General features: G+C 46.4%; 51 protein-coding genes (1 of these 51 running past the window's edge). 30 read left to right on the forward strand and 21 right to left on the reverse strand.

Features of this window, described 5'->3' with window-relative positions:
• Positions 1 to 144 precede the first annotated feature (144 nt).
• The 5 genes from L1D44_RS06315 to L1D44_RS06335 all read left to right on the forward strand — a co-directional run bounded on the left by L1D44_RS06315 (position 145) and on the right by L1D44_RS06335 (position 3060).
• A complete protein-coding gene (locus tag L1D44_RS06315; protein ID WP_239889361.1) occupies positions 145 to 552 on the forward strand; it encodes a DUF2726 domain-containing protein in 408 nt (135 codons plus the stop codon).
• An 83-nt stretch (positions 553 to 635) separates the two neighbouring features.
• Positions 636 to 1106 carry a multiheme c-type cytochrome gene (locus L1D44_RS06320; protein WP_239889362.1) on the forward strand — a complete coding sequence of 157 codons (471 nt, stop codon included), beginning with the start codon at positions 636 to 638 and terminating at the stop codon, positions 1104 to 1106.
• Between the two features lie 14 nt (positions 1107 to 1120).
• Entirely contained in the window at positions 1121 to 1804 is a 684-nt protein-coding gene (locus tag L1D44_RS06325) for a 4Fe-4S dicluster domain-containing protein (protein WP_239889363.1), read from the forward strand.
• A complete protein-coding gene (nrfD, locus tag L1D44_RS06330) occupies positions 1801 to 2742 on the forward strand; it encodes a cytochrome c nitrite reductase subunit NrfD (RefSeq protein WP_239889364.1) in 942 nt (313 codons plus the stop codon). Before L1D44_RS06325 ends, nrfD begins: the two co-directional genes overlap by 4 nt.
• Before the next feature lie 21 nt (positions 2743 to 2763).
• Positions 2764 to 3060: a cytochrome c3 family protein gene (locus L1D44_RS06335; RefSeq protein WP_239889365.1), complete on the forward strand. Its 297-nt coding sequence runs from the start codon at positions 2764 to 2766 to the stop codon at positions 3058 to 3060.
• 225 nt (positions 3061 to 3285) lie between these two features.
• Here the strand turns inward: L1D44_RS06335 and L1D44_RS06340 are convergent, their stop codons facing one another.
• Together L1D44_RS06340 and L1D44_RS06345 are read right to left on the reverse strand one after the other, a co-directional pair.
• On the reverse strand, positions 3286 to 3747 hold the full coding sequence (locus L1D44_RS06340; RefSeq protein WP_239889366.1) for a TerB family tellurite resistance protein: 462 nt from the start codon (positions 3745 to 3747) through the stop codon (positions 3286 to 3288).
• Between the two features lie 114 nt (positions 3748 to 3861).
• The gene (locus L1D44_RS06345; RefSeq protein ID WP_239889367.1) at positions 3862 to 4380 is read right to left on the reverse strand and encodes a DUF2780 domain-containing protein; all 519 of its coding nucleotides are present in this window, start codon (positions 4378 to 4380) and stop codon (positions 3862 to 3864) included.
• Between the two features lie 184 nt (positions 4381 to 4564).
• Here L1D44_RS06345 and L1D44_RS06350 point away from each other — a divergent pair, with 184 nt between their 5' ends.
• From L1D44_RS06350 to L1D44_RS06360, 3 genes are all read left to right on the forward strand, one after another.
• Positions 4565 to 5299 (forward strand): hypothetical protein, encoded by a 735-nt coding sequence (locus tag L1D44_RS06350; RefSeq protein WP_239889368.1) that lies wholly within the window; start codon positions 4565 to 4567, stop codon positions 5297 to 5299.
• Between the two features lie 111 nt (positions 5300 to 5410).
• Positions 5411 to 6838: a DUF4145 domain-containing protein gene (locus L1D44_RS06355; RefSeq protein WP_239889369.1), complete on the forward strand. Its 1428-nt coding sequence runs from the start codon at positions 5411 to 5413 to the stop codon at positions 6836 to 6838.
• A 263-nt stretch (positions 6839 to 7101) separates the two neighbouring features.
• On the forward strand, positions 7102 to 8379 hold the full coding sequence (locus L1D44_RS06360) for a hypothetical protein (RefSeq protein WP_239889370.1): 1278 nt from the start codon (positions 7102 to 7104) through the stop codon (positions 8377 to 8379).
• Between the two features lie 15 nt (positions 8380 to 8394).
• Here the strand turns inward: L1D44_RS06360 and L1D44_RS06365 are convergent, their stop codons facing one another.
• Positions 8395 to 8724, reverse strand: coding sequence for a hypothetical protein (locus L1D44_RS06365; protein ID WP_239889371.1), 330 nt, complete (start codon positions 8722 to 8724; stop codon positions 8395 to 8397).
• A 161-nt stretch (positions 8725 to 8885) separates the two neighbouring features.
• Positions 8886 to 9854 (reverse strand): LysR substrate-binding domain-containing protein, encoded by a 969-nt coding sequence (locus tag L1D44_RS06370; RefSeq protein WP_239889372.1) that lies wholly within the window; start codon positions 9852 to 9854, stop codon positions 8886 to 8888.
• A gap of 100 nt (positions 9855 to 9954) precedes the next feature.
• Between L1D44_RS06370 and L1D44_RS06375 the strand changes: the two genes are divergently transcribed.
• Both L1D44_RS06375 and L1D44_RS06380 read left to right on the forward strand, forming a co-directional pair.
• A complete protein-coding gene (locus L1D44_RS06375; protein ID WP_239889373.1) occupies positions 9955 to 11157 on the forward strand; it encodes a multidrug effflux MFS transporter in 1203 nt (400 codons plus the stop codon).
• Positions 11158 to 11360: 203 nt separating this feature from the next.
• Entirely contained in the window at positions 11361 to 11954 is a 594-nt protein-coding gene (locus L1D44_RS06380) for a tRNA-uridine aminocarboxypropyltransferase (RefSeq protein ID WP_239889374.1), read from the forward strand.
• Positions 11955 to 12197: 243 nt separating this feature from the next.
• Here L1D44_RS06380 and L1D44_RS06385 read toward each other — a convergent pair whose 3' ends face one another.
• Positions 12198 to 14345 carry an EAL domain-containing protein gene (locus L1D44_RS06385; protein WP_239889375.1) on the reverse strand — a complete coding sequence of 716 codons (2148 nt, stop codon included), beginning with the start codon at positions 14343 to 14345 and terminating at the stop codon, positions 12198 to 12200.
• 371 nt (positions 14346 to 14716) lie between these two features.
• Here L1D44_RS06385 and L1D44_RS06390 point away from each other — a divergent pair, with 371 nt between their 5' ends.
• The 3 genes from L1D44_RS06390 to L1D44_RS06400 all read left to right on the forward strand — a co-directional run bounded on the left by L1D44_RS06390 (position 14717) and on the right by L1D44_RS06400 (position 16793).
• A complete protein-coding gene (locus L1D44_RS06390) occupies positions 14717 to 15082 on the forward strand; it encodes a hypothetical protein (protein ID WP_345773627.1) in 366 nt (121 codons plus the stop codon).
• 37 nt (positions 15083 to 15119) lie between these two features.
• Positions 15120 to 15755, forward strand: coding sequence for a class I SAM-dependent methyltransferase (locus L1D44_RS06395; RefSeq protein ID WP_239889376.1), 636 nt, complete (start codon positions 15120 to 15122; stop codon positions 15753 to 15755).
• Between the two features lie 66 nt (positions 15756 to 15821).
• Positions 15822 to 16793, forward strand: a complete 972-nt coding sequence (locus tag L1D44_RS06400) for a hypothetical protein (protein WP_239889377.1) — start codon at positions 15822 to 15824, stop codon at positions 16791 to 16793.
• Positions 16794 to 16806: 13 nt separating this feature from the next.
• On the opposite strand, the gene L1D44_RS06405 is transcribed toward L1D44_RS06400, so the two are convergent.
• On the reverse strand, positions 16807 to 17475 hold the full coding sequence (locus tag L1D44_RS06405; RefSeq protein ID WP_239889378.1) for a PilZ domain-containing protein: 669 nt from the start codon (positions 17473 to 17475) through the stop codon (positions 16807 to 16809).
• Between the two features lie 274 nt (positions 17476 to 17749).
• Between L1D44_RS06405 and L1D44_RS06410 the strand changes: the two genes are divergently transcribed.
• From L1D44_RS06410 to L1D44_RS06420, 3 genes are all read left to right on the forward strand, one after another.
• Positions 17750 to 19081 (forward strand): pitrilysin family protein, encoded by a 1332-nt coding sequence (locus tag L1D44_RS06410; protein WP_239889379.1) that lies wholly within the window; start codon positions 17750 to 17752, stop codon positions 19079 to 19081.
• On the forward strand, positions 19078 to 20544 hold the full coding sequence (locus L1D44_RS06415) for a pitrilysin family protein (protein ID WP_239889380.1): 1467 nt from the start codon (positions 19078 to 19080) through the stop codon (positions 20542 to 20544). Before L1D44_RS06410 ends, L1D44_RS06415 begins: the two co-directional genes overlap by 4 nt.
• Before the next feature lie 1511 nt (positions 20545 to 22055).
• Complete coding sequence (locus tag L1D44_RS06420; protein ID WP_239889381.1) at positions 22056 to 24302, forward strand: YadA C-terminal domain-containing protein; 2247 nt, start codon at positions 22056 to 22058, stop codon at positions 24300 to 24302.
• Positions 24303 to 24542: 240 nt separating this feature from the next.
• Here the strand turns inward: L1D44_RS06420 and trmL are convergent, their stop codons facing one another.
• Positions 24543 to 25004, reverse strand: a complete 462-nt coding sequence (gene trmL, locus L1D44_RS06425; protein ID WP_012157137.1) for a tRNA (uridine(34)/cytosine(34)/5-carboxymethylaminomethyluridine(34)-2'-O)-methyltransferase TrmL — start codon at positions 25002 to 25004, stop codon at positions 24543 to 24545.
• A gap of 269 nt (positions 25005 to 25273) precedes the next feature.
• Between trmL and L1D44_RS06430 the strand changes: the two genes are divergently transcribed.
• Positions 25274 to 26206 carry a LysR family transcriptional regulator gene (locus L1D44_RS06430; protein ID WP_239889382.1) on the forward strand — a complete coding sequence of 311 codons (933 nt, stop codon included), beginning with the start codon at positions 25274 to 25276 and terminating at the stop codon, positions 26204 to 26206.
• 2218 nt (positions 26207 to 28424) lie between these two features.
• Here L1D44_RS06430 and L1D44_RS06435 read toward each other — a convergent pair.
• From L1D44_RS06435 to L1D44_RS06445, 3 genes are all read right to left on the reverse strand, one after another.
• The gene (locus L1D44_RS06435) at positions 28425 to 29300 is read right to left on the reverse strand and encodes a YjjW family glycine radical enzyme activase (protein WP_239889383.1); all 876 of its coding nucleotides are present in this window, start codon (positions 29298 to 29300) and stop codon (positions 28425 to 28427) included.
• A gap of 33 nt (positions 29301 to 29333) precedes the next feature.
• On the reverse strand, positions 29334 to 30890 hold the full coding sequence (locus L1D44_RS06440) for a YjjI family glycine radical enzyme (RefSeq protein WP_239889384.1): 1557 nt from the start codon (positions 30888 to 30890) through the stop codon (positions 29334 to 29336).
• 220 nt (positions 30891 to 31110) lie between these two features.
• On the reverse strand, positions 31111 to 32631 hold the full coding sequence (locus tag L1D44_RS06445; RefSeq protein ID WP_239889385.1) for an aldehyde dehydrogenase family protein: 1521 nt from the start codon (positions 32629 to 32631) through the stop codon (positions 31111 to 31113).
• A 247-nt stretch (positions 32632 to 32878) separates the two neighbouring features.
• On the opposite strand from L1D44_RS06445, the gene L1D44_RS06450 reads away from it, so the two are divergent.
• Positions 32879 to 33859 (forward strand): MDR family oxidoreductase, encoded by a 981-nt coding sequence (locus tag L1D44_RS06450; RefSeq protein WP_239889386.1) that lies wholly within the window; start codon positions 32879 to 32881, stop codon positions 33857 to 33859.
• A 694-nt stretch (positions 33860 to 34553) separates the two neighbouring features.
• Here L1D44_RS06450 and L1D44_RS06455 read toward each other — a convergent pair.
• Positions 34554 to 35489 carry a LysR family transcriptional regulator gene (locus tag L1D44_RS06455; RefSeq protein ID WP_239889387.1) on the reverse strand — a complete coding sequence of 312 codons (936 nt, stop codon included), beginning with the start codon at positions 35487 to 35489 and terminating at the stop codon, positions 34554 to 34556.
• Positions 35490 to 35978: 489 nt separating this feature from the next.
• Here L1D44_RS06455 and L1D44_RS06460 point away from each other — a divergent pair, with 489 nt between their 5' ends.
• The 5 genes from L1D44_RS06460 to L1D44_RS06480 all read left to right on the forward strand — a co-directional run bounded on the left by L1D44_RS06460 (position 35979) and on the right by L1D44_RS06480 (position 42019).
• Positions 35979 to 37499, forward strand: coding sequence for a flavocytochrome c (locus L1D44_RS06460; protein ID WP_239889388.1), 1521 nt, complete (start codon positions 35979 to 35981; stop codon positions 37497 to 37499).
• Between the two features lie 28 nt (positions 37500 to 37527).
• Entirely contained in the window at positions 37528 to 37881 is a 354-nt protein-coding gene (locus tag L1D44_RS06465; protein ID WP_239889389.1) for a cytochrome c3 family protein, read from the forward strand.
• A 276-nt stretch (positions 37882 to 38157) separates the two neighbouring features.
• A complete protein-coding gene (locus tag L1D44_RS06470) occupies positions 38158 to 39297 on the forward strand; it encodes a DcaP family trimeric outer membrane transporter (protein WP_239889503.1) in 1140 nt (379 codons plus the stop codon).
• A 290-nt stretch (positions 39298 to 39587) separates the two neighbouring features.
• On the forward strand, positions 39588 to 40832 hold the full coding sequence (locus L1D44_RS06475) for a hypothetical protein (RefSeq protein WP_239889390.1): 1245 nt from the start codon (positions 39588 to 39590) through the stop codon (positions 40830 to 40832).
• Positions 40833 to 40912: 80 nt separating this feature from the next.
• A complete protein-coding gene (locus tag L1D44_RS06480; protein ID WP_239889391.1) occupies positions 40913 to 42019 on the forward strand; it encodes a hypothetical protein in 1107 nt (368 codons plus the stop codon).
• Between the two features lie 121 nt (positions 42020 to 42140).
• Here the strand turns inward: L1D44_RS06480 and L1D44_RS06485 are convergent, their stop codons facing one another.
• Entirely contained in the window at positions 42141 to 43028 is an 888-nt protein-coding gene (locus L1D44_RS06485) for a LysR family transcriptional regulator (protein WP_239889392.1), read from the reverse strand.
• A 121-nt stretch (positions 43029 to 43149) separates the two neighbouring features.
• On the opposite strand from L1D44_RS06485, the gene L1D44_RS06490 reads away from it, so the two are divergent.
• On the forward strand, positions 43150 to 43797 hold the full coding sequence (locus L1D44_RS06490; protein WP_239889393.1) for a TetR/AcrR family transcriptional regulator: 648 nt from the start codon (positions 43150 to 43152) through the stop codon (positions 43795 to 43797).
• Between the two features lie 11 nt (positions 43798 to 43808).
• On the opposite strand, the gene L1D44_RS06495 is transcribed toward L1D44_RS06490, so the two are convergent.
• Complete coding sequence (locus L1D44_RS06495; RefSeq protein ID WP_239889394.1) at positions 43809 to 45179, reverse strand: ATP-binding protein; 1371 nt, start codon at positions 45177 to 45179, stop codon at positions 43809 to 43811.
• Positions 45180 to 45863: a response regulator gene (locus L1D44_RS06500; RefSeq protein WP_239889395.1), complete on the reverse strand. Its 684-nt coding sequence runs from the start codon at positions 45861 to 45863 to the stop codon at positions 45180 to 45182.
• Between the two features lie 218 nt (positions 45864 to 46081).
• Here L1D44_RS06500 and L1D44_RS06505 point away from each other — a divergent pair, with 218 nt between their 5' ends.
• Together L1D44_RS06505 and L1D44_RS06510 are read left to right on the forward strand one after the other, a co-directional pair.
• Entirely contained in the window at positions 46082 to 46570 is a 489-nt protein-coding gene (locus L1D44_RS06505) for a Spy/CpxP family protein refolding chaperone (protein ID WP_239889396.1), read from the forward strand.
• A 160-nt stretch (positions 46571 to 46730) separates the two neighbouring features.
• On the forward strand, positions 46731 to 47600 hold the full coding sequence (locus L1D44_RS06510) for a cation diffusion facilitator family transporter (protein WP_239889397.1): 870 nt from the start codon (positions 46731 to 46733) through the stop codon (positions 47598 to 47600).
• Positions 47601 to 47934: 334 nt separating this feature from the next.
• Here the strand turns inward: L1D44_RS06510 and glnG are convergent, their stop codons facing one another.
• The 3 genes from glnG to L1D44_RS06525 all read right to left on the reverse strand — a co-directional run bounded on the left by glnG (position 47935) and on the right by L1D44_RS06525 (position 51106).
• The gene (gene glnG / locus L1D44_RS06515) at positions 47935 to 49344 is read right to left on the reverse strand and encodes a nitrogen regulation protein NR(I) (RefSeq protein WP_239889398.1); all 1410 of its coding nucleotides are present in this window, start codon (positions 49342 to 49344) and stop codon (positions 47935 to 47937) included.
• A gap of 17 nt (positions 49345 to 49361) precedes the next feature.
• On the reverse strand, positions 49362 to 50402 hold the full coding sequence (gene glnL / locus L1D44_RS06520; protein WP_239889399.1) for a nitrogen regulation protein NR(II): 1041 nt from the start codon (positions 50400 to 50402) through the stop codon (positions 49362 to 49364).
• A gap of 149 nt (positions 50403 to 50551) precedes the next feature.
• On the reverse strand, positions 50552 to 51106 hold the full coding sequence (locus tag L1D44_RS06525) for a DUF4124 domain-containing protein (protein ID WP_220768544.1): 555 nt from the start codon (positions 51104 to 51106) through the stop codon (positions 50552 to 50554).
• 195 nt (positions 51107 to 51301) lie between these two features.
• Here L1D44_RS06525 and L1D44_RS21750 point away from each other — a divergent pair, with 195 nt between their 5' ends.
• Positions 51302 to 51883, forward strand: coding sequence for a prepilin-type N-terminal cleavage/methylation domain-containing protein (locus L1D44_RS21750; protein WP_275660416.1), 582 nt, complete (start codon positions 51302 to 51304; stop codon positions 51881 to 51883).
• Positions 51884 to 51915: 32 nt separating this feature from the next.
• Positions 51916 to 52593, forward strand: coding sequence for an MliC family protein (locus tag L1D44_RS06535; protein WP_239889400.1), 678 nt, complete (start codon positions 51916 to 51918; stop codon positions 52591 to 52593).
• A 114-nt stretch (positions 52594 to 52707) separates the two neighbouring features.
• On the opposite strand, the gene L1D44_RS06540 is transcribed toward L1D44_RS06535, so the two are convergent.
• The 4 genes from L1D44_RS06540 to L1D44_RS06555 all read right to left on the reverse strand — a co-directional run bounded on the left by L1D44_RS06540 (position 52708) and on the right by L1D44_RS06555 (position 55917).
• Positions 52708 to 53385, reverse strand: coding sequence for a type 1 glutamine amidotransferase domain-containing protein (locus L1D44_RS06540; protein WP_239889401.1), 678 nt, complete (start codon positions 53383 to 53385; stop codon positions 52708 to 52710).
• Between the two features lie 92 nt (positions 53386 to 53477).
• Complete coding sequence (locus L1D44_RS06545) at positions 53478 to 54635, reverse strand: iron-containing alcohol dehydrogenase (RefSeq protein WP_239889402.1); 1158 nt, start codon at positions 54633 to 54635, stop codon at positions 53478 to 53480.
• Positions 54636 to 54785: 150 nt separating this feature from the next.
• A complete protein-coding gene (locus L1D44_RS06550) occupies positions 54786 to 55388 on the reverse strand; it encodes a TetR/AcrR family transcriptional regulator (protein ID WP_239889403.1) in 603 nt (200 codons plus the stop codon).
• A 76-nt stretch (positions 55389 to 55464) separates the two neighbouring features.
• Positions 55465 to 55917, reverse strand: a complete 453-nt coding sequence (locus L1D44_RS06555; RefSeq protein WP_220768549.1) for an Lrp/AsnC family transcriptional regulator — start codon at positions 55915 to 55917, stop codon at positions 55465 to 55467.
• 173 nt (positions 55918 to 56090) lie between these two features.
• Here L1D44_RS06555 and L1D44_RS06560 point away from each other — a divergent pair, with 173 nt between their 5' ends.
• Both L1D44_RS06560 and L1D44_RS06565 read left to right on the forward strand, forming a co-directional pair.
• Positions 56091 to 57266, forward strand: coding sequence for a monodechloroaminopyrrolnitrin synthase PrnB family protein (locus L1D44_RS06560; RefSeq protein ID WP_239889404.1), 1176 nt, complete (start codon positions 56091 to 56093; stop codon positions 57264 to 57266).
• A 1-nt stretch (position 57267) separates the two neighbouring features.
• On the forward strand, positions 57268 to 57671 hold the 5' portion of the coding sequence (locus tag L1D44_RS06565; RefSeq protein WP_239889405.1) for an aminotransferase class V-fold PLP-dependent enzyme. Its footprint extends 715 nt past the window's final position; only the first 404 of its 1119 coding nucleotides appear in the window; it begins with the start codon at positions 57268 to 57270; its stop codon lies off the right edge, out of view.

A 57671-nucleotide genomic window follows, 5' to 3' on the forward strand; every position in this document is an offset into this window, starting at 1 on the left:
CAATACTGATTGTGCGTTAAAAATAAATTAAATTATTAAAATGTAAGTTTGGAGGTCGTTATGAGTGCGTCTGTGATTTTAAGTTATGCTTTCATATACTTCGTATTGTTTCTTGTTGTGCCGTTTGTGCTGGTTGTATTTGCTATGACATGTATAAAATTCTTCAAATCAACTGAATTTGTAGCATCAAATATCAAATTGAAGCCAAACTCGTTAGAGAGTCAAGCAGGCAGTTTCATCAATAAGTTAAATACATTAGTAAATGGCAAGTATAACGTTCTATATGGCACAACATTAGATAGTCTTTGTGATATAGACAAGAACGAAAAAGAGCAAGATGCTCATAGCTACTTGCAGGATTGTCATCTCGATTATGTATTAGTGGATAGTGAGTCTGCAACGGTAAAGCTAGTTATCACAGATCCACAGCATAACTCAGAAGAGAATAATCGCTTCATCGATACCACATTGGCACAAATGGGAGTGAAGGTGCTTCATTTGGCTAAGAATGATTGCGATGAAACCCTGCTCAAGAGTTCTTTAGTCGCTTAATCCCACTCGGTGTTGTAACAACCGTTACAACACCTTTATTCCAACTTTCTTTATTTTATCACTTAGCAATGTGAGGACACCCCATGTCCAGATTCTTTAGATACACAGCTCCAGTGCTGATGAGCATTTTAGTTGTGGTGGCTGCTTCGACAGTCTCAATTAGGGTAGTTGCAGCAGAGTTAAAAATTAATGAAAACAAGCAATGCATTATGTGCCATAAGCGCAATGGAATAATGCATGGTGTCCATGCAAATGATGCTTTGGATATCCGCTGTCAAGATTGCCATGGAGAGAAAGGGGGGCACCCCAGAAAAGCGTCAAACCTGATTGGGTTTAGCCAGAAATCGACAGCAGATGCGGCCACTCAAACTCAAAGCTGCTTGAAGTGTCATGCTCACGATGTGCTAGCTCTGCATGATTGGACCCATGACGCTCACTCTAACAAGGTTAATTGTGCGGGTTGCCACACGCTGCATTCCAATATAGACCCTATGGTGGATGTGTCATTTCAAGATCGCAGTAAATTGTGTGTCAGCTGCCATGCGACTAAATGATTAGGGGAATTAAGATGTCTAATTCTAGAAGGTTATTTTTAAAGGGTGCGTGTGTTGCAGTGGTCGGTGCTTCAGGCTTCACCCTCGCCAGGGCAAAAAGCACTTCAGTTGCCAATGTCGAACCAGCTTGTAAATACGCCTTAGTACATGATGAAACTAAGTGTATTGGCTGCGATGCGTGTTCCATCGCTTGTCGTGAAGTAAACCAAGTGCCTGAAGGCGTTAGCCGGTTGGAGATAGAGCGCAAAGGGCCATTTGGCGAGTACCCTAATCAGCAATTTCATTTTACACGTATCTCTTGCCAGCATTGCGATGATGCGCCATGCGTGAAAGTGTGTCCAACAGGCGCGGCCTATAAAGATCCTAAAACAGGTATTGTTGTGGTTGATGAGTGGAAGTGTGTTGGTTGCCAATACTGTATTGCGGCTTGTCCATACCAAGTACGATTTATTAACCCAGTAACCAAAGCTGCTGATAAGTGCGACTTCTGCAAAGAAACTCGCCTTAAAGAGGGTAAGTTACCCGCTTGTGTGACCGCCTGCCCAACGAAAGCGCTCACCTTTGGAGACATTACCGAACCGCAGTCTCAAGTTGTACAAGTGCTTAAATCAGCCCCTAGCTACCGAACTAAAACCGATCTCGGTACTAGACCGAAAGTGTTCCGCATAGCATCACAAAGCGGGGAGATAAAACTATGAGTCCATTCCATTTTGAGAGCCTAACTTGGCCTTGGCCAATTGCTATTTATCTGTTTCTTGCTGGGATATCAGCCGGTGCTATTTGCTTTGCTGTTTTGCTAAAGCATTTTAAGTTAGGGCGGGATGCGTACAAGTCGGGCTTTGTTCAGGCGGCCTGTTTGATAGCGCCATTAGCGGTATTTGCTGGGCTGGGAATTTTAGTTATCGACTTAACTAAACCGTTTGATTTTTGGAAAATCCTGCTCTTCTATAACCCAACCTCGGTGATGTCTGTTGGGGTTGCGGTGTTGATGGTTTATCAGGTTGCGCTATTTGCTTGGCTAGCCTGTGTCTTCAAGGTGCCTGCACTGAACTGGTGTCAGGGGCGTTGGCCGATTGTTGACAAGTTATTTAATGCCATCGCTAAACACGAAGCAAGTATTACTGGCTTCTTGGTGATACTGGCCTTGTCATTAGGTGCGTATACCGGTTTCTTGTTATCGGCATTAACGACCTATCCAATGTTAAATAATCCGGTTCTGCCTCTACTGTTCCTCGTATCTGGACTCTCATCGGGGGCGGCTGGGACGTTACTTGGTGGTGTATTACTTAATGGTAACCCTGATGGCAAGGAGGTGCACTTTATCCACAATATTGAGATCCCAATGATTTTAGTAGAAATCGTGCTGATATTTACCTTCTTTGCAGGCTTGATCTTAACGGGTGGCCAAAGCCAAGTCGCCGCATTAACGGCAATAGGTGAAGGCTTCTGGGGTTGGATCTTCTGGGCGGGGGTTGTCGTTGTGGGCTTGAGTATGCCACTGGCCTTTAACTTGTTTATGAAGGCGTCCTCTAAGCGCAAGTTCTCTTATGTAGCGATTACAGCTAGCTGCAGCTTAGTTGGTGTGCTGTTACTGCGTAATTTCATCCTTTATACCGGCCAAATGACCGTTGCTTAATTATTTATTGAGGGTTTGAACATGCTTAAAGTTTTAGGGATAACAATTTTATTGAGCCTTTCAGCGGCCGTTTCAGCAACCTCTGTTGCCGATTCGCATACTGAGATGGCTGGTTGTGAATCATGCCATAAAGATGGTACGCCATCGGCTGATATGAGCTATGAGAACGAAACCTGTATCGAATGCCATGGGGCAATGAACGAGCTTGAGGGGGATGAACATAAACAGCATGACGGCATCATTACTTGTAGTGATTGCCATGTGGTGCATGAAACCCCTTCTGCGAGTGAAAGTTGCGCCAATTGTCACCAGCCTTAGGATAAAAAGGTCGTAAATTAAGAGTAGTGCAAACTATTCCACACACCGCAAGGACGCTTCTGGGCAGGACGCCATCTTCTGTGACTTAGCGGTTACCGCCAAGTACCCAACCTCCAAATGGGTTTGCCATCTTTTAAGATGGCTTTTTTGTTTTCAGCCTTAAACCACCAGCTTCAGAAGGTGGATTGTTTGTTTTTGCATAACTGCAGCTCAACATTGAACGGATTATGAAGACTTAGCCTGCTGCTCCATGGCTATATTACGCATCTGGATAAGTTCGCTGTGGCGCAGGTAGAGCAGCTCTGCCGTGCGTCGAATGATCTGATCTTCATACTGGCATAAGTGACCATCTGCATAGGCTAAACGCCACATGGCGAGGATGAGCTGCTGCTTTTGATTGATGTCAAAATTGTCATTAATCGCTTGGGTAAACTCATATAGTGAGATGGAGTTTTGCTGGGATAGCTTAGCGTCATGTACCAAGCCATGCACATCATCGCTGGCTAAGTTTAGGGTCGTCGTCAATAAGCTTGGTAATAGTTTGGCTTCTTGCTCAGACATGGTTTCATCTGCCATCACCACCTCCAACAATAAACTTGCCGCAGCAAGCTTTAAATGCTCTGCGCGCTCTTCATCTGATAGTTGGGTTTGTGGATTAGCGAAAAACTGTTTGAGCTTAGCGATCATATCGGCTCCGAAACCTTATGGGGATTACAGATCATTAGAGCCTAATTATGGCAAAGAGTTCCTTCTCAGCCAGTACTCATACTAAGCCGATGACTGAGAAGGGGAAAACAGAGGTTATAAAATGGAGTTTAGACCTTGCATCAGTAGATCGGCTGTTCCCGCACTACCATTGGTATCTAAATAGCCCTTAACGATATCGATCATCGGCGCCGCGAGTTCTTTGGAGATCCCTAATTGTTCGAAGGCATCATAAACCATGGCGCTACCCTGTAGAGACTCTCCGAGTCCACCAGCCTTTGACAGTAGCCCCGACATGCCAGAATCGTTGTCGAGTTCCGGGACCGCGCCCAATAAACCATCGATGCCAGGTATTGAATCGGCTATCGAGCTAAACTCGTTACTCCCCAAAGAGCTTTGAGCCAGTGACAATAGGCTACCCAAGCCTCCTTCTGCTTGCGTCTGACTCAGGCCGAGTTGAGACATAACCGTGCCGACTAAGTCACTCGATTGAGTCTGCTCAGTTTGCTCTTTGGCTGGTTCAGTCGCTTGGCCTAATTGGTCCAAAATTCCCGCATCTGTCGGCATACTCAAAAAGGCGGTCATGGTAAGCAGGGTTGCAGTCATTAATTTCATCGCGGCTATCCTTGTGTCGTCTAATCTCTCAATAATTGCCCATTCTAGCGTTTTTAACAATTTGTTTTCATTTTTTTGTTTCTATGGAGCACGTAATTGGTGATTTCAATTGTGCATTAATTTATAAACTTGGGTATCCTTAGCTTTAACTCGTGTTATTGAATTTTATCTTTTGGAAAACCCTATGCCATTGTCAGCAATATTGACTCAAGCTTTTAACTTTTTTCGAAATAATATTAGTCAGTTAGCGTTTTTGTTTGTGCCAATTTTATTTGTTCAGGTTGGTATACAGCTATGGCTAAGTTTAGAGATTAGCAGCGCCGATCTTGAAAATCCTCAATTTGGCACCAGCCACATGGTTGCCATGATGGTGCTACTGCTAGTGTTTTCGTTCCTGATTGCGGCGTTAACGCTATTTTTAGAGATCCGTTCTCAGGGTCATAGCCCATCGAATGGCATGATCTTGAAGACCAGTTTGAACTTTGTGCCAGCATTGCTGCTAGCAGGTGTCTTCTCTGGTCTTGCGGTACTTGCCCCAGTTATGATTTTGGCAGCAATTAACGTGAACTTAATGATCATAGGTATTTTTGTATCCCTATATCTATTCGCGCGTCTGGCATTTGTTAACTTTATGGTTGTGGTCGAACGCCTGACACCGATGGAAGCGATTAAGCGTAGCTTCAGTTTTAGTGGTCCTATCGCCCTTAAGACTATTGTAGTGTTACTGCTTTATATCCCATTGTCGCTGTTTGGCGGTATGTTGGCGCAACTGACTCAAATAGGCGGTATTCCTGTCCAGTTGGTTGGTGAAGTTATCGTGGCGTTTTTCGGTCTATTTGTGAACGTTGCACTCTTCCGTCTATATATGGTGTCGCGTCCAACGCCTGAAACACCTGGCAACATCCAACACGAAGAGTAATACTCCTCCATAGAGGCTACTCTCTAGCTTTGCAGCTGCGCACTTGCGTGAGCTGCAAGCCTAGCTTGTTATCTACAAAGTAAAGGTTATTCTTGATTAGGGGTAAACGTCTTGTTGAACGATATTGAGTTCGTCAATCTGTTCTCTGCCGAATTGGGCAAGGATTATCGCAAGGCCAAAAGTTATGTAAAAGATGTACCAACTCAGGCGCTGCTGCATGTACGTAGTTTTAGCCATAAGCTTACTAGTTTGCTTGCTGAGCCCAAGAAGGTGCGCTTCGATAGCCCTAACCTGTATGACCGTATCGAGCAGCTGAATCAGCGTAGGCTCATCGATGTTAAGACGACACGCGCACTACATAAGCTTAGAGCCGATGGCAACCGCGGCGCCCACCCTGAAAAGTATCACCTTACTCCCGAGCAGTTACAGCAGCTAAGTGAGCGCTCGATTAAGCAGCTTTTATCCTTAGTGGAGTCGCTGTTTGTTACCGTGACTAAGCAAGAAAAACCCGAATATTACTTCGAGGATTTTGACTCCTTAGCGGGACGAGATCTCTGTTATCGCGCGGTCATGGAGCGAGATCCTGAGTCTCAGTACCTAGTCGGTATGTCGTTAAAGACCCGGGCTCTGATGCAGCGTGAGCAGGAGCTTGCGCTACAGGATAGCCGCGAAGAGGCGGTAGAGGAGCGCTCTACGGCATCGTTAAAGCAGGCGAGTTATTGGTTTTCTCAGGCGGCGGATAAAGATTTAAATGCCCTGTACGAGCATGGCGTATCACTGATCCATGGTTATAGCGGTGAGACCGATGTGGTAGCCGGAGAGCTGGCGATTGCCAAGGCCGCCGATGCCGGAATCGCGAATGCGATGGCGCTGCTAGGCTATTTTTATTTAGTGGGGAGTAAACAGTTTAGCGTCGACTCGAGTCTGGCTCAGAAATACCTTAGTGAAGCGGCTAAGCTTGAGCAGTCAGAGGCGATGGCGAACTTAGGTGTACTCTATTATCAACAAGATGATCTAGAGAGTGCCTATAAGTATATACATCGCGCGGCTCAGGCTGGCTTCCCCCATGCCCAATATCATCTAGCCTTGATGTTGGCACGTGGTGAGGGTTGCCAACAGGATGCAATTAAGAGTGCCTATTGGATGGCTGAGGCTGCGGAGCTGGGTCAGGTCGATGCCATGCTATCTTGCGCACAGGAGATGCTGCATGATGACGGTGCGATGGGACAAGATCTGTCACAGGCAGAAACTTACCTACGAGAAGTCATTAAGTACGGCCATAGTGTGCCAGCAATGATCGAACTCAGTATCGCTCTTGCGGATGGTATTTTGGGGCGAATCGATGTCGTTTCGGCTGCTGCATTGCTTAAGATGGCGCGAGAGCGGGCTAACCCAACCGAGCTGGAGGTTATTTTGCCTCTATGGGAGTCTCTGGCTCTGCAAGTCGATACCGTGCTGGAAATGACGACATCGCCTCAAGAGCGAGCGTCATTAGACAAGGCGGCTGAGCTACTCAGTGAGTCGCCAGTATCAGAATAACTATGCGGTTATGGTGATAAGTTAGTGGGCAAGTCTGGTACTTAAGTTTGACTCGTTCAGCTACGCTTGGACTACTTTCTTAATGGGAATGAGCTTGCATCGCTGGTTCAGTTAACTGAGATTATCACTTCTAGGCCGCAGCTTCTTTCTCTGTTTCATTTCAGGTCTATGACTAGTTAATCAATTTTTCTCACGCGCTGCACATTGTATAATATATGCAAATGTTGTAAGTTTGGCTCTCATTTACCCGCTAGGAGTCTTTTTTGTCACACTCAGATACTGAACAAGTCGAACAAGGCTGTGCTAAATCCTCATCCTATGAAGCACAACAGCAAGCCCTTAATCGGTTTGCAGAGCGCTATATTAAGCTCGTTTTAGCCGTAGGACAGCACGACTGCTACTATGTCGATGCTTACTATGGCCCCGAAGAGTGGCAGAAAGACACCTATTGGCAACCGTTAGCAGAACTTCAGCTGCAGCATCAACAAGGCTGTGAGGTTTTAAGGGGGATGACCGACGAGCTCTGTGAGCCAGAGTTGGTGGAGCGGCATAATTTCCTTCAGACGCAGTGGCTCTCTATTGGTGCATATCTAGATTTCCTGCAGGGTAAACAGCGTAGCTTCAATGAAGAAGCCGTGGCTTTATACGACTGCCAACTGGCCGAGTACTCGCTGCTTGAACATAGGCAAGTGCTAACTGAAATCGATGCCCTGCTACCAGGAGAAGGCTCGCTGACCGATCGCTATAACCAGTTTAAGGCACAATTTATTGTCCCTAAGGATAAGGCTGCTGAGGTCTTCTTGGCTGCGGTTGAACTTGCGCGGATGCGCACCAAGCAGCATATGGCTCTACCCGAAAACGAAAGTTTTGAGATTGAGTATGTAAACGATAAGGTATGGACCGCCTATAACTGGTACAGAGGCGATTTCCATAGCCTAATTCAGTTAAACCAAGATCAACCCTTGGGGATCGAGCGTTATCTGGAGTTGGCATCACATGAAGGCTATCCGGGCCACCATGTATTTAATCTATTGCAAGAGCAGAAGTTGGTGAAAGCTAAGCAGTGGTTGGAATACGCTATCTATCCGTTATATAGTCCGATCTCCTACCTGTCGGAAGGCAGCGCAAACTATGCCTTGAGTCTTATCTTAACCGATGAAGAGGCGATAGCCTTTGAGCGTGATGTATTGATGCCTCTGGCCGGATTAGAGGGCGATCTTGCGCTATTCCACCGAGTATTAAAATTGGTTAAAAAGCTGGGCTACTATGAGAATTACGTTAGCCAATGCTTAACCGATAAGTTAGTCGATGCAGCAACGGCAGAGAAAATGTTGATTGAAGGCGCACTCTACCCAGAGTCTCGTGCTAAGCAGCGAGTGCTGTTTTATGAGCGTAATCGCTCTTATGTGATCAATTATAGCGTTGGCGAAGATGCGGTAGCGACTTGGGTTGAGGCGGAAGCGCAAACTCAAGCGCAAAAATGGGCGCGCTTCGAAAGCCTATTATCTAGGCCTCTAAACGCGTCGGATATGCTGATTTAATCTTAACGAGCCTAGTTAAACGGGCTCATTAGGATTATGTTCGAAGGTACGGCCTTGGCGTGGTGTTGAGGTCGGTGCTTCTTTATAAATCGTTTCCTGAAACTCTTCACTATATTGAAATTCTTGGTTGGCCTGCTGCTTTTGAAAACGTGCAAGCTGACGCTTTAAAAATACGCGTCCAAATAGGCTCAACGCTATGAAACTAATAGCGCCAAACAAGAGTAAAAATGGCAGAGCGACTAAGGCTAATGTCATAAACGCCAAACCGATAACGAATGCTAGCCAGCCACGGGTGCCAGAAAATCGATTTTGCATCGGATTGTGTTGAAATTGGCTATAAATCATAAGTTCTCCAAAATATCTTAACGCTAGCGTACAGGAAAAAGATGAATGCAGGCTGAACCACTGCGCCTTTTATTCCTGAAATGTGTGCTCGTTGTGGAACAATACTGCCGACTATTTGAACCAAGATCACGTTAATAAAGGTTAATCTAATTTAACTCGCATCAGTTATGGCTGTTAGAGAGTGCTTTGGCCACGCTCTCGCAGATAATCTCTTTTACCCATCTATGCCCCGGATCCTCGGCGCTGCGCTCATGCCAAAGTAGTACGTAGGCCAATGGTATAAACTCAATCGGTAGTGGTAACTCCACTAAAGGGTAAAGCTTCTTAGCGTGCTGGGCAAAACTAGCGGGCAGGGTAAAGATCAGATCGCTATGGGCACAAACACTGGCGGCGCCATAGAAGTCGGGTACGATAGTACTTAATCGGCGGTGATGGCCTAAATCGGCTAGGTGGTAATCCAGCGCCCACCAATCGTTTCCTTCACAGCGCACTTGCACATGCGGCATCTGTAGATAGATATCCAGATCCCAATGGCCTGCTGTGACCGTCGAGAGAATAGGGTGGTCTTGGCGCACTAAGCACACCTGATGATCGGTAAACAGGGTTTGGTGCGCGATACCGTCGGGTAACCTATCCACTTGAAAGGCCGATTGCGGATGCAGTTCCCGCCCGGCAAAACCAAAATCAATCTGTCCCTGTTGAATAGCTTGTAGAGAATTTTCGCTCCATACAAAGCTATCAAGCTTAAGGTTGGGAGCGCGGTTAAGTAATGTGCCGATGAAGTTAGGCAATAAGGTTTCGTATGCGCTCTCTACCATGGCAAATGAAAACTGGCGGGTGCTGTTATGGGGCGTAAAACCAGGTGGTAGTGTCAATTGATACAGGCTTTGTAGGCTTTGAGGCAGTAATTTGCCTAACTGTATTGCGTGCGCTGTTGGCTTGAGTCCGTGGGCTGTGCGCAAAAAGAGTGGATCCCCTAGCGTGTCCCTTAAGCGGTTTAAACTTTTACTTAGCGCCGACTGACTGACATGTAGGCGGTTAGCCGCGCGAGTCACGCTCTCCTCTTCGAGTAATACTTGCAGAATCACTAACAGGTTTAGATCGATACGCACGAGATTATCAAGTTTCAAAGATATTCCTCATTGGAAATTCATAATGGAAATAATATCATTTCTGTTCATACCTTAGTTTGATTACTATAGCGCTGTTTTCCTAATTCTGAGAAAGATCATGCGCCGTAGTTTGTTACCTATTTTATTGCCCTTGGTGATTTTAAGCCCTTTGGCTATCGATATTTATCTGCCCTCTATGCCTGCAATGGCTGCAGAATTTTCAGTGTCTGCGAGTGAGATCCAATCGACACTAGTGCTTTTCCTATTCGCGATGGGCACAGGGCAGTTACTTATCGGCCCATTGGCAGACCGCTACGGTCGTCGCCCCGTTGCCATTGGTGGCATCGTTTTTTACATGGCAAGCAGTCTGTTAGCTGCTGTTGCCGTGGAGTTTCACTGGCTTCAAATCGCCCGAGTCATGCAGGGCTTAGCGGCATGCTCGACCTCGATCGTGGTGTTCAGCGCGGTGCGAGATTGTTTCTCTCCGAAAGAGGGGGCACGTTACTACAGTTACCTAAACGGCATGATCTGTATTATTCCTGCTTTAGCACCGACATTAGGTGGTATGTTGGCGCTGCAGTTTGGCTGGCGTTCTAACTTCATCTTTATGGCATTGTATGGCTTAGTTATTCTGGCTTTAGTGAGCTTACGCTTACCTGAGACTCGTCCAAAAAATACGATTAGTGATGGTCCGCTATATCGCTGGGCACGCTATAAGCCTGTGATCACCGAGCCGCACTTCCTGTTTTACGCCATCTCTTGTATGGCGGGTATGGCAGCGATTCTTTGTTATGTCTCCTATGCGCCAGTATGGCTCATTGGGCACCTAGGCGTGTCGGAACTCACTTTCAGCGGTCTATTTGGCCTTAACGCAGCCGTGAATATCATCGCCTGTTTTGCTGCGCCGTTAGTGATTAAGAAGCTAGGTAACCGACCAACCGTTATCACCGCATTGGTATTGATGCTGCTGTCTGCAGTGACTCAAGTTATCGTCCAGGTCCTAGGCCCACAGTCAGGCTTGATGGCGGCTTATAGTTATATGTTGCCTATGATGCTGCTATGTATTGGCTTCGCGCTGCTGCTTGGGCCAGCAACCAGTATGGCGTTATCTGCCTTTGGTGAGAGAGCGGGCACGGCAACGGCGATGCTTGGATTCATTCAGATGAGTGGCGCTTCTCTGTTAACGGCACTCATACAGCAAACGAACCTAACCGCTCCCTATGCCGTAGCTGTGTTAATGGGCGGCGGAGCGCTAGCATTGCTGGCTATGATGGCAATGCCAAAGTTCAATCATTGGCATCAAGAACAGCACGCCTATTAGATTGAGTTGCCGAGTTCGCTCAGCTGTAGATAGTAAAAGTTAACTTTGTTTCACCCTGAAACACCTTTAGCCTGCATTGACTAACCATCTTTGCAGGCTTTTTTTGCTAGATTTACTCAGATTGCAAAGCCGAGTAATCGTGTAATTTGTATCAAGAGTCGGCTACAATTTGGAGGTTATTCTAATCATAATTCTGAGGTTTTGTGTCCCGTCCAACTTGTCCAAACTGCCACTACCCGCAAAACGCCTGTCTGTGTGCCAGTATTGAAACCATGCAGGTCAAGCCTGAGCTAATTATTTTACAAGATCCGAGCGAAGTAGGGCATGCGAAAAACAGTGTGCGCCTGTTAGAGTTAGTTATTCCAAATACTCAAGTGGTGGTGGGGGAAACTGCCGATGATTTTGCAGTGTTGCGTGAGCAGTTAGCGCAGTCGAAAAAGCCGGTTTATTTAGTTTATCCGTCAGACACCAGTGTATCGGCAAACCAGACTAAGATTGAGAGCGAGGTGATTCTACTTTTCTTAGATGGCACTTGGCGTAAGGCCTATAAGCTGCTGCAGCTTAACCCATGGTTACAGGCTTACCCTGCGCTGCATTTGGATCTGGATTCGGCTTCAAATTACACCATTCGTAAGGCGAGTCGCAGCGATAGTTTGTCAACATTGGAAGCCGCAGCCATGATGCTGAAGGCAATTGACGCTAAGCAAAATGTTGCACCTTTAACGAATGCATTAAGTGCTATGGTGGAACAGAGGCTCGCTTCTATGCCTGCCGATGTGCGGGCTCGATATCGATAAGCTTTATTTAAAATAGTGGTTTTTTTATTCGATGTTTGAAGCTGAGAAAATTTAGTTACATTTTGGTATAAACTTTTGTGATTTAAGTTGTTTATTCCTTAGAAAAACGCCGTTGATATCACGCTAATTTTTCAGCGAATAGGGTTTAATAAGCTCATCATCTTAGGGTGATGATTGGGGCTACGCCGGCAACAGCTTTTGCAGGGGGCGACACTGAATAACTCATTCAGAGTGCTGGCGTAGCTACCTTCCTGACACTCGGTAGTGGCTCTGTTGGGCATCATAGATTGAACTCAGCTGGTCGCGTGTAAAGCTTTCGGCTGTCACGGGCTTATTGAAGAAATATCCCTGTCCCATACCTTTACCTAAACTCAATAACAGATCTCTTTGAGATTGCGTTTCTATCCCCTCGACAACAAAGTCGATCTCTAACGTTTGCGCTAATTGCATTATGGCCTTGCAAAGTTTTTGGCCTTGATTGGTGTTTAAGCGCTGAGCAAAAGCGGAATCGATTTTCAAGCTATCGATGGGCAAGCTACTGAGTCGGCTCAAGGAAGATAGCCCCGCGCCAAAGTCGTCTATTGCTATATTGATATTCATCTGTTTTAGCTGGGCTAAGATATTTGCCATGAACTTAGGTCGATGAATAAGTGCACTCTCGGTGATTTCAATGATCAATGTATTAGCGGGTAGCCGAGTGCGGGCAAGTAGCCCTTTAAGCATGGGAATAAAGTCAGGGTGTTCGAGCTGAGAGCGTGAAATATTGACGCTGATCTTAAGCTGAGAGTCGAACTCTTGGTGCCACTGCTGCATCTGTATGCAAGCTTGCTCTATCGCCCACTGACCAATACTTACCATCAGACCCGCTTCTTCTAGCAGAGGGATAAAGTCTTGTGCTTCAACGATGTCGCCATGACTCTGAGTCCAGCGTAGCAGGGCTTCAACTGCCACAATGTCGTTAGACTCTAAATCGGTAATACTCTGATAGGCTAAGCTAAACTGTCCAAGTCCTTGGGCATGGCGCAGATCATTTAACGTGTGTAACTTCTTCTCTGCGGCTTCACGTATGGTCGCGTTATAGAAACGAATATGGTTCGGACTCTTCTTTGCTGAATACATGGCAGTATCGGCCATGCTTAACAGTTGATTGGGTTCATCGCTTTGCTGTGGAAATAGCGAGATCCCTATACTTGTACCTAGATAGAATTTCTGACCATTAATTTCAAATGGTGCCTCAAACAGTGACAAGATCAGTTCAGAAAAGGCTTCTATCTCTTCGCGGTTATGGCATAGGGGCAGAACCAAGGTAAACTCATCACCACCGAGACGGGCGATTTCGGCATTCTCGATACAGCAGGCTTCTAGGCGAGCTGCTACCAGTTGCAGAACCTTATCTCCCGTGGAGTGCCCAAAGCTGTCGTTAATATTCTTAAAGCCATTGAGATCTAAGAACATTAAGGCACCAATCATCCCTGGGGAGTCCTTGATGTTATTGATCGCTTTATTGAGCAGCTGGATCAGATGAAAGCGATTAGGGAGGCCCGTCAGTTTGTCATACATGGCTTGCTGGGTCAGCTTGGCTTCTAGTGCTTTCTTCTCACTAATATCACTGAATAAATTGACATAAAACACTGTGTTATTCGCGTAGATCCGTCGACAACTTTGCCATGCAGGGAAAGTTGAGCCGTCTGAGCGACACTTCCTCACTTCCCCCTGCCAACTTCCGGTTCCTTTTAAAGGAGTATCGGGTACTGAGCTTTCCAGTTGTAACTCGAGCTTAAGCTCTTGTGGTGTCCGATTTAATAAATGCTCAGCGCTATAGCCACAGATCCGACACATCGCCTTATTAACAGCCAATATTTGCTCGTCTTCATTGGTGATATAAACCGCTTCAGCGCTGTCTTCTAAAGTGATCGACATCAGCTCTTTTGGCAAGGTTTCAAAGCCATTGCTGATGCTCGCTCGGCTACGTTTACGTCTATCCATAGGCTGGAATAAGACGAGCATTATCTGCTCGCCATCGAGTTGTGCGGGATAGAGGGTTAACAGGGTTGGGAGCTCTTTACCTTGCTGGCTCATATGTAGCCAGTTAAATGAGACGACTTCGCCATTGGCTGCCTTTTTTATCATCTGCAGACCATATTCGACACTGCTTTTTCCTGAGGATTGCAGTCTAGGAGAGAAGTCGAAGGGGGTTGCGTGAATAAAGTTTTGCTCTAGGCTTTCAAAATAACTGAGTGCAGCCGAGGTTGCCGCCAAAAAATGCTGTCCCTGTAGGATAGCTATTGCGGTTGATTCCGATTGGTGTTGCCAGTGTGAGAGTTGTTCGGATAGCGCTGGATCTGCAGAAGATACACGTGGGTACAACTTAGACCAGGTTAACACACTCATACACTCTTCCCTTTTTGCATGACATTTCTAGACGTAAATGACTCTTACTTCAGCAGCTAAAGTGATTATTTTGATATAGCTTAGTCGGTTTGGCGTCAAAAATACCCTTATTTGACGCTTTGTACAATTAAGATGTAACAAAATTGAATCTAGAGAACATTTACATAAAAAAAACCAGTGTTCTGCGAGTGTAGACTTGAACTCACCTTAAAAAATATGAAGATGGGGTTTCTGGTTAACTCACTGAACTTAATGATAATTTGTCAGGATGAAGCCTAATATTTTATAGGGTTGAACAAAAGGCCGTGTCAATGTGAATGAATTGGTTAAAATAGACGGCCAAGAAGAGGATGTTAGGACAAGGAATAACAGTGGCAATTAAACATTTTCTATCGCTTTCACACGTGTTGGCGATAAGTGTCATCATGTTGAGCAGTTCTGGATTAATGGCTGCACAGCCAGCAACGAACCGTACCGACTCTTTGTCTGAACAAGCGGAAAAAGCTAAGCTGCGAGTCGAGAGCGAACAGCTGAAAAAAGCCCGTGAAGCAGCAAAGCAGACTGAGGCGCGAGAAAAGAAAGTCTTGGATAGACAGGAGTCTGGCGACTGGGAAAGCGAGCAAAGAGAGAAGGCGCAGCAGCAATTTAATCAGCGAGAATCTCGTCAAGAGAAGTACTTGCGGGAAGCGAAAGAAGCGGCAAGTCGCGAACGCAAAATCCCCAAACCTTTTGAATAGTGAATGATTACCAAATGAGTAGAGTTAGGAATATCCTGTGAGTATTTGTCCCCTGTGTCAGCAGCCTAGTTTACAGGCTTTCCATCAAGATAAGTTTAGAGCGTATCAGCGCTGCGATAATTGCCAGCTGGTCAGTGTTCCAGATAGCTTCCTACTCAACAGTGAGGACGAAAAAGCGGTTTACGATCAGCATCAAAATAATCCAGATGATCTCGGCTATCGCAAATTTTTGTCAAGGGCGCTGGATCCTGTTTTGGAGCGAGTATCTCAAGACGCCGAGGGGTTAGATTTTGGCTGTGGCCCAGGCCCAACGATCAGCGTGATGGCAGCAGAAAAGGGCATTAAAGTTGAGAATTACGATCTCTATTATTGTCACGATCCTAAAAAGCTGCAGAAGCAATATGATTTTGTCACTATTACAGAGGTGATTGAACATGTCGCGGATGCTAAGTCTTTATTAGCGACATTAGATAGCCTGTTAAAACCGGGCGGTTTACTGATGATTATGACTAAGCGCGCAGGCGATCTTGAGGCTTTCAGCAGGTGGCATTATAAAGGCGATCCGACTCATATTCGTTTTTACTCAACGGCGACTTTCGAGTGGATAGCGCAGCACTATGATTGGCGCTTAGATGTACTGGGGAATGATGTAGTTCTGCTTACTAAACCTTAAACTTCCCCTGCCTTAATGGTGGGCGGGCAAGTGTTTTGCGAAAATATGAACAAAGGAATGAACGACATGAAAATAGCAAGATGGACATCTATCTACTCGCTGTGGATCTGTTTAAGCCTGGCGCTATCGAGCGCCGCTATGGCCGCAAACCATGAGGTGATTAGCTTCTTGAATAAAGAGGATGCAGCCGAAGTACTGACTCAAGAGGATGATTTCGTGCGTGGGATCAGCCAATTTGATATGGCCTCACGGATGAAGCGAGAAGATAGTCCGACTAAGCGTGAGTATTTAAGCTTTGTTGGCGAGCAGACCTTAAACTGGACGCCCCAAGAGCGCAGCGCCGTGACGCAAGCATTTGCGCAGCTTCAACCTAAGTTGAAGTCATTGAACGTGGTGTTACCTGAGCCGATTGAGTTTATTAAGACGACTGGGCTCGAGGAGGGAGGCGCCGCTTATACTCGCGGTCAAGCTATCGTACTGCAGCAGAAGCAGCTTGCCAATGTGTCAAGATTACCCAGCTTAATTGCCCATGAACTATTACATGTCTATTCTCGTTTTAACCCTGAAATGAAGCGAAAGCTTTATCAAGCAATTGGGTTCTACCCTGTGGGGGAAATTCCTTTTCCAGCACCGATTGCTAAGCAAAAAATTACTAATCCAGATGCACCGATTAATGACTTTGCTATCAGGGTCAGCTATCAGGGGAAAATGGTCTGGGTGGTGCCGATTCTGTACTCAGAGGATGAGCAATACAGCTTAGAGCGAGGCGGAGAGTTTTTTGATTACCTCGAGTTTATGTTTGTGGTTATCGGCAGTGACGAGCAGCCTAATATGACAGCTTACGATCCTGATAATGCACAAATTGTAAAGGTATCTGAATTTAAAGGCTTCTTTAAGCAGATTGGTCGCAATACTAACTATATTATCCACCCTGAAGAGATCATCGCAGAGAATTTCTCCTTCCTGATGACAGGAGAGGTTGAGCTTAAATCGCCAGAATTGCTACACAAGATAGAGCAGGTGTTTTTAGCGCAGTAAGCGGTAGCTAAGGTTACTGGTTTAGGTGCAGTAAGATGATCTGCTGCACCAAGTGCTCATTCTGCTCTAACTCGGCATCGAGAGTAAATCCGTATTGAGCGAGTCTTGAAGAGGGATCGAGCTCTTGCTGATTTTTGATGGTAATAGCTATGCTCTTTTCCTCGCCATCGAAGTTCATCTTAAGTCGATACTGACTATCGATATTAGCACTAGCTAGTGCCTCGCTGACAAAGGCGCCCCCCTTAATAGAGATATCCCTTAGGTAGCCTGTCGAGAGGATCTCATCGGAGTCTATCCTTATTAAGCTGGCGCTGATATTGATTGGGATGCGTGAGTGCTGCCTTAGGGAAACGGTTTGTAGCTCTCCTGGGTAGCGTATAACGAGCCAACGTCCCACAACAGAGATGACTTGGTGAATATTGCTTCTAAACGCTAAGATATTGGCATCTTGCTCATCGCTACTGACGACCCTAACTATCACGCTCTGCTTGTCGGTAATAAACGCACTGGCACCCCGCCAAGCCTTGTCATTGCCATGGGCTAAGATCACCGCACGCCCGGGGTCGACACCAATTAAGCGACTGCGCAGGCGTATGTTACTTGTCGGCGTTAGTAGTTGTAGGTGCACCTCTGTATTGCAGGTGAGACTATCTAAGGTGTTGAAATCCCTCTCTGATAACATAAACGTCCTTTGGTTCATGAAATAGGCTCTAAGCGAAATGATATATAAGCGTAGTTAAAGTTAGCATGCAACTGGGTTTATGTCAGATTAACCAGAGGTTACAAATGTTTGTCGTTGTTCATTTGATTTTCATGACAAATTGCTTTTTGATGTTAACTGATTTTATTGTGGTCAATGATCGCGCACAGCTAATCACACCAGTTCAGAGTCAAAATCGAGGAATGACATTCCGCCATCTTCTTGATGGCGAGGGTGCTTAAACAAGGAGCGAATAATGAAGCGCTACACTAAGGCGTTGGTACTGTCTATTGGCCTGCTGCTAGCAACGCCAATGGTACAAGCAACGCAGGCCAAAGATATCCAGAGTTTCACTTTGGATAACGGCATGAAGATTATGGTATTGGAAGACAGTTCGATACCTAACGCCAATATGTACCTTTTTTGGAAGGTGGGCTCACGCAATGAGGTGCCGGGGATCACCGGGATCTCGCACTTCTTTGAACACATGATGTTTAATGGTTCGAAGAAATATGGCCCTAAGATGTTTGACCGCACCATGGAAGCGGCTGGTGGGGCAAACAACGCCTATACCACGGAGAACTTAACCGTCTATACCGACTGGTTCCCTGCAAGCGCACTAGAAACTATTTTTGATCTTGAAGCCGATCGTATCGAGAATTTAGATATCAACGAGCAGATGGTCGAAAGTGAGCGTGGCGTAGTGGCCTCAGAACGTTTGACCGGGCTAGAAAACTCTAACTGGCGCGTGTTGCAAGAAGAGCTTAAAGGTGCCGCCTTCAGAGCGCACCCTTATAGCTGGTCGGTCATCGGCCATGAATCAGATATTGCCGCTTGGACGTTAGAAGACTTAACCCAATACCACAAGACCTATTACGCACCAAACAACGCGGTAGTGGTGATAGCTGGCGATGTGAAATTGGCCGAAGTGAAGCGGTTAGCCGATAAATACTTTGCGCCTATTCCTGCACAGGCACCACCGCGAGAGGTGAAAACTGTCGAGCCGCTACAAAAGGGGGAGCGCCGCGTCTTCGTGCAGAAGGCATCGGTAAGTACTCCCAATGTTATGCTAGGCTACCACATTCCTGCCACCTCAAATGCCGACTATTACGCCCTAGATCTACTGTCATCCATCTTGACCACAGGCAACAGCTCGCGCATGTATCAAGGCTTAGTCGATAAGCAAATCGCTATCGAAGTCGATACCTATATGCCAATGTCATTCGACCCGAACCTGTTTTATGTCATGGGCGTGGCTAATCCAGGAGTGACTGCGCCGGAGCTAGAAGATGCGATGATCAGCGAGATCAACCGCATTGCTCGTGACGGTGTAACGGCTGAGGAGCTTGAAAAGGTAAAAAATATCAAGTTAATGGGCTTTTATCGCGCCATGGAAACCATTAACGGTAAGGCCAATACCATAGGCACCTATGAGTTATTCTTCGGCAGTTATGACAAGCTGTTTAACGCACCAGAGGCCTATAACAAGGTCACGCCTGAAGATATTCAGCGTGTGGCGCAAACTTACCTGAAACGTGCAAATCGCACCGTTGCCGTGCTGGCTGCAACCGAGGAGGCTGACCAATGAGAAAGTGTAATTCAACCCTAAGCGCCTCGAAAGCCCTGCTGCAATCGAAGAAATTAATCACAGCGATGGCCGTTGCGGGTACGTTAGCTTTTACGGGGTGTGCCGCTAATACCGAGAGTAGCAACACAGTGGATACCGGCAGTTTTAGCGTGCCAGCCTATCAAAAGGTAATCCTTTCTAACGGTTTAACCGTGTATATGATGCCCCAGCGTGAAGTGCCACTCATCACTGTGGACGCTATAGTTCGAGCGGGAGCCGTCAACGACACCACTTCAGGTGTCGCGGAGATGACCGCAGCAGGTTTGATGCTAGGTGCTGGTGGCAAGAGTAAGCTTGAGATAGAACAAGAGGTGGATTTCTTAGGGGCCAGCCTAAGCAGTGGTGCTGGTAAAGAGGGCAGCTATATTAGTGCTAACTTTATGGCGAAAGATTCCGACAAGATGCTGCCGCTAATCAAGAATATGTTGCTTGCGCCAGATTTCGATACCAAAGAGTTTGATAAGTTACGCCAGCGAGAAATTGCCGGTTTATCGCAATCGAAAGAGAGTCCGCGAGCGGTGATCAGCCGTTACTTCGATAAGCTGGTTTTCGGTGAGCATCCCTACGGTAATGCTACATCGGGTAACCGCGATTCGTTAGCCGAGCTGACCATTGCACAACTTCGGGCCTTCCATAAGAGCTACTATCAGCCATCAAACACGGCCATCAGTGTTGTGGGGGACTTTGAACCTGCACAGATGCAGGCCAAGTTAGAAAGTTTGTTTGCAGATTGGCAAGACTCTGAGCCCGTATCGCTAGTCGAGCTGTCAAAAGGCCTGCCTAGGTTTGATAACAGTGAGGTGTTGCTGGTGGATAAGGGAGATGCCATCGAGACTACTTTCCTGATCGGTGGCATGGGGATCAGCCGTGATAACCCAGATTTTGTTGGGCTTACCGTGGTCAATACCATCTTAGGTGGTCGCTTTACCTCATGGCTAAATGATGAGTTACGAGTCAATGCGGGTCTGACTTATGGGGCGCGCTCAGGTTTTAGTGCCTACTCTGCCGCGGGTACCTTTAAGATCAGCACTTTTACTAAGACCGCAACCACCAAGGAAACCATTGACCTTGCACTTAAGACCTATGCAAGGTTGTGGCAGCAAGGCTTAGACCAAGCCACCTTGGACTCGGCCAAAGCTTATGTAAAAGGCCAGTTCCCGCCTAAGTATGAGACCAGCAGCCAGCTTGCAGGCTTGATGACAGATATGTACCTGTACGGTTTCGACGATGCCTTTATCAACGAGTTTCAGGCAAAGGTGGATGGCTTAACGCTAGAGGAATCTAAGCGTTTAATCGATACTTACTTCCCGAAAGAAAACCTACAGTTTGTCATCATAGGCAACGCGGCCAAGATAGCGCCGATTGCCAAGGAGTATGGCAAGGTCAAGCAGGTGGGTATCACCGAAGTTGGCTTCGGCGGTTAAGCTCCCCTCGAACATAACTCATGAGTGTAATCAGCAAAAAGCCGCGACTATCGCGGCTTTTTTGTGTCTGCAATCCCAACCTCATTTTAAAACCGTCAAAGTTAAGCTTACCAGTGAAAAGGTGGGAACTTCCTGTTAGTGCTGGTTTTTAATACTAACTTTCTTAATCCTCTTAGTGATGCCTAGTAATCGACGAATACCCAAAATGCTTCACAGGAATTAACACCAACTAGGGTATTTTACTGTGAAAAAATCAATCATCGCTTTGTCTGTTTTATCTGTAATGTCTACTAATGTGTTTGCTCAAGATAGCCGTAGTATTCGAGAGGCGGTAGAGCAGAATGACTTGTTTATCGGCTCGCAAGATGAGCGTTATGAATATGCTGAAAAATTTAAGGGGGAGCTTAGCTTAGCCAAGAACCTTGTGAGCGTAAACAATAAGGTAGAGCGCAATACTATCGATATTCTTGATAATCGAAGCAAGATACTGTCGATTAATGAATATGCAAAAGAGAATATTGGTGATTGGGAAATCACTCGTAACAAAACGGGTCATGAAACTATTTCTGGTGCTATACAGCAACAGCATGACAACATTGTTAAGTTAGATAAGAATCAAAATCTGTTACGTGAAGATGGCGCTCAAGCGCTAAACAGCATGGCAAAAGCTGGCTTTAATGAAGCTGCGCGCCTCGATAAGCGTATCGATGATATCTCTTTTGATGATTCAGCATTGCGCAAAGATGGCGTTCAAGCGTTAAACAGCATGGCAAAAGCTGGCTTTAATGAAGCTGTGCGCCTCGATAAGCGTATCGATGATATCTCTTTTGATGATTCAGCATTGCGCAAAGATGGTACTCAAGCGCTAAACAGCATGGCAAAAGCTGGCTTTAATGAAGCGGCTCGTCTCGATAAGCGTATCGATGATATCTCTTTTGATGATTCAGTATTGCGCAAAGATGGCACTCAAGCGCTAAACAGCATGGCAAAAGCTGGCTTTAATGAAGCGGCTCGCCTCGATAAGCGTATCGATGATATCTCTTTTGATGATTCAGCATTGCGCAAAGATGGCGTTCAAGCGCTAAACAGCATGGCAAAAGCTGGCTTTAATGAAGCTGCGCGTCTCGATAAACGCATCGATGATATCTCTTTTGATGATTCAGCATTGCGCAAAGATGGCACTCAAGCGCTAAATAGCATGGCAAAAGCTGGCTTTAATGAAGCGGCTCGTCTCGATAAGCGTATCGATGATATCTCTTTTGATGATTCAGTATTGCGCAAAGATGGCACTCAAGCGCTAAACAGCATGGCAAAAGCTGGCTTTAATGAAGCGGCTCGCCTCGATAAGCGTATCGATGATATCTCTTTTGATGATTCGGCATTGCGCAAAGATGGCGTTCAAGCGCTAAACAGCATGGCAAAAGCTGGCTTTAATGAAGCTGCTCGTCTCGATAAGCGTATCGATGATATCTCTTTTGATGATTCAGCATTACGTAGAGATGGNAAACAGCATGGCAAAAGCTGGCTTTAATGAAGCGGCTCGCCTCGATAAGCGTATCGATGATATCTCTTTTGATGATTCGGCATTGCGCAAAGATGGCGTTCAAGCGCTAAACAGCATGGCAAAAGCTGGCTTTAATGAAGCTGCTCGTCTCGATAAGCGTATCGATGATATCTCTTTTGATGATTCAGCATTACGTAGAGATGGCGTTCAAGCGCTAAACAGCATGGCAAAAGCTGGCTTTAATGAAGCGGCGCGCCTCGATAAGCGTATCGATGATATCTCTTTTGATGATTCAGCATTGCGCAAAGATGGCGCTCAAGCGCTAAACAGCATGGCAAAAGCTGGCTTTAATGAAGCGGCTCGCCTCGATAAGCGTATCGATGATATCTCTTTTGATGATTCGGCATTGCGCAAAGATGGCGTTCAAGCGCTAAACAGCATGGCAAAAGCTGGCTTTAATGAAGCTGCTCGTCTCGATAAGCGTATCGATGATATCTCTTTTGATGATTCAGCATTACGTAGAGATGGCGTTCAAGCGCTAAACAGCATGGCAAAAGCTGGCTTTAATGAAGCGGCTCGCCTCGATAAGCGTATCGATGATATCTCTTTTGATGATTCGGCATTGCGCAAAGATGGCGTTCAAGCGCTAAACAGCATGGCAAAAGCTGGCTTTAATGAAGCTGCTCGTCTCGATAAGCGTATCGATGATATCTCTTTTGATGATTCAGCATTACGTAGAGATGGCGTTCAAGCGCTAAACAGCATGGCAAAAGCTGGCTTTAATGAAGCTGCGCGTCTTGAGAAGCGCATCGACAGAATCAATCGCGATGGTTATGACGATACTCAATTAAGACAAGAAGCATCAGAGTATGCTGCTCATGTTGATAAAGATGTAGATAGTCTGTTTAAGGGGGTCAGTCAAAACTTCCATGCAATTACCGATCTTAAGCTAGAGCATGAGGTTTTAGTCGATAAAGGTGAAGTTGCTTATAACTCACTGCGTGCCGATGGTGCACGTGAAGTCGCTAAATTTGAATCGGTGGCTAATGGGTTACATAAGTCTGGTCAGATGGAAGTGGCGCGTTTAGATTCTGAAGTTGATCGTCTTGATAAGCTTATTGATGAAACTGCAAGCAAAGGTTATGACGACAGTGCGTTGCGTGCAGAAGGGGCGCGAGAAATTGCCAAACTTGAATCTGTGGCTAATGGGATTCAGCGTACAGGCGAGATTGAACGTGCCAAGATGAACGATTCTCTTCGTGCCGATGGCGCGCGTGAAGTTGCTAAGCTTGAGTCGGTTGCTAATGGCCTAGATCGTAAAGGGGAGTTAGCGTACAACTCTTTAGCAAAGCGTATCGACGAAGTTGCTGAAAAGGGTTACGACGATAGCCAGATCCGTGAAGATGGCCAAGCGGCTTACGAAGATGCTTTAGCAAAAGGTGAGCACGCCTATAAAGACTTGGCGGAAAAAGGTCAGGAGTATGTGGATGGCAAGTTTAATAAGCTGAACGGGGACTTTAAAGAAACCCAGCAGGCTATGGTCGTTGTTCAAAACCAAGCTCGCCAAAACCATGAGCATATCGGTGAGAATCGTCAACGCATTGCAGATAACGAAGCCGCTATCGAAGAAGCTAAAAATAGCGGTGGTGCAGCGATTACCGATGCCGATCTGAAAGCGGCTCGTGCTGAAGCCAAGCAAATTGCTAATAACGCAGCTAATAAGGCGATAGAAGATGCGGTGAGTAATGTTGAGATCGACGCTGACACTGCAAAAGCTGTTGAGGTAGAAGTCGCTAAGGTTGCCGAGAAGGCTATTGCGGATGTGGTATCAAAGGTGGATACCGATGCCGCATTGAAAGAATTCTTTGATACGCTTAATAAGCAGGACCGCGCTATTCGTGGTGATGGTGCAGCTCAAGTGGCGCGCTTAGATGGCCGTATCGATGCCAACACTAAGGCTATTGAGGAAAACACCAAGAAGATAGAAGCACTTGAAAATCGTATCGATGGTTTCCAAGATTACATGAATGAAAATGCCGCCATGACTAACGCATTATCTGGTCTGCCTCAGCCATATGGTGTCGGTAAAGTGCAAGTGGGTGTGGGTCTAGGTTTTGCCAGTGACAAGAAGGCGGTCGCCATTGGTATGGGCTACCGTGCAACTGACGCAGTCGTTATCCGCGCGGGTATCTCTAAGTCGGCATGTAGTCGCGGTGATGTTCAAGGTAATGTTGCTGTGGGTTATGAGTTCTAGAGTTGAAGAACCCTTGCCAAGGATGGCGAACCTAATGGATCTAGGTTTACATTAATTTGAGGAAAGATATACACAAAAAAGCCGCTAACTTAGCGGCTTTTTTGTGTCGGGAACACTTATGGCAAAAGCCCATGGATGGATAGCTTTTGGCTTTGTGCCTGGAACACTTATGGCAAAAGCCCACGGATGGGTCGCTTTTGGCTTTGTGTCTGCAACATTTGTGCTCGAATATGAGCCTGGTTACATACCAGCGTAATCTAACTGACGCCAAGCTTCGTAGCTGATAATGGCAACGGCATTCGACAGGTTCAGACTGCGGCTGGTGGACATCATAGGAATACGAAGACGCTGCTCAGTAGGAATAGAGTCGATGATATCAGCTGGTAGGCCGCGGCTTTCAGGGCCAAATAGCAACACATCGTCTTGCTTAAAGGTTAGCTCTGAGTGTGGGCGGCTCCCCTTCGTGGTACAGGCCATGATGCGTTTGCCAGCCATGGCTTCAAGGAAGGCCTCAAAGTTTTTATGGTGAGTCACATTGGCCAGATCGGCATAGTCTAATCCCGCGCGGCGTAGCTTTTTATCTTCCAAATCGAAGCCTAATGGCTCAATCAGATGCAGCTTGCAGCCGTTGTTAGCGATCAAGCGGATGATATTACCGGTATTTGGGGCGATTTCGGGTTCGTAAAGCGCGATATGGAACATGCTGGCCTGCCTAAAAATTGGTGAGCCGAGATTATACGGCAAAAATTCCAACACGGAAAATTCATGTTATTGATATCGTGTAGCAACAGTAAAGGCTACCAGCAGGCTACAGGCTGAAGAAGGAGCAGGGATATGCGATGGCGCTCGTGAATATCGGGCTTAGCAATATACCGCAAAGGGATTTGCGTCTATATTCCCGTTTATGACTATTACTCCCGTTTATGACTATTACTCCCGTTTACGAATAGACGGCTCTCTTAGGCAGACTTATGGATCTCGCTAAACTCTCTCGGATCAGCATGAAGCATCTGATCACCCTGCATGTGATGCTCGATACCTTGAGCGTGACAGTTAGTGCCGAACGTTTATGTTTAAGTCCCTCATCGGTGAGTAAAACCCTGAGTCAATTGAGGCTGAGTCTCGACGATGAGCTATTCTATCGTCACGGTAACAAGCTGGTGGCCACGCCATTAGCCCGCAGACTAGGCCCCAGTGTGCATCAAATTATCAATGATATGAATCAGTTGGTAACCCAAGAGGCATTTAACCCCGCAGACTACAAAGGGCGCTTTTCATTGGCGATGCGTGAGAGCACCTTCGAGTTATTAGCGGGCAAGTTAATGGCTCACGTACTGACACAAGCGCCCAATATCCGTTTAGATATTTTTGCTAAAGACAGCGTTGGCTTCGATGGGTTAGTTAAAGGCAGCTTGGACTTTATCTTGCTGCCCCATGATAGAAGTCAGCCACCTATCTCCCGACAAGAGTTGGTGTGGGAGACCTTGATCAATGATGAGATGGTGTGCCTGATGAACCCAGAGCATCCGTTGGCGGCTCATGCGCAGATCTCTATCGATGATTACTTGAGTTATAGCCATATCAGCATTAGCGACTCAGACCTAAATACCCCATTTTTTGAGATGCAGTTAGCCCAGCAGGCACGTAATCGCGCGGTACCAATATCGGTAGCAGACTTTGGTAGTGCGGCGCTTTTGTGCCATCACAGTGAGCTGCTGTTTACCTGTTCGCGGCGTTGGGCGGAAACTGCTTTTCAGGCAAAAGGGCTAGTGACTAAGGCGATGCCACTCGATTATGGCGAGGTGGCTTATAGCTTGGTGTGGCATAAGCAGAGTATGAATGATCCTGCTTTGAGGTGGTTGTATCAACAGTTGGTGGAGTTTACTCAAGCAGAGTTTAAATGAGCTTAAGAGTCGGTTTAGTGTTTGATAAAACTGAGCCGTTATTGGTTGTTTACGTTAAAGCAAACGACTGAAGCTGGAGTGTTCAATCTTGGCCGAGTCGATACAAAATTAGTGAATTATGTTGTATTTATTTGCTGGATTATTCGCCAGTAGAATTATTGGTTTTAGAGTAAATGTTAAACAGTATTTAAATTTATAAAATAAAAAATGTTGACGTGCGTCACATTTTTTTGCTAATTTGAATTCAGCGGTTTAGGTCGGAGAGTTCATTGATATAGCGAAGACTCAATCGACTGGGAGTTCGACATTAGCTAGTTTTGCTGGCTGGGCCGGATTCGACAGAGCTGAGGCATTGCTATTAGAAGCTTCGACCGGACTACTTTTCAATCCGACTCTTGCGTACATTATCGGATACCCATTGAGTTACCATCGGGTAACTTTGATAAGCCTAACAAGTCTGCATTCATGTTAGGCAGAAAAACAAAAAAGCATCCCACTGGGGTGCTTTTTTTTGCTTTGTGGTTTTGGCTGATGGTTAGACTTCGTCTAACAATTAAAGTCGTGGCTTTGCCACTTATCAGGCTTTGCCTGAACTTAAGCTATCAAACTTCGTTTGATAAAGGTCGTGGGATTCCATCCCACACCCGGGCAAGAAGGGGTCAACAGCAATCCCCTCTTGGCCATTTCTTTCATAAAGAGTCCCTGCCGCCCCCGACGAAGTTACATGCATTAGATACGGGCCTCGTACTTATTCGAAATAACCTAAGGCTTCCGATGGGGCATCTGATGTTAATGGATTCACAAATGCCGTGATGGCATGGTCAATGATGTTCCCTACATCATAATGACATTTCCAATATCCCTATAGGTCAGATGTCAAGGAACGGCCTGCCCCGCGAAAGCTATGCCCACATCCGTGTGGGCATCACGGACTTTGGTTTATAGTCAGTCTTCAACGCACTTCGGCAACTCCGATGGGGAATTGGTGTTTCCTGTGAGTCTTATGTGAATCTAAGTCTTTTGCTCTTTGTTGAGAACGCAATAGGTGAAATTTTTCTGCTTTCCAACCCAGTGTAGATGCGGCCGTGACCGTCCATGACATGGATGTCATGGCCGAGCTTCCATGGATGGACTTGTAGCGTGTCACGGCAGCGTCTGCGCATGCGCTGGCTGCAGGCCATTGGAACCACTGATGCTGGAAGATACATCAAATACCGCCTAAGCATCGATAAATCAAAGGTTCATCGCTTTAGATTGAAGCTAGCGCTCGTTTCACGCAAATGAAAACCTTAACCTCTGCACATAAGGACGTTCGTTCACATCCATGTGATCACGACATTCGGACATCCTGTCCATCACCGGCTGCAAGCCATTGGAACCGCAGCTGTTGGAAGCTACATCAAATGCTGCCTAAGCATTGATAAACCAAAGGTTCATCGCTTTAGATTTTACCCACTCGAAATATACGCAGTGAGCTAAAGGTTTCGCTTTTCTAACCCAGTGTAGATACAGCTTAGGCCTTTGATGGCATGGTGAGAGATAACGAAGTTATCAAGCTTTCGAACGAGAGGTAGGGATACCGAACTGGCTTTTAAACATGGATGTTGTTTGCCATCGCAGAGCTTACATGGACGTACTTGCAACGATATCCATATCTAAGGGCCAGTTCAGCATCCATGCTTCTCGTTCGTAGCTCAAAGCTTCGCTTTACTCACCGTGCCTAAGAAGCATCTGCACATACGCCGGCCGCAAGCCATTGGAACCACCAATGCTGGAAGTTGGTTTGAAGATTCAAGTTATGAAGAATTTAAAGGTTCACCGCTTTAGATTTTACACGCTCAAATATATACGCCGTAAGCTAAGAGTTTTGCTTTTCTAACCCCGTGTAGATGAGGCTTAGGCCTTTGATGGCATGGATGCCATCGTAGAGCTTACATGGACGTACTTGCAGCGTGCCTAAGAAGTATCTGCACATACGCCGGCTGCAAGCCATTGGAACCATAAATGTTGGAAGTTGGTTTGATGTTTCAAAAGAAACTGAGCTGCAAGGTTCTATCTTTGATTGCCCTCATGCGTTGACAGGAATCGCAGATCAAAACGCCGACAGCAAGCCATTGGAACCACTGAAGTCGAAAGCTGCTTTGATGTCTCAAATGAGTTTAGAGCCAAAGGTTCACCGCTTTAACGCAAAGCGCCAGTGTTAGGCTGGCAAGAAAGCCTACAAATACACACTTGGTAAAACTAAGTTGCCAACCCCACGTTCAGTTAGCCGTGCAGCTAACTCAAGCATCTGCGCTTCACTGCAAGTGCCCCAAAGACGGGCTTCGCCAGTCACTCCATGGTGTTGAAAGGCGTTGAGCTTCACCCTAACGCTAGCAGGAAGCTGGTTTAAATAGCCGGCTACGGCATTAACCTCACTGTCAAAATCACTCACTTTCGGAATATACAGTAGGCGTATTTCGTATAGCTTACCCTCTGCAGCGAGTAGCTTTAAACTACTAAATACTCGGTGGTTATCTCGATCAGTAATATAACGGTGGGTGTGTTCTTGCCATGATTTTAGGTCGATCATCGCACCGTCTAGGTAAGGTATCACTTGCTGCCAGCCACCTTCAGAAACATAACCGTTACTGTCGACCATGCAGCTTAGATGACTCAAATCTGGGCTAGATTTTATCGCTTGAAACAGCTCTATGATAAACGGCAGCTGCAGGGTGGCTTCACCGCCGCTGACGGTGATGCCGTTGATAAAGTGCACTTGCTTGCGGATAAGCTCCAGCATCTCAGGCACCCTGTATTGGCGGGTCTTAGGGCTAGACTGCTTAGGGCAGGTGGCTAAACAGGTATCGCACCGGGTGCATAGCTCGCTGTTCCAGACTACCTTAGATTTTTCTTGCTCAGTGGTTAAACTCAGGGCACCTACTGGGCAGGTGGCCACGCAGTCGCCGCAACTGTCACACATATCTATGGTGTACGGGTTGTGACAATTCTTGCAGTTAAAATTACACCCTTGCAGGAAGATGACCAGACGACTGCCTGGGCCATCGACACAAGAGAAGGGGATAATTTGGTTAACCGTGGCGACTCTGCCCATGATGTTTAGCCTTACCTACTTTAATTAAACTGCTCAGTCCGCGGCATAAGCGGGTGATTGTTCATGGGCGACGACCCGAGGTTGACGCTCTAAAATTTTAGTGTTTTGCGCTGCTTCTGCACCTAGCCATGTAGTATTGGTACGCGATCCTTTAGCTTTAAAGCTGGCGATGTCCGACAGCTTGATCATATAGCCAGTCACGCGAACTAGGTCATTTGAGGCAACGTTGGCGGTAAACTCGCGGAAACCTAAATTCAGTGCACCTTTACACAGTTGCATCATTGCCTGTGGGTTGGCTTTTACTGTCTCGTCTATGGTGAGAATGTCGCTAATGCCCGAGGTGTAATACTGGTGATGCTCGGCCAATGCTTGAATATGGGCAATCGGATTTGGCTCGGTGCCGTAGGGAATACGCACGCCCGGAGTGACATCTTTATCTATACTAATACCGCCTTGTGAGTGCAGTAGAGCTAGGCCGTTGTAGCCATATTTTACAGGCGTTGATTTTACGATGGCATCTAAGGCTTTGGAGATCTTATGTCCTAGCTCATTGGCCGCCGAATTATGGCCATAATGGCTGCTCGGTTTGTCGATGCTCTCTTCGTTGAATTCAGGTGATCCTTGCAAGATATTGACGGCCTCGGCCATGCCATAGATGCCGAACATAGGCGCAAAGCGTGACTCTTCAATCAGCCCCTCGTTAACTAGGAAGCTGTTGAAGAAGTTAGACTCTTGATGCAAAAACTTGGCGCGAGCCTCGATTAGCTCGTAGGTCAGCTGACAATAGTGTGGCAGCACTCGGCTAAAGAAGTCACCTAAACTGCTGGCTTTCAATGCGACCTCTTTCAGGTTTAGCCTGACTAAGGTATTCGCACCGCCCGCGAGTGGCAACGAGTTATAGCAACTGACGATACCAAAGCCTTTTTCATCGAAGCTATTGGCATGCAATGGGTAGTTGGCAATATGCGGCTTGCTGCACTCACAGATATTGCTGGCGGCAACTTGCAGTAGCTCGTCAGGGGTGATCTCTGGGTCGTACATAAAGGTCAGGTTAGGCGCTATCTGCTTAAGCTCCGCATCGACGCGTAAAATGGTGCGACAGACAATATTGTCTGTCGGGCCTATGTTCACATGCATAAAGGCATCTGGCAGGGTACGATCTAGCATGATCCAGAATAGCTTTAACTTACGGTAGATGGTCTCAGGTGCTAAGTCTTGGCAGAACGGCAGTAGAATATCGTCGAGTTGACCGAGATAGACGGGAATATTGGTGACCGATGGCACATGATGATAAATAATCGTCAGTGCATTGAGCGCTTCATCGAGATCTTGCGCCGGACTGAGCTCTAAATACTCTGAACCATTCTTTAGGAACTTGGCGTAATCGGGCAGCACATATCTTGGCTTAAATGGTGCGTTTCCTTCAAACATATCACAGATAACGCCTTGTGCCTTGGCCTCTGCAACGGCTTCAGACACCTCTACATAGGGCAGGCTCGCTTCTGCCTCTAAGGCTAAGAAGTTCGATTTTTGCTTTGGTGAAAGATGAGGGTCACGAGTGATTTGAGCGAATCTGTTTTCAACGGTCATGGTGCAATATCCACTATTATTTTATGGATATAGTGTAAGGGGTCGCGAGAGAATTCTTATAGTGAAAAGCTGGTAAATAGTGATTTCTAATTTGGAAATTCGATGCCAAAGATCTCAGCTTATTTGAAATTGAGTCGTGAGTGGGATTGATGGCGTAAAGTGGCAGACTGGCGATGGGTTACGCCAGCCTGCATAGCTTTAGCTATCCAGCGAAAACGGGTTAAAAGAAGCCCAGTGGATTAGCATCGTAGCTGATCAACAGGTTCTTAGTATTTTGATAGTGATCTAACATCATCTTGTGGGTTTCACGGCCAATGCCCGATTTCTTATAACCACCAAAGGCGGCGTGAGCAGGGTAGGCGTGATAGCAATTAATCCATACTCGTCCCGCTTGTATGCCGCGCCCCATGCGCTGAGCGGTGTTCATATCGCGAGTCCATACGCCAGCACCTAGACCGTATTCGGTATCGTTGGCAATGGCTAAGGCCTCAGCTTCATCCTTAAAGGTGGTAACTGAGATCACCGGGCCGAAGATCTCCTCTTGGAAGATGCGCATCTTGTTAGTGCCCTTTAAGATGGTCGGTGTAATGTAAAAGCCTTGGCTGTGCTCGCCCTCAAGCTTGCATATGTTGCCGCCAATTAGTACCTCTGCGCCCTCATCTTTACCTATGTCTAAGTAGCTTAAGATCTTGTCGAACTGCTCCTGAGAGGCCTGTGCACCCACCTGAGTATCGGTATCGAGTGGGTTGCCCTGTTTAATGGTTTTACAGCGCTCAATCACCTTAGCGATAAACTTGTCGTAGATAGACTCATGAATTAGGGCTCGGGATGGACAGGTACAGACCTCACCCTGGTTGAAGAAGGCCAGCAGCATGCCCTCTACCGCTTTATCTAGATATTCATCTTCGTGATCCATTACATCGGCAAAGTAAATATTGGGTGACTTGCCGCCAAGTTCGACGGTTGACGGAATTAACGACTCGGCCGCGCACTTTAAAATATGATGACCGATTTCGGTGGAGCCGGTAAAGGCTAGCTTAGCAATACGTTTGCTGGTGGCTAGGGCTTGACCGGCCTCGGTGCCAAAGCCATTAACCACGTTGAGAACGCCTTTTGGTAGTAGGTCTTCGATAAGTTCGAGTAGCACCAGAATTGAGGCCGGAGTCTGCTCGGCAGGCTTAAGCACGATGCAATTGCCTGCTGCCATCGCTGGAGCAATTTTCCAAGCAGCCATTAGCAGGGGAAAGTTCCATGGGATGATCTGGCCGACGACACCTAAGGGTTCAGGGAAATGGTAACTGACGGTATTGGCATCGATATCGGCGGCGCTGCCCTCCTGGGCGCGGATACAGCCGGCAAAATAGCGGAAGTGGTCGACAACTAGCGGTAGATCTGCGGCTAAGGTTTCCCTTACGGCTTTACCGTTATCCCAGCTCTCGGCAATCGCTAGCGGCTCGATATTTTGCTCGATGCGATCGGCGATCTTTAGCAGTATGTTGGCGCGCTCTGTTACCGAGGTTTTGCCCCAACTTTCTTTAGCTTCATGGGCGGCATCGAGTGCCAGTTCAATATCGACCGCGCCTGAACGCGGCACTTGGCAGAACACTTGACCATCTATGGGGGAAGCGTTGTCAAAGTAAAGCTCATTAACGGGTTTAGTCCATCTACCGCCAATGAAATTTTGGTACTGAGGTTTGAAGTTGATAATGGCGTCGGATGTTCCTGGTTTGTTGTAGATCATGCTCACAATTCCTTGTCTGTTTTTTATGCGACAATTCAGTGTAGTAGATAAATTTGCCATGGGGGTATAGGAAGAAGGTCGAGTAGCATATTGTTGAGGTGTTTGATTATTTTGGAGTAAAAGTCTGTATTGGTTGTGATGGAATTTTGATTATGAATGCTGCGCATTGTTTCTATGCAAAATATGCACTTCATTCATAGATGTTTATGGCCTATGCTTCTCTCATCAGTTTAAATAGGAACTTGTCATGTTTAACGCACTTGTTTTGACCCAAGAAGAAAAGAAAACGCTGGCGAATATTCGCCAAATCACCGAGGCGGATCTGCCTGAAGGTGAAGTCTTAGTAGATGTTTCATGTTCATCACTGAACTACAAAGATGGTTTAGCGGTTACCGGTGTCGGCAAAATTATTCGTAACTTCCCTATGGTGCCAGGCATCGATTTTGCGGGTACCGTGCTTGAGTCAAGCGATGAGCGTTATAAGGCGGGTGACAAGGTTATCCTTACCGGTTGGGGCGTTGGTGAGAATCACTGGGGTGGTCTTGCCGAAAGAGCCCGTGTTAAAGCCGACTGGTTAGTGCCAATGCCTGCCCACTGTGACGCGGCTAAGGCGATGCAGATTGGCACCGCAGGTTTAACGGCTATGTTGTGCGTACAAGCATTGCAAAATGCAGGGGTTAAGCCTGAAGACGGTGAGATTTTAGTGACTGGCGCCAGTGGTGGCGTAGGTAGTGTTGCGGTGACCTTGCTGGCACAGTTAGGTTATCGCGTAGTGGCAAGCTCGGGTCGTGTCGAACAAAATGGTTCCTTGCTGACTAAGCTTGGTGCTAGCGAAGTGATTGACCGTAGTGAGCTTGAAGTCGATGCTCGCCCGCTTGAAAAGCAGCGCTGGGCTGGTGTGGTGGATACCGTAGGTAACAAGGTATTGGCTACGGCTCTAGCACAGATGAATTATGGCGGCGCGGCTGCTATCTGTGGTTTGGCGGGGGGCTTTGCACTACCAACTACAGTGATGCCATTTATCTTACGTGGCGTGAACCTTCTCGGCGTTGATTCGGTTGCTTGCCCATTTGAGAAGCGTCAAGCGGCGTGGGATGCAGTACTTAACTTGTTACCTGCTAGCTACTTCGAAGATGCTTGCGAGACTATTTCGTTAGAGCAGGTGCCTGAATTTGCACAGCGTATTATCAAAGGCCAAGTGACAGGGCGCGTGCTAGTTCAGTTGTAAAAAGGTTCCCTAGGTCCAAGGAAAAGAAAGGTGCTAGGGAAAGCTAAGACGAACGGCCTGCGGCCTAGGGAGCGTGACTGCGTCACTTACGGAAAAGCTGGAAAGGCTAAGAAAGGTCATAGGAAAGGATAAGAGAGGTACTAGATCCTAGGAAAGGCTGAGACGGAAAAGCCGGAAAAGCTAAGAAGCGGCAAGGGTGGTGCTTTTGGTCTTTGCTGTTCCTAGCAGGGCGCAGTCCGTCCTCGCAGCGAAGCGTCCTAGGATCTAGGAAAAGCTGAGACGAACGGCCTGCGGCCTAGGGAGCGTGACTGCGTCACTTACGGAACGCTATGCTGACGGAAAAGTCTGTTCTCTCCTGTAGGTTGGGCTTTAGCCCATTAGGCTCTAGTTATTCATCCACGATTCCAATCTGCAGTACAATCCATATCTTATTGATACATATCGTATTGACGGCATAAATGCCGACCTACATAAAGCGGGAAAAGCTGGAAAGGCTAAGAAAGGTCCTAGGTTCTAGGAAAAGCAAAGCCGAAAAAGTCGGAAAGGCTAAGAAAGGTTCTAGGTTCTAGGAAAAGCAAAGACGAAAAAGTCGGAAAAGCTAAGAAGTGGCAAGGGTGGTGCTTTTGGTCTTTGCTGTTCCTAGCAGGGCGCAGCCCGTCCTCGCAGCGAAGCGTCCTAGGGCCTAGTACTTTGTTTATTGCATATTTTGTGGCGTCTGTGACAGCAGCTCTTTGATCGCGTTTGCCATCTCTTCACGCAGCCATCGCTGTGCCTTATCTTGATCGCAGCGAGAATGCCAGAACAGGTTGTAGTCTAAGCTTTGCAGCTTAAATGGCAGGGGTTTTACTTTTAGTTTATGTCGTTGGGCAGCCATTTCAGCCATGCCTTCGGGCAGGGTAATAATCAATGGATTCACCGATTGCAGTGCTAGTGCTGTATCTAAGTGCGGGGTTCTCAATAGCTCGGTGCGCGGTGGATACTGACTAATGGCATCATCGAGCAATGCCTTTACCCCATCACTAATTGCAATCGTTGCATGAGGGTAGTGCAGATAATCTTCTAGGGTGATATCGCTATTTGCCAGCGGATGATTCGGTGACAGCAAGCAGCTGACTCCCACCTTGCCGAGAAAGGTCTGCTGTAAATTTCCGGTTTGGCCAATGGCGCGGCAGATTGCCATATCCGCGCCTTTTACGCTGAGCTGCGCCTGTAACTCTTTCTGTTGTACGGGCACAACCTCAAGTCGGATCTGTGGTGCTTGTTGGTAAATACTAGGCAGAATAAAAGGGATTAACGCCTGCATAGCATAATCGGTCACGGCGATAGAAAATTGCTGCTGACACTCTTCGGGCACAAAGGCTTTAGGGGTGAGCAACTCAATCAGTTGGCCCGTGGGTTGGCGTAACTGTTGGTAGCACTCTAATGCGAACGAGGTCGGCACGAGTTGCTGACCAACACGAGAAAATAGCGGATCGTTGAGCATCTCCCTAAGGCGCGCGAGAATGCGACTGGTGGCAGATTGACTGAGGTGTAAACGCTTAGCCGCTTGGGTGACGCTACGCTCTTCGACCAAGATCTGTAGAGCGATCAACAGGCTTAGATCTTGGCGGTAGATCTCTTCTAATTCCATAAAATCCTTGGCTTAGCAACATTAGCGTTATTCGCTGTTTTAATGAGACTTATTTAAGCTTACTCACATAATGATGGCATAGAAGTTTGTAGGCCGAAAATATTATCTAAGAATATTTTAACAGGGGCGGTTAGTGGTGCGGTGGTTAAACAGTCTGTTTGTTACAATGGGTTAACTTTTGGGCTCTGTGCCGAAGAAGGGTCTTCTGTGTTGCCTCGTTTGTGCTATCTGGCTAATCGAGTAAATCAAATAAAACAGTGCTAAGTCAGATGTGTATTGTGATTGTTGCTTGATAGTTTGCTATCTGTCAGCGTTTGGAATCGGTTCCAAAATACTCCTAAAGTAGTAAAAAACTCAAACATTGGATCTAGCTTTGAGTTTGTAGATGTTATTTTATTGTTTCTTGGAAACCTTTGTTTAACTCCCGTTTTGGAACTCATTCCAGCCCTATGATTATTGCGTCTAATAAAACTAATAGGGTGATGACAGATGAGCAATAAAGATCTGCTAGGACGCCGTAATTTCATTAAAGGATTCGGAGCTGCAGCAGGTGTCGCGATGGCTGCACCAGCACTGGCCGTATCTGAGAAAGCGGATGGCGTTAAATGGGACAAAGAAGTTGAAGTCCTAATTATTGGTTCGGGTTTTGCGGGATTGGCGGCGGCGATTGAAGCCACGCGTAAAGGCGCAAAAGACGTACATATCTTTGAGAAGATGTCGTATTTTGGCGGAAACTCAGCCATCAATGGTGGCTTATTTGCAGCACCAGGTACGCCGATGCAGAAGCAAGAAGGCGTTAAAGATTCAGTTGATCGTATGGTTAACGATCAGCTTAAGTCTGGTCGCGGTATTGCCGATGAAGCACTGCTTCGCCATGTAGCCGAGCATGCGGTTGAAGCATTGCAGATGACATTAGATGCGGGTTCTGAATATCACCCTTATCTACAGCAGTTAGGTGGTCACTCAGTGGCGCGTACCTACCAAACCACAGTGAGCTGTGGTGCGGGTATCACTCAGCCTTTGTTACAAGAGTGCCGTAAGTTAGGCGTTCATACCCATAACCGTGCTAAGTTCGAAGGTTTCTTAGTGGGTGATAAAGGCGAAGTGGTTGGCGTGAAAATGCGTCAGAACTATCACTTCGGTGAAGAGCAGCCAGGCGATGTTATTAACATCCGCGCTAAGCGTGGCGTGATCATGGCTACAGGTGGTTTCGCGCAAAATGTTGATCTGCGCATGGCGCAAGATCCGACCCTGACATCTGAAGTCGGTTGTACTAACGCACCGGGTGCGACAGGTGAAGGTATGTACGAGATGTTCCGTCTCGGCGCTATTCCAGTGCATCTAGCACACATCCAGTCTGGTCCTTGGGCGTCGCCAGATGAAGGTGGTTTTGGCTATGTGTCTAATTACTCTATCTACAATTTCCCACATTCAATGGCTGTTAACCGTTTAACGGGTAAGCGTTTCATGAACGAAATTGCTGACCGTAAGACTCGTGCCGATGCAGAACTTGCTTGCCGCGACGAGAAAGGTAACGCATTGCCTCCTATCTTGATCACTAGCTACAAGGATTCTAAGAAGCATCCAAATACCAAGAAAGTGATCAAGTACAACGTGGGTTGGAAGTTCGACTCTGTTGAAGAGTTGGCTAAGCATTTTGATGTGCCATTAGCACCGCTTAAAGCACAAATTGCTGAGTACAACGAGTACGTTAAGACCGGTGATGATAAGCAGTTTGGCAAGAACATGACCAAGGCCAAAGACAAGTACATTCAAGCACCATTTACCGTGGTTCGCTTATGGCCAAAAGTGCACTATTGCCAAGGTGGTGTGCAGGTCAACACTAAAGCCGAAGTAAAAGACAGCTTTACAGGACAGTCAATTCCTGGGCTATACGCAGCCGGTGAAGTGTGTGGTGGTATTCATGGTGTGAGCCGTTTAGGTAGTTGCTCAATTCCTGAATGCATGGTGATGGGTATGACAGCTGCACGCAGTGTCATGAAAGCCTAAGTTTGCCAGATAATAAGAGGAATGAGCGATGAGTAAATTAAAAGCGGTATTAGCGCTAACCTTTGGTTGCCTACTAACCTTGTCTGCACAAGCTGTAGAAATACGTGACCACCATAAAGAAGTGATCGGAAAAGATTGTAAAACATGTCATGACAATGGCATTAAGCAATTCCCATCGGATCAGGCTTGTTTACAGTGTCATGATGTTGATGACTTAGCAGAGCAAACTGCACGTAGTGAAGAAGATAAGTGGCAGAATCCACATAACAACTTGCACTATGGCAAAGAGCTTCCTTGCCAAGAATGTCATAGCGAACATGGTACTAAGCAACCACTATGTAGCAACTGTCATACGTTTAAGTTTGATAAATTTAAGAAGTAAGATTAACTCAATTATATTTAGTGTGGTTTCATCTCAACCACACTAAATAATGAGTGCGGGCCATAATTAATTTATGGCCTTTTTTCCCTGCATTGTTTTATTTTTGACCCTCAATTCTTATTGAGGGTTTTTTTATGCGACCTTGTTAACGAAATTGATATATCTTCTGGTGCACGCTGTTAAGTGTGTGTTTCATTTGTTTTTGGAATTGGTTCCAACTGTATTATTTCTATGAAAGATTGGTTGTATTTATATTAATAATTACGGTGGTGAATGATGAATAAAAATATATTGGCTTTGTCTGTTTTAGTTATTTTAAGTAGTAGTGCAAATGCTAGTGATACTACTTTTAAATTTGGTGGATATGTAAAAGCTGACGTAATGTTTAGTGATTATAGTAATGGTGCACCTGATTCAGGTCATATTTCGAGACAGTTTTATGTGCCTGGGACTATATATGGTGTTTCTGATAATGGAGAGCAAGTTGTTGACTTTCAAGCTAGAGAGTCAAGATTTAACTTTAGTTCCCTCAGTAATATTAATGGGCATAAGTTAAAAGGGTTTATAGAGTTAGACTTTATGACGCATGCGGATGGTAATGAACGCGTGTCGAATAGTTACTCTCCTAGAATTCGTCATGCGCTAGTAAGCTTCGATAATTGGTTAGTTGGTCAAACTTGGACGACTTTTCAAAATCCAGCTGCATTGCCTGAAAACCTAGACTTTGTTGGTGCCGCAGAAGGTACACCATTCGTTCGTCAAACACAGGTTCGTTACACCAATGGTGGTTTTCAGTTTGCGATAGAAAACCCTGAAACAACATTGACTGCAAATGTTGATATGGGTGGAGGAAGACTTACTAGCGGTAGTGGCATGGTTCCTGATTTTATTGCTCGTTATAACATCAATACCCAAGGTGGATCTAAGTATTCTTTTGCAGCTTTAGTGCGCCAATTAAATATTGAAGATGCAAACTACGATTCACAGGAAATGGCATACGGCATGAGTATGACTGGTGTTGTTCCTGTTGGTAACGATGATCTTAAGTTCTCCGCTACAGCGGGATCGGGCTTAGGTCGTTATATGGCATTGAACTATGCCAATGCAGGTGTCATTGATAACAATGGTGATATTGAAACTATCGACTCTTACGGAGGCTTTGTATCTTATCGTCATTGGTGGAATGAAAAGTGGCGCTCTAGTATCACTCTATCAGGTTTCAAAGCTGATAATAATGAGTCTTTAACGGGTGGAAAAGTTAATAAAGAGTCCTATTCTGGCTATATCAACTTATTATATTCACCAATTAAGCCAATTACAGTGGGTGTTGAGTATATGTATGCTGAGAATACTAAGCAGAATAACGATTCAGCGGAATTAAATCGTGTGATGTTCTCTTTAAAGTACGTTATCTAATTAAAAATTTAATTCTTGCGATCTTTTTTAGCACAAATGGTGACAGGCTTTAGCTAGAAGATGCTCCCCATTACAGCTGCGCCACGGATGGCGTGTCTGTGACCATTTTTGCTATTTACTGTGTTTTATAAATAGCCTTTATTTTGATTTGTGTTTTTAGCCGTGATTGTGAGCTATACAACATTGCATGTTGTTTATGTTGAGCTTGCTAGTTTTTTGGAATTAATTCCATGTTTATTATTTCATTTAGAAAAGGGCTTACTTATTAAAAAAATATTAAAGGGTGATGTATGAGGTTTAATTTTTTGTTCGGGTCTTTGTTATTATCAAGTAGTGTTGTCGCTGCAGATATTCCTGATTTTCTCGATAAGAATGATATTGAGAATGCGCAATTTCAGTGTTTAGGTGACTCACCTCAATATAGTGCGAGAGATCAAAAGTATATCGATATCTTATGGGACGAGACTCTAAGCTACCTTGAGGCTTATGCCGTTGCATTGACTAACGATCAGGCTAGCGGCTGCTTAAATTCAGATACTGCCATGATAGATTCAACCGAGGGCGGTCAGCATATTTGCGTGATGGACAGGCGCGATATGAAGCTGATGGTAAAAAACATCTATCAAGTAATTAATAATGCAGACGAAGCAAAGAGATGCTTTGGCGCACGTGAAGATGTGAGTTGGATTTACAATCCCGGTGGTGAGCTAACCAAGAACTCCCCGGTTGCTCAGCATTTTAAGCGCACCACATTTGAAGAGTTTTTCGATGAGAAGGTGACAGATAAACAAGTGAAGAAGTATGGCGAAAGCTTTACTAAAAACTTTTATAAGATGGTGACTGGCGATGAAGTGAAAATGCCAGCCGTCTTCCCCTATGACATTAGCGCCAACTCTTTACCAAACCTATGGGCTGCAGCGGGTTGGTTCCCTATGTACGCCGAAGAGAGCAAGCGTAACGATAAGAACTTTAATAATATTCGTGGTGGTTATGCTTATGCCGAGATCTTCGGTCATTGGGGGTTACTGCGTATCGATGAGATTAACGGTGAAAAAGTCGGAGCCGAGGTGGGTATGACAGTACAGTCGGTAGATACCTTGTATCCGTTCCATAATCATGCGATCTCTGAGATGTACTACAATATGCGTATCCCCGCGTGTACTAATCAGTTTAAAACTATGGCTATACGCGAAGACTCGCCACTGGTTAAAACAGTTGAAGAGGATGACAAGATCCGTCGAGTACAGTTTGATGAGGGCCAGCATAATTCGCAAACTATGTGGCGTTCGGGTAGTAGTGAACAAGATCCATTGATCTATTTCCACCAGAATACGATACATGCGTTTGATATCGATGGTAGCTGTGAGGCTAACCCCGAAGAGCGTGCGATTGTGTCTGTATGGGCGAGAAGTAATGCCCATGATAAACGCAATGATTATGGCACCACCCTATTGTGTGAATCTGCCAAGAACCCCGGCACACCAGCTAAACGCGGTGAAGTGATCCAGTGTGATCTTACTAAGCTGAAGTGGTAATTGCGATAAAAGGCGGTTGGCAAAAGCTGCCGCCTATAAATATAAGAAGATATAAATTGAAGTTGGAAGGGATGTATCTGATGAAAAAAAAGAATTTAGTGTTACCGCTAGTGAGCATTATAGCTATGACAAGCCAATATGCCTTAGCCGATGATTTGGAGATTGGCGGTTCGGTAAGGGTAAACTATAGCTACAGTGACTATTCAGAATCTTCAAAAGATAAATTAGGTGATTTTGATTTTAATTTATTTTCTATTACTTTTTCTGATAAATGGAATGATATTGGCGTTAAAGCCGAATATCGATTTTATGATGGTTATGATCATTTAAAGTATGGTTATGCTTATTGGGATGCCAATGAAGACCTTACAATAAGCGGTGGTGCTATCAGTAAACCCTTTGGTAATAAGGGGTACGCGTCCCACAACTGGTGGTACAGTCTGAATTACTATATGGGGTTTGAGGATGATTATGGTCTAGGTGTGAGCGCTCAATATCAAAATGGTAGTTCATTAACCGAAGTCGCATTCATTAAAAATGCCATCTATGGCTCTACAGATCATCGGGATTTTGCCGGTACAGTCGCGAAAGGCACTGTAGGTGATACCACCTATAACAACGAAGAGACCAATACCCTTGCTGGTCGTCAAAGCTTTACCTTAAACAGTGGTGATTTGACTACGATTATCGGCGCTTCTATTGAATATGGTCAGCTGTATAACTCAGAATTTGGTGAGAATGGCGACACGCTTAATTACGCCGTGCATCTTGATCTGAATTATGACGGCTGGGGTTTGCAAGCTCAATATTTAGCGTTTGATTTTGATCAGTATGATGATGGTCAAATCGATCCCAATAAGATAGGTATGGGCATGCTCGATGGTTTTTACGAGGTCGCGAGCAAGGGAAATATCTATACCGCTAACCTGTCTAAGAGTGTTGGCACTTCATGGGGCAGTTTAACTCTTTATAATGATTTCAGTATGGTACAGCCAGATTTTGATGAGTTTGATGACTCATTATTGAATACTATGGGGATTTCAATGGCCTATGGTCCAGTCTTTGTGTATGTGGACTACTACATGGCGAAGAATGTGCTCTGGTTGGGTGGCAATAGCTTAGGCTTAGTCCAAAGCGATGATCACTGGAACCACCGCTTCAATATCAATTTTGCTTACTATTTCTAGTTATTGCCGTTTAGATAGCAGTCGATAGCAAAATGCCAACCACCGGGTTGGCATTTTTGTTTTTTAGCTCTAAACCACCTAGTCCAGAAGGTGGCTTCCTTACTTTTAGGCTAAATGCGGATTAGCCCTGTAGACTGGATTGTGGTACTTCACCCAACTCCTGCACGTTGGCTTTAATTAGATTAATAAGCTGATCAGTCGCTTCTGTTTGCGTGTCAGGGTTGAGATACAGTGACTCATTAAAGGGCGGAAGCGGCGGAATGTTATGCTCAATCGGGTCGATGATCTGCATCTTATCGCTGATACGAAATTCGGCAATCGGGGCGATAACGAGATCATTCTCCACCGCCATACACATGGCTGCAGGTGAAGGTGTCGATAGCAGAACGCTCATGGGACGCATGGAGATCTGGTGATTGGCAAAAACCTGGGCACGGATCGGACAGTTTTCAGGATACAGTGCCATAGGCACGGTTTCGCGTTTATGGGCACTGCCACCTTTTGCGGCAACCCAATGAAAACGGCGCTCAAATAGCAACTCGCCATGCCCTGCTGCTGGGGCCTGCCAATGGGTTGCGACAATCACATCGAACTCGCCATTATGCAGCCGCTTATAGAGATTGCCACTGACATCGGTATCTATGACTAACTCAATACAGGTAAATTCACGAATAAACTCTAGCAGGCAGCTGCCTAGGTAACGATTGATGTAGTCAGTCGGCACCCCGAGTCGTATGACTTCACGGTTTTGACAATCTTTTAGCTCGTCAATCGCTTGAGAACTGAGCTGCAACATCTTATAGGCGTAGTTGAGTAGCGTCTTGCCGGACTCGGTCATGGTGACCCCTTTGTTGTCTCTTAACAGCAAAGGTTGACCGACGCTCTCCTCTAACTTTTTGATTTGCAGGCTTAAAGTTGACTGGGTGCGACAAAGTTTTTCAGCAGCTTTAGATAAGTTGCCACACTCTACAACCGCAATGAAGCTCTCTAATAGTTCGATTTTTAACATAGGCTATTGAGTTTATTCATAGTGGTATCAGTATTACTCAATACCCCCAGTGCCGCTAGGCTGCTACTTTATGAATGTGACGTGAATTTCAATTGATTGTTAGATTTGTGAAGAGGTCGACATGAGTAACTGGCAGCAGCGAGAAAGCTACTTAACGGATATTGCCGAGCGTTGTTTACGGGGGCATAAGAGCTTCGACTTGCGGCGCTCTCACCTAGTTGAGGCGAGCCAGATCTCTAAGGGCACCATCTACAATCATTTTCCCTCAGAGGCAGATTTAGTGGTGGCCGTTGCAACGGCGCATTACAGAAAACGTCTTGAGAGAGCGGCCATCGATGATGCGCAATACAGTGATTATTTAACTCGATTCCTCATGCATCACTGTTGGGGACTAAGAGACGATCTTTTATATGATCGGTTTATCATCTCCCGCGTGATGCCGAACCCTGAACTGCTAGAGCTGGTGACTGATGATAACCGAGCCGCATTCGAGCAGATTTATGGTGAGTACATTCAATGGAATAATGAGCTGATTAAGTCAGTCGGCGTCGTAGAAGGGTTTAACCGCGCGGAGTTGGTGGCTAACTATCTGCGCGGCGCATTGATTAACTGTGACGATGCGGGTAAGGCGTATGATGATGCCTGCCTGTACTATCAATTTAGCTATGCACTCGCGCAGCTGATGGGGCATTCAAATAAGCGTATTCCTAAACAGCCTGAGTACGCTAGTTGGCTTGCTCAGCTAGAGCCAGCGGCAAATGCCGCTTAGCGCTAGGAATATTAGTGTAGCGGCAGGCTGATACTGATCTTTAAGCCATTAGGCTGCTGGTTTTCAGCTGTTATCTTGCCTTGATGGGCTTGAATTGCCGCTTTGGCAATTGCTAGGCCTAACCCCCAGCCACCGGATTCCCTTTCACGGGCAGACTGTGGACGGTAAAAAGGTTTAAAGATCGCTTCTAAGTCGGCCTCATCACTGATCCCCGGGCCATCATCGATAATCTCTATCTGAACACTGCTGGTTGTGGCAATCGCTTGAATCGAGACGCGAGTATCGGCATAGCGAATCGCATTTCGCAGCAGGTTTTCCACCGCGCGGCATAGTGGTCTTGGGTACAGTGGCAGAATAATCGATTCATCGATATCGATATACAGTTGTTTCTGCTGTTGCTGGGCCTCGAAATCGGCGTCATCTAACACTTGGCTTAAGCTTTCCGATAACTCTAAGTTGCGTTTTGTCTCATTGGCGTTGAGCTTTACTCGTGAGAGTTCTAGCAGCTCGGCAATCATCTGCTCGAGTTGGTCGGCTTCATATTCGATGCGTTCGGTTTCTGGTGTCGCTAAGCCTTTCTTGCGGCTTAATGCCAAAGAGAGCTTTAGCCTTGTCAGTGGGGTACGCAGCTCATGGGAGATATCGCTGATCAATCTTTGCTGACTCTTAACCATATCCTCTACCGAGTCGGCCATGCCATTAAAGGCTTGAGCCAGCTGGCCAATTTCATCGTTGCGCTGGGCGGTCGCCATATCGACACGGCTACTTAAATCGCCATCGGCAAGGGCATCGGCGCTGCGTTTGAGTGAGCGCAGTGGCTTACCAAGATGCCAGGCGAATAAACCACATAGCAAGCCTGATAGCAGGATCGCGATGCTGAGAGTTAAGATCTTATTGTCGATAAAGAAGAAGAACCAGGGTCTTGGGTGGTGCTCGGGTAAGCGGCCGTATAAGCTGTAGGGGTTACCTTCTACTTTGAAGTTGTAAGGCCCAAATATCAGCTCATCTCTAAATTGATGCTTAATTGGATGGCCAGCTTCATCGGCCATCAACATAAAGCGTCTCAAGGAGCGTGATTGTTTATGGCTGTTGAGTACCTTGCCATACTCATCGACAAGATAGATCCGCGCTGGGCGGCCTTTAAACTCTTTAAAGCGGCTCCAATGCTTCAGTTTTTCAGAGCCTAATATTTGCGGGTTGCTGGCGATGCGCTCGGCGCTACGTTCAAGCATGCGCTTCAGTGGTATCGGAAGTTCAGATTGATCGTGGTTTTGCTGCAACAGAGGTAGCAGCCCGATGAGTGCGATGATCAGCGAGCTGCAGAGCCAAAAGCCCAGTAGTAGCTTAACGAATATATTATTGGGATTTTTTGTCAGCTGCATTTAGGGTAACCAGATGTAGCCTTTACCGCGTATCGTTTTTACTCTTGGGCGACCATCGTCACGTTCAGGCATCTTCTTACGTAGATTAGAAAGGTGCATATCTAAGCTACGGTCGAAAGGCATCAGTTTTTTGCCGAGTACTTTTTCGCTTAAGACCTCTTTGCTTGCTAGCTCGCCTGCATTTTTTACTAGCTCACACAGTAAGCTGAACTCGGTGCCAGTGAGGATGATGAGCTGATCTTGGCAATGGACCTCCTGACGAGCAGGATCCAATTGAATATCGCCGTACTGGTAAGTCGATTGTGGCGTCTCACTCGGCTGAATATGGGTACGACGGATGATGGCGCGAATACGAGCCACCAGTTCTCTGTCGTTAAATGGCTTAGGTAGGTAGTCATCGGCACCGATCTCTAAGCCGACCACGCGATCGATTTCGTCACCGCGGGCCGTTAGCATCAATACCGGCGTCTGTTTCTTGCTACGCAGGGCGCGCAGTACTTCAAAACCATTAAGTTTGGGCAGCATGACATCGAGTAAGATTAGGTCGAACTGCTGCGCTAAAGCGAGATCGAGCCCTGCCTGCCCATCGTGGGCGAGTGTTAGCTCGAAACCTTCAAGTTCCAGCAGTTGTGCAAGCAACTCTGATAGACCTAAGTCATCATCTACCAACAATATACGGCTCATATTTACCCTTTTATCTACTCTTACTCTGCTGAGTATACCCTGTTTGATGTCAATTGCGGTTTAGGAGTGTAATTCAACGTAAAGATCTAAGTGTGGCCGGATATTTAAACTGCTTTACAGAGCTTTACGCTATATAAACCCAACATTACGTTAAGCCGACTAAACTGGTAAGCGTCAAATCAAGCTTAGCGGGTCTAAGCACAATTATTGAGGCTACCATGATGAAAAAGAATACGTTAAAAGCAGGTTTGCTTGCCATAGTGGCCAGCACAGCATTACTAACTGCGGGTGTAAATGCAGGCAATTATCAAGATGGTTCACGTGATGGACATGGTAAAAATGGTCATCACCAGATGCATGGTGAGCGTGCTGGTCATAATGACTTGCGTAAGATGTTTCGCGGTTTAGACCTAACCGATGAGCAGAAGACGGAGATGAAAGCGCTATTCAGTGCTCATCGTGAGCAGATGCAACAAAACCGTCCTTCTAAAGAGGCACGCGCCGCACAAAAACAGCAGATGTTAGATTTCATCACCACTACTAACTTCAACGAAGAGGCGGTTAAGCAAGCACTGGCGGCTAAACAAGAGGCACGTCAACAGAAGGCTGTCAGTATTATTAAGCTACAAAATCAAGCGTATCAGTTGCTGACTCCTGAGCAGCAAGAAAAGTTTAAGCAGCGTTTTGCTAAGCATCACAAAAGATAATTAGCCTGTGCTTTGAAGACCTTTCGAACTCATTCGAGTTTAATAGACTTTTTCTATTAGGCCGATTGCTAGTAACTTGAGGGAAATCATCAGTTTTTCCCTCTCGTTTGTTATAGACTTAGAATCTGTGCTTCCCTTACTTTAACAGTAAACAGATTTTATGAATGAAACTTCCCAATACGATTTCTGGGTTAAGCTGGCCAGCCGCGCTGCAGTTGCGACAGCTTTAACCCTTATCACCATCAAGCTTGCGGCATGGATGTACTCTGGCTCAGCCAGTATGTTGGCATCTTTGACTGACTCCTTTGCAGATGCGCTGGCATCGATCGTTAACTTTATTGCCATTCGCTACGCTATCGTACCTGCCGATCAAGACCATAGATACGGGCATGGTAAGGCCGAGCCTCTCGCTGCGCTGGCGCAATCAGCCTTTATTCTTGGCTCCGCTTTCTTACTACTCTTGCATGGCGGAGAGCGTCTGATTAATCCTGTTGAGGTGCAGCACGCGACCTTAGGTGTGATTGTATCGATTATCGCAATTGTGCTGACTCTTGCGCTAGTCATACTGCAGAAAAAGGCTTTAGCGGCGACCTCAAGCACAGTGGTTGAAGCCGATGCGCTACATTACAAGTCGGATCTATTCCTAAACGCCGCGGTATTGCTGGCGTTAGTTCTGTCTCAGTACGGCTGGTGGTGGGCCGATGGCTTATTTGCGCTGTTAATTGCATTGTTTATTGGTCAGCAAGCGATTGGTTTAGCCTATCGCTCGGTGCAATCGCTGCTCGATAGAGAGTTAGATGATGAAACCCGAGCAAAGATCACCGAAATAGCTATGCTCGATCCACAAGTTAAGGGGATCCATGATTTGCGAACCCGTGAGTCTGGCAAGACGATGTTTATTCAGTTCCATCTAGAACTGGATGGCGATTTGAGCCTGCATCAAGCTCATAAAATAGCGGTGAAAACTTCAGAACGGGTGCGGGAGGAGTTTGTCGAGTCCGAGGTGATTATTCACCAAGACCCAGTGTAGCGATTGCCTTACAACAAAAAAGGATATCCATTGGATATCCTTTTTTTGTTGTATGTCGTTATGAGCAGTTATACCAATTAGTATAAGAAGTTGATCTACTCAGAGCGATTTTGGCAAACTAATTCAAGGCGAATAACTGAAAGAATGGTTACTCCCTTGTGAAGTTATTCAACGCTGAAGTAGGCAGCCAAAAACGCTCCAGAATGGCGAGTTTTAGCGGCTCTGATACTGCGTTAACAAGCTTGAACGTAGAATAACTATGCTCTTCACTCGTTGCCTTGTCTCAGTGCCGCTAAACTCTCGCTGAGCGACCAAATCTTTATACTAATTGGTATTAATCCATCTCTAGTTCTTTAAGTTTACGGGTCAAGGTGTTGCGACCCCAACCTAGGCGCTTGGCTGCTTCCTGTTTGTGGCCATTGGTATGCTTAAGTGCCGTTTCCAGTAAGATGCGCTCGAACGCGGGTTGCACTTCGGTGAGTAGATCACTGTCGCCATCGGTGAGCCTCTGGTCGATAAACAGCTTTAGTGCGCCTTGCCAGTCGTCGCTATCGCTAGTTTGAACAGGGCTGAATTTAGGTTCTTGTAGCAGCTCTGGCGGTAGATCTAGTGGCAAGATCTCTTGCCCTGATGCCATCACGGTTAACCAGCGACAGGTGTTTTCAAGCTGGCGCACATTACCCGGCCAAGGCAGTTGCGATAACTTAGTGGCAGTTTCCTTGGTCAGCACCTTAGGCTCAACACCTATCTCCTTGGCGGCGATCATCAAGAAATGACGCGCAAGCTGGGGGATATCTTCACGGCGCTGAGACAATGGGGGCAGGTGTACGCGAATGACGTTTAAGCGGTGGAACAGATCTTCACGAAAATCCCCTTGGTGTACCAATTGCTCAAGGTTTTGATGGGTAGCGGCGATAATGCGCACATCCACCTGCACCGGCGAATGGCCACCTACACGATAGAACTGACCATCGGCCAGCACACGCAGTAATCGTGTCTGAACGTCTAGAGGCATATCGCCAATTTCATCTAGGAACAGGGTGCCGCCATTGGCTTGCTCGAAGCGACCTTGGCGTACGCTGCCCGCCCCCGTAAACGCTCCTTTCTCATGGCCAAATAGTTCAGATTCAATCAGATCTTTTGGAATAGCGGCCATGTTGATGGCAATAAAGGGCTTACCCTTACGTGGGCTGTGTTTGTGCAGCGCGCTGGCGACCAGCTCTTTACCCGTACCCGATTGACCGTTAATCAATACGCTAATGGAGGAGCGAGAAAGGCGACCGATGGCTCTAAAGACTTCCTGCATCGCAGGGGCTTCACCAATGATCTCCGGTGTGGCGACTAGCGGCTCCTCTGCGGTGATGGTGGAGGACTGTTCATTGGCGTGGGTGAGTGCGCGCTCGACCAGTGAGATCGCCTCATCGATGTCGAAAGGCTTGGGCAGATACTCAAAGGCGCCCGCCTGATAGGCGCTCACCGCGCTGTCGAGATCGGAATGCGCAGTCATGATGATAACGGGTATATGCGGATAGTGATTCTGTAATCGTTCTAGCAGTGTTAAACCATCGGTACCCGGCATACGTATGTCTGAGACGATCACCTGTGGCTGCGCCATCTCTAATGCTTCCCACAACGACTCGGCCGCTGCGAAACTAGCACAGCTAAATTTGGCACTTTGAAGTGCCTTTTCTAATACCCAACGTATCGAGCTATCGTCGTCGAGGATCCAAACTTGTTCAGTCATTGAGTGTTTTCCTCTTATTAACTATTGATGGGTAAGGTAATGGTAAATTCGGTGTGACCAGGCGTTGAGTCACAATCGATACGGCCGCCATGTAAACGGGCAAAGTTATGGGCGATAGAAAGGCCCAAGCCTGAGCCTTGCTCGCGGCTGGTGACCATAGGGTAAAATAGCGTATCCATAAGCTCGGGTTGGATCCCAGGGCCATCGTCAATAATCGACAGCATGAGTACTAGCTTGTGGCGCTTGGTGCCTATGGTGACCTGATGCTGAGTTCGAGTCTTGAGTCGAATATGACCGCCGCTCGGCTCTAGAGCCTGTATCGCGTTTTGCACGATATTTAGTATGGCCTGCTGTAGCTGGTCAGGATCCATTTCGATATCTGGGATCGAGGGGTCGTAATCTTGAGTCAGTTCAATATTGTTAGGCAGGGTGACGTTGACTAACTTGACGACTTTTTGGATCACTTCATGGATGTTGTACAGGCTATGTTGTGTCGGTTTCTGCGGACCGAGTAAACGATCGACTAAGCCGCGCAGTCTATCTGCCTGTTCAATAATCAGATCGGTAAATTCATTAAGCTCCGGCTCTTTTAGTTCTCGAGACAATAACTGCGCCGCTCCCCGCAGTCCGCCGAGGGGGTTCTTAATTTCATGGGCAAGATTACGCACCAAGAATTGCGCCGCTTGCTGCTGGGCATCTTGGGTCAATTGCTGGTGAATACGTCGCTGTTGATCAACTTGGCGTAACTCAATCAGGGCAAGATTTTGCTCCTGCTCCAGTGGTGTCAGGGTGACATCGACCGTGTGCTGCTGGCCATCTATGGTCACCAGTGGCACAGTATTAATGCTGAGCCCTTGGCCTTCGCAGATAGCCTGCTTAAGCACCTGAGGCTCGACTCCTAGCAGTTGATAGTGTTCTGGTAGAGGCTGCTCGGTGAGTCGATTGCTGCCAACGCCGAGCAGTTGCTCGGTGGCGGTATTGACATAGAGTAACTCTAGCTCCTCATTGATAACGAGCACTGCCGTTACTAAATGATTGAGCAATAAACTGGTATCCATCGGCTACTCCGAATTATGCTGATGCACCCGCTTGGGCATCTGAGTTGATTGCACCACTATGGTGCACCAAAGTGGTGCAAGCTGCAACCAGACGTCATCGGAATGTAGACTAAATCAAAATATTCCTAAGTAAGTCTATTCAAAGACTTTTATTCATTACCTCTAGGCTGAGGTCTAAAATGTGCAGGCCCATTAACAGTCGTCCGATGAAGAAATACTTTTCTCGCAGGAGTCGATGCAAGTTGTTTGCCGTCTTTACTCAATACCTTCACTACAAAGTTATGCTCACCACGATCGATATTGTTGAGCTTAAAGATGCCGTGCTGTTGTGTATTGCCAATCTGTTGTCCATCCATAAACAGAGCCAGTTCATGGGCGGAAGAGAGCTGTGGCTCAACATTGGCGATAATGGTGAGGTTGCCCTCGTTGTCACGAATACTCTCCTCTTCACTAGGGGAGATAATTTGGACGGCATATTTGATCTTTTCGCTGTCCTTATCCGTATCGGGTCGACTGCTAGGTAGAGCGGTGACTTCGGGGAGTTTGATATTGTTTTGGGTGTTCTCTTTTAACTCGACGACTTCGGCGTTTTTGACCGGTTTGTCAGAGAAGTGAACCTTGCCGTTCTCGTCGACCCATTTATAAACAGTCCCATGAGCCAAGGTTGCAACTAATAACAGCAGTAGAGCTAAGCCAACACGCATCGTGACGTCCTTTGTTACGGGGTTGTAATCATTGAAAGATTAGCTTTTTTTCCATAAAAAATCATCGACTTTATTATGGCAAAGATAACACTCCATTACGGAGATAAAAATTTGCTATCTTTAGCGCTAGAGTAGAACTTAGTCTATTGATATAAAATATTAGCGAGTAAATAAAGCGTCATGAATAGGGGCAGCATGAGATTTATCAAAGGGAAAGGTGGCTTCACCTTAATCGAATTAGTGGTGGTGATCATCGTGTTGGGGATCTTGGCCGTTATCGCCGTGCCTAAATTTATTAACTTGAGAACCGATGCCGATACCGCCGTGCTAAAAGGGATGCAGGCTAGCCTTAAGTCGGCTCGAGATCTGCTGGCGGCACAGATAGCCTTAAGGCCTGAAAATCTTAACTCTGCTCAAAATCGTTTTACCTTAGAGAATGGCCAGAACGTCCGAGTCAGAGGTCATTATCCCGATGGCCGCTGGAATAACACTTTCTCGCGTTTGGTGGAGTTTGATGGGGTGACTTTTATCACCTCTAATCAGTGCACCGAGGCAAATTCTGACACAGCCTGGTGTGCGCGTAATCGTGGTTTAGCTTGGTTTACTCAACGTGGCTATACCACGGCAACGGCCGGGCGGGGTTTTATTATTTTTCCGCGAGGCAATAACCTTAATAATGATCGCTGTTATCTGTATTATTTTAACCCCAACGATAACAATGTGACCGAAATGGGTCAGTTGCCCACCGTTAAGCTAGATCTCACTGACTGCGGTTAACCCTCTAAATAGCAAAGCTTAAAGGATAACAGATGCAAAAATACATTATGGCAAGTTGCCTAGTTTTAGTGACGGCCTGTAGCACAGTGGAACAACAAACGGTGCTCGAACAAGCCGTCACTACTAAGCAATCCCAAGCCACCGAGACGGCTCAGGCACCAGCAAAAACACAGACGCAAGAGCCTATGTCACCTAGCTTTGATTGCACCAAGGCTCAGGGGCAAGTTGAGACGCTTATCTGTCATGATGGCGAACTGGCGCAGCTCGATAGACAGATGGCGCAGGTTTATAAGGCGGCTGTGGTAAATATCCCAGCAGCTGAGCAGCCTAAGGCGATGCAAAGAGGTTGGATAAAGGGGCGTAATGACTGCTGGAAGGCGCAGGATGTACGTGAGTGTACACTGCAAAATTACAAGGGGCGGATCATCGAGTTGCAGATCCAAGGTGGATTGCTAGAGGTGCCGCCTGCCGTTGTATTCGACTGTGGTCAACATCCACAGATAACCGCTGTTTTTTATACGCAATTAAACCCAGTTACGGCTGTATTTACCTTTTCGAGTGAGAAAATGGGTGAGCAGCAACTGTTAGCCACCAATGTTCGCAGTGGCAGTGGCGCAAAGTATCAAGGACGTAACTTCGAGTTTTGGGAGCATCAAGGTGAGGCGAGTGTGCGTTTTTTCGATGACAGCTATCGGTGTCAGCTGCGTTAGTGAGACATACCGAACCAATTAACACACCTAGCCCAAGAAAAGCAGCCAATAGGCTGCTTTTCTTGTGATGTAAGTAGATTTTGGTTCTCGGGAAAGTACTGAGTCTGTATTGGCTTAGCTAAGCTGTTTGATCATCTCGTCGGCGACCACTTCAGAAGACGCCGGGTTTTGTCCGGTGATAAGGTTATCATCAACTGCGAGGTAGCTGCTCCAGTCATCGCCTTTACCGTATAGCGCACCGTTTTCTTGCAGCATATCTTCAACCAAGAAAGGCACGATATCGGTAAGTTGCACCGCTGCTTCTTCACTGTTGGTGAAGCCGGTTACTTTTTTACCTGCCACTAAAGGTGTGCCGTCAGCAGCTTTTACATTTTTCAGCGCGCCAGGAGCGTGGCACACCAAGCCTACAGGCTTGTTAGCTTGGTAGAAGGCTTCAATCAATGCAATGGAGTGAGCATCATTGGTGAGATCCCATAAAGGCCCGTGTCCACCGGGATAGAAGATGGCATCGTAATCGGCTTGGTCTATTTCAGCTAAGACTTTGGTCGTTGCCAGTTGCTGCTTGGCTTGCTGATCTTGATTGAATCGCTCTGTTGCTGCCGTTTGAAAATCAGCCTGTTCACTGCTTGGATCTAATGGCGGCTGCCCACCTGCAGGCGAGGCTAAGGTGACATTAAAGCCACTATCTTTAAAACGATAAAAAGGACTGGCAAACTCTTCGAGCCAAAAGCCAGTTTTTAAGCCTGTGTCGCCAAGTTTGTCGTGTGAAGTGAGTACCATTAATACGTTCATATTGTTGTCCTTTTTATCTGTTGATTTGCCAACTAACAAGCGAGATAACACCGGTTAGCTAGCTGAGGTCTCTTATATCGTTTTATCTTGGTTTACAGGTTACGCTCTAAAATCTTGCGGCTCATGGCTAGATCTACATCTTGCTTTTCACCCAGTGCCGTCATGCCGTGGGCTTCAAGCAGGTTAATGATCTCATCGATACTGCTGCTATCTAAATTGTAATCCGATAAGCGAGTCTTGATCCCCATAGTCTCAAAAAATTCACGGGTCTTACCGATAGCAGCATCGATGATCTCATCCTGGCTACCTTGGTTAATTCCCCAGACTCGATCGGCATATTGCAGCAGTTTCTCTTGCTTGCCTTCACGGCGTACATCGAGCATGCCTGGCAAGATCATTGCGATAGTACGCGCATGGTCTATGCCAAACAGAGCTGTGATCTCATGGCCTATCATATGAGTTGCCCAGTCGTGTGGTACGCCTTTACCAATCACACCGCTCAATGCCATGGTTGCCACCCACATAAGGTTGGCGCGCACATCGAAGTCTTTGGGCTCAGTTAATGCTTTAGGACCAAGTTCAATGAGGGTTTGTAGTAAGCCTTCGGCAAATCTGTCTTGGACAGGTGCATTAACCGGGTAGTTTAGATATTGCTCTGTGATGTGAATAAAGGCATCGACAACCCCATTAGCCACTTGGCGCTCGGGCAGGGTAAAGGTTTTACTCGGGTCTAATACTGAGAACTTCGGGAAAACATGGTTGCTCATGAAAGACAATTTAGCTTGAAACTCTTTGCGGGTGACCACGCTGGCGCTGTTCATCTCTGAACCTGTGGCAGGTAAAGTCAGAACGGTACCAAAAGGCATAGCTTGAGTGACCTTAGCCCCCCAACTTAAAAGAATATCCCAAGGCTCGCCTTCAAATAGTACAGCAGCGGCAACAAACTTAGTGCCATCGATAACCGAGCCACCGCCAACGGCGAGGAGGAAGTCGATCTCTTGCTGTTTCACCACGTCTACGGCCTGCATCAAGGTTTCGTAAGTGGGATTGGCTTCGATGCCGCCAAATTCAACCACATTACGTTGCTTAAGCGCCGCTTTTACCTCGTCGAGTGTGCCTGTGCTTCTGGCGCTGTTGCCGCCAAACAGAATTAATACTTTGGCATTTTGGGGGACTAAGTTATCGAGTTCGGCAATCTTACCTTCACCAAAGCTGATATGTGTTGGGTTGTAATAATCGAAGCTATACATAATTAATCCTATTCAGCGACCCTAGTGGTCGAATGATGCTGCTTAACTTTTAGTAGACCAGTCGTCTAGCAAATTCGTAAAAAATTCCCGCCTTAAGCTTAGGCGGGGAGATAAATTTGTCGGTCATTTAAAGATGGTTAACTCAATGGTTTATTTCAAAGAGGAAACAGGGTTGGCCAACAAGGCTTTGGTCATCAGCAATACGCGTTCGATGACATTTGGATCACGAGATAATTTATTTCTTAAACTGGCACCTAACCACATCTGGTATAGGGCTTCTGCGGTATGCGCTGCATTCAGACTCGGGATTGAACCATCTTCTATCCCAGATTCAATACAATCAGCAAGGCGAGCAATAACTGCTGATGAGCCTTTGTCTAAGGCTAGACGCATTGACTCGGAAAGATCGGCAACCTCGGCACTGAGCTTGACCACTAGGCATTTTTGGTCAACACAGGCATCACTTTGAGTTTGTTGCCAGCGCAGCCAATAACTCATGAGTCTCTCAAGGCCTGAGCTATTTTCTACGGCAAACAGCGTATCAATACTGTGTAAATAGTTTTTAAAATAGTCGGTAATGATCTCTTCACCAAACTGCTCCTTAGATTTGAAGTAGTGGTAAAAAGAGCCCTTAGGCACATCGGCAAATTTAAGGATTTGCGCTAGACCAACATTTGAAAAGCCTTTACTCGAAATCAGACTGTAGCCTGAATCGATAATATGCTGCCGTGTTTGTTGAGGAGTCGTTTTCATGTAAACCAGCTTAACACAATTAGACCGGTCGTCTAGTGATTTGTTGTTGGAATTTTTTTGAGCATTTTAAATGTCGTTATAACGGCAAAGTACTGCGTGAGAAGTTTTGCTTTAACACCACGGTGGATTCGATACCTGCGATACAGTTTAGGCTGCCTAGGGACTTTTTGACGAAACTTTCGTAGCTGAGCAGGTCGCTGGCGACGATTTTGAGTAGGTAATCATGGGCACCGGTTACCACGGAGCATTCCATAACTTGTTCCAAGTTTTCCATGCTCTCTTCAAACAGTATTGCGTGCTGATCTGAGTTTTCTTTTAATCGCACAAAAGCATACACCACCACATTAAGACCCACCTCTTTAGGATCAATTTGTGCGGCATAGCCACTGATCACCCCGGTTTGCTCGAGTTTTCTAACACGGCGAAGGCAAGGCGTATCAGACATGTTCAGTCTGGCTGCGAGCTCTGAGATCGCAATACGACCGTGACGCTGTAATATGGCGAGTATATTGCGATCTTTGTTATCCATCTTGGCAACCTTTCGTTTCTTATGGTGAATATCAATATTAACTAGACTTTTTATAGGGGATTTCGATCTTAATTGGAAGTAATTTGGCTTAGTTTAATGATTTACACCGTACGTATGCTGCTAGGCTAATTTAGTTCACTCATGGTTAGAGCCCAGAAAAATAAGGATAGGCAATGACGCAAAATACTCAGGCGTTCGATCACTGGATCCGTACTCGATTTGTAGCACTGAATAATGAGCTAGAGCATCTTTATCGTTTACAGGCAGATCGCGCGAATGTGGAAGGTGTCGGTGACGATTTAAAAGCCCAGTTAGAGTCTGAAGGCCGAGAGCTTATCGTGAGCTTGCTGGCGGAGGGAAATACCGACGAAGGCTTTGATCATGCATTTGATCTGCTGGGTAACGTGGGTTTGTATATGGCCGCCTGTCGCCGCCATGAGATCACCGAACCCTCACGGGAGAGAGTATCGCCGCTGACTGAGGCATCGGCCTTAGCCATGCATATCGGTGCCTCTATTGGTGTAACGCCAAGATTTGCTACTGCGCATCTCACGACTCATAACCGTGCACAGGGAGGCTTGTATAAACGCTTTACCGATCTAGATGCCGAGAAGCTGTTTGTCGATTACAACACCAAAGGCATTTTGGCCTATAAACGTGCCGCCGATGCGCTGTTAAAGATCCAGCCTTTAGGCATAGATCATCCCATCGCCTATGATCTGCTCCAAGTTGCTAAACAGGCACTCAGAGATGTGATTGACTCGAATCGGGTACTGTTTCAAGAGCTTGATGCCGATGACTTTTTCTATTGTGTGCGCCCTTACTACAAGCCTTACCGTGTGGGGAGTCAGGTTTATCGTGGCGCCAATGCTGGCGATTTTGCTGGGATTAATGTGATCGATATGCTGCTTGGACTTTGTAATGCCAACGAGCCGGGATATTCGCAGATGTTGGTGGACAAATTCCTCTATATGATGCCAGAAGACCAGGCTATCTTACGTGATTGTATGCGCCGAAATAGCTTTATGGATGAGTTGCTTAACATGATGCATTTGCGTCATGAGCCCTGGTATCAAAACAATGTAAAGCTGTTTCTTGAGGTGTGCGCATTACACGGAGAAACGGCCATTCAACACCATAATGAATTGGTGACTAAGTACATTGCCGAGCCTTCGAAAACCATGGAGCTGCAACATATGTCTAAGGTGACCGCAAGTGGTCCTCCTTTACCCGTTTTACTCAATTCATTAGAGAAGCTGCGTGATCGGCGTGCCGCAGTGCAGCGCAGTGACATTAAAACTCGGTTTGACGATGTACGAGCGCTAACAGCGAGTTTGGAGGCTAAGTAATATGCAATCATTTAAAGAGGATTTTAGCTTAGCGGCGGGAAGCTACCTGCTTAACCATTCTGTTGGTCGACCGCTGAAAGATGCTGAGCAAGCATTTAGCCAGCAATTTTTTGCCCCTTGGAAAGCTTCGGGAGTTGAGCCGTGGCAAGAGTGGCTAACGGTGATCGACCAATTTACCATGAGTCTAGCAAAGCTGTTTAATGGCTCGGCTGAAGAGTTCTGCCCTCAGGTTAACCTTTCTAGTGCACTAACCAAATTAGTGATGTCGTTACCGCAGCTCGCGCATGATAAGGCGGTTGTGCTGATGAGTGAGCTTGACTTTCCAAGCATGGGCTTTGCCCTGCAAAAAGCACTTCCGCTTTCCTGTGAGTTACGTTTTATTCCAAAAGAACTGGATATCACAGA

It is taken from the genome of Shewanella sp. Isolate13 (genome assembly GCF_022398325.1).
In the GTDB taxonomy this organism is placed as follows: domain Bacteria; phylum Pseudomonadota; class Gammaproteobacteria; order Enterobacterales; family Shewanellaceae; genus Shewanella.

Coding starts and splice junctions, on each gene's coding strand:
- L1D44_RS06315 (WP_239889361.1), top strand. CDS start 145: ATGACATGTATAAAATTCTTCAAATCAACTGAATTTGTAGCATCAAAT.
- L1D44_RS06320 (WP_239889362.1), top strand. CDS start 636: ATGTCCAGATTCTTTAGATACACAGCTCCAGTGCTGATGAGCATTTTA.
- L1D44_RS06325 (WP_239889363.1), top strand. CDS start 1,121: ATGTCTAATTCTAGAAGGTTATTTTTAAAGGGTGCGTGTGTTGCAGTG.
- nrfD (WP_239889364.1), top strand. CDS start 1,801: ATGAGTCCATTCCATTTTGAGAGCCTAACTTGGCCTTGGCCAATTGCT.
- L1D44_RS06335 (WP_239889365.1), top strand. CDS start 2,764: ATGCTTAAAGTTTTAGGGATAACAATTTTATTGAGCCTTTCAGCGGCC.
- L1D44_RS06340 (WP_239889366.1), bottom strand. CDS start 3,747: ATGATCGCTAAGCTCAAACAGTTTTTCGCTAATCCACAAACCCAACTA.
- L1D44_RS06345 (WP_239889367.1), bottom strand. CDS start 4,380: ATGAAATTAATGACTGCAACCCTGCTTACCATGACCGCCTTTTTGAGT.
- L1D44_RS06350 (WP_239889368.1), top strand. CDS start 4,565: ATGCCATTGTCAGCAATATTGACTCAAGCTTTTAACTTTTTTCGAAAT.
- L1D44_RS06365 (WP_239889371.1), bottom strand. CDS start 8,724: ATGATTTATAGCCAATTTCAACACAATCCGATGCAAAATCGATTTTCT.
- L1D44_RS06375 (WP_239889373.1), top strand. CDS start 9,955: ATGCGCCGTAGTTTGTTACCTATTTTATTGCCCTTGGTGATTTTAAGC.
- L1D44_RS06385 (WP_239889375.1), bottom strand. CDS start 14,345: ATGAGTGTGTTAACCTGGTCTAAGTTGTACCCACGTGTATCTTCTGCA.
- L1D44_RS06400 (WP_239889377.1), top strand. CDS start 15,822: ATGAAAATAGCAAGATGGACATCTATCTACTCGCTGTGGATCTGTTTA.
- L1D44_RS06405 (WP_239889378.1), bottom strand. CDS start 17,475: ATGTTATCAGAGAGGGATTTCAACACCTTAGATAGTCTCACCTGCAAT.
- L1D44_RS06410 (WP_239889379.1), top strand. CDS start 17,750: ATGAAGCGCTACACTAAGGCGTTGGTACTGTCTATTGGCCTGCTGCTA.
- L1D44_RS06415 (WP_239889380.1), top strand. CDS start 19,078: ATGAGAAAGTGTAATTCAACCCTAAGCGCCTCGAAAGCCCTGCTGCAA.
- L1D44_RS06420 (WP_239889381.1), top strand. CDS start 22,056: ATGGCAAAAGCTGGCTTTAATGAAGCGGCTCGCCTCGATAAGCGTATC.
- trmL (WP_012157137.1), bottom strand. CDS start 25,004: ATGTTCCATATCGCGCTTTACGAACCCGAAATCGCCCCAAATACCGGT.
- L1D44_RS06430 (WP_239889382.1), top strand. CDS start 25,274: ATGGATCTCGCTAAACTCTCTCGGATCAGCATGAAGCATCTGATCACC.
- L1D44_RS06435 (WP_239889383.1), bottom strand. CDS start 29,300: ATGGGCAGAGTCGCCACGGTTAACCAAATTATCCCCTTCTCTTGTGTC.
- L1D44_RS06440 (WP_239889384.1), bottom strand. CDS start 30,890: ATGACCGTTGAAAACAGATTCGCTCAAATCACTCGTGACCCTCATCTT.
- L1D44_RS06445 (WP_239889385.1), bottom strand. CDS start 32,631: ATGATCTACAACAAACCAGGAACATCCGACGCCATTATCAACTTCAAA.
- L1D44_RS06450 (WP_239889386.1), top strand. CDS start 32,879: ATGTTTAACGCACTTGTTTTGACCCAAGAAGAAAAGAAAACGCTGGCG.
- L1D44_RS06455 (WP_239889387.1), bottom strand. CDS start 35,489: ATGGAATTAGAAGAGATCTACCGCCAAGATCTAAGCCTGTTGATCGCT.
- L1D44_RS06460 (WP_239889388.1), top strand. CDS start 35,979: ATGAGCAATAAAGATCTGCTAGGACGCCGTAATTTCATTAAAGGATTC.
- L1D44_RS06465 (WP_239889389.1), top strand. CDS start 37,528: ATGAGTAAATTAAAAGCGGTATTAGCGCTAACCTTTGGTTGCCTACTA.
- L1D44_RS06470 (WP_239889503.1), top strand. CDS start 38,158: ATGAATAAAAATATATTGGCTTTGTCTGTTTTAGTTATTTTAAGTAGT.
- L1D44_RS06475 (WP_239889390.1), top strand. CDS start 39,588: ATGAGGTTTAATTTTTTGTTCGGGTCTTTGTTATTATCAAGTAGTGTT.
- L1D44_RS06480 (WP_239889391.1), top strand. CDS start 40,913: ATGAAAAAAAAGAATTTAGTGTTACCGCTAGTGAGCATTATAGCTATG.
- L1D44_RS06485 (WP_239889392.1), bottom strand. CDS start 43,028: ATGTTAAAAATCGAACTATTAGAGAGCTTCATTGCGGTTGTAGAGTGT.
- L1D44_RS06490 (WP_239889393.1), top strand. CDS start 43,150: ATGAGTAACTGGCAGCAGCGAGAAAGCTACTTAACGGATATTGCCGAG.
- L1D44_RS06495 (WP_239889394.1), bottom strand. CDS start 45,179: ATGCAGCTGACAAAAAATCCCAATAATATATTCGTTAAGCTACTACTG.
- L1D44_RS06500 (WP_239889395.1), bottom strand. CDS start 45,863: ATGAGCCGTATATTGTTGGTAGATGATGACTTAGGTCTATCAGAGTTG.
- L1D44_RS06505 (WP_239889396.1), top strand. CDS start 46,082: ATGATGAAAAAGAATACGTTAAAAGCAGGTTTGCTTGCCATAGTGGCC.
- L1D44_RS06510 (WP_239889397.1), top strand. CDS start 46,731: ATGAATGAAACTTCCCAATACGATTTCTGGGTTAAGCTGGCCAGCCGC.
- glnG (WP_239889398.1), bottom strand. CDS start 49,344: ATGACTGAACAAGTTTGGATCCTCGACGACGATAGCTCGATACGTTGG.
- glnL (WP_239889399.1), bottom strand. CDS start 50,402: ATGGATACCAGTTTATTGCTCAATCATTTAGTAACGGCAGTGCTCGTT.
- L1D44_RS06525 (WP_220768544.1), bottom strand. CDS start 51,106: ATGCGTGTTGGCTTAGCTCTACTGCTGTTATTAGTTGCAACCTTGGCT.
- L1D44_RS21750 (WP_275660416.1), top strand. CDS start 51,302: ATGAGATTTATCAAAGGGAAAGGTGGCTTCACCTTAATCGAATTAGTG.
- L1D44_RS06535 (WP_239889400.1), top strand. CDS start 51,916: ATGCAAAAATACATTATGGCAAGTTGCCTAGTTTTAGTGACGGCCTGT.
- L1D44_RS06540 (WP_239889401.1), bottom strand. CDS start 53,385: ATGAACGTATTAATGGTACTCACTTCACACGACAAACTTGGCGACACA.
- L1D44_RS06545 (WP_239889402.1), bottom strand. CDS start 54,635: ATGTATAGCTTCGATTATTACAACCCAACACATATCAGCTTTGGTGAA.
- L1D44_RS06550 (WP_239889403.1), bottom strand. CDS start 55,388: ATGAAAACGACTCCTCAACAAACACGGCAGCATATTATCGATTCAGGC.
- L1D44_RS06555 (WP_220768549.1), bottom strand. CDS start 55,917: ATGGATAACAAAGATCGCAATATACTCGCCATATTACAGCGTCACGGT.
- L1D44_RS06560 (WP_239889404.1), top strand. CDS start 56,091: ATGACGCAAAATACTCAGGCGTTCGATCACTGGATCCGTACTCGATTT.